The organism is Pseudomonas sp. GW821-FHT01C01, from assembly GCF_059422645.1.
The window spans coordinates 1-57327 of the sequence record NZ_JBWKXF010000008.1 but is presented as its reverse complement, the minus strand read 5'-3'; the positions used below and the strand labels follow the sequence as shown (position 1 = coordinate 57327).

Annotated in this window: 53 protein-coding genes and 1 pseudogene; 21 read left to right on the top strand and 33 right to left on the bottom strand. The window is 59.4% G+C overall.

The features are described from left to right. Positions 1-348: 348 nt before the first annotated feature. Both argF and AC07XF_RS07930 read left to right on the top strand, forming a co-directional pair. Entirely contained in the window at positions 349-1269 is a 921-nt protein-coding gene (gene argF / locus AC07XF_RS07935) for an ornithine carbamoyltransferase (RefSeq protein ID WP_033052334.1), read from the top strand. Beyond that, positions 1266-2375, top strand: coding sequence for an ABC transporter ATP-binding protein (locus AC07XF_RS07930; protein WP_495026062.1), 1110 nt, complete (start codon positions 1266-1268; stop codon positions 2373-2375). Before argF ends, AC07XF_RS07930 begins: the two co-directional genes overlap by 4 nt. Before the next feature lie 117 nt (positions 2376-2492). Here AC07XF_RS07930 and AC07XF_RS07925 read toward each other — a convergent pair whose 3' ends face one another. Then, positions 2493-3275 (bottom strand): PhzF family phenazine biosynthesis protein, encoded by a 783-nt coding sequence (locus tag AC07XF_RS07925; RefSeq protein WP_495026061.1) that lies wholly within the window; start codon positions 3273-3275, stop codon positions 2493-2495. Between the two features lie 106 nt (positions 3276-3381). Further along, positions 3382-3852 carry a Cys-tRNA(Pro) deacylase gene (ybaK, locus tag AC07XF_RS07920; RefSeq protein ID WP_007971306.1) on the bottom strand — a complete coding sequence of 157 codons (471 nt, stop codon included), beginning with the start codon at positions 3850-3852 and terminating at the stop codon, positions 3382-3384. Positions 3853-4200: 348 nt separating this feature from the next. On the opposite strand from ybaK, the gene AC07XF_RS07915 reads away from it, so the two are divergent. The 4 genes from AC07XF_RS07915 to glpD all read left to right on the top strand — a co-directional run bounded on the left by AC07XF_RS07915 (position 4201) and on the right by glpD (position 9355). Continuing rightward, entirely contained in the window at positions 4201-5052 is an 852-nt protein-coding gene (locus tag AC07XF_RS07915) for an MIP/aquaporin family protein (protein WP_495026148.1), read from the top strand. Between the two features lie 74 nt (positions 5053-5126). Next, positions 5127-6632, top strand: coding sequence for a glycerol kinase GlpK (gene glpK / locus AC07XF_RS07910; protein ID WP_495026060.1), 1506 nt, complete (start codon positions 5127-5129; stop codon positions 6630-6632). A gap of 95 nt (positions 6633-6727) precedes the next feature. Further along, positions 6728-7483 (top strand): DeoR/GlpR family transcriptional regulator, encoded by a 756-nt coding sequence (locus AC07XF_RS07905; protein ID WP_007971301.1) that lies wholly within the window; start codon positions 6728-6730, stop codon positions 7481-7483. A 333-nt stretch (positions 7484-7816) separates the two neighbouring features. Then, positions 7817-9355 carry a glycerol-3-phosphate dehydrogenase gene (gene glpD, locus AC07XF_RS07900; protein ID WP_495026059.1) on the top strand — a complete coding sequence of 513 codons (1539 nt, stop codon included), beginning with the start codon at positions 7817-7819 and terminating at the stop codon, positions 9353-9355. Between the two features lie 67 nt (positions 9356-9422). Here the strand turns inward: glpD and AC07XF_RS07895 are convergent, their stop codons facing one another. From AC07XF_RS07895 to AC07XF_RS07885, 3 genes are all read right to left on the bottom strand, one after another. Beyond that, positions 9423-10529 (bottom strand): NADH:flavin oxidoreductase/NADH oxidase, encoded by a 1107-nt coding sequence (locus tag AC07XF_RS07895; RefSeq protein ID WP_495026058.1) that lies wholly within the window; start codon positions 10527-10529, stop codon positions 9423-9425. Positions 10530-10797: 268 nt separating this feature from the next. Further along, entirely contained in the window at positions 10798-12507 is a 1710-nt protein-coding gene (recJ, locus tag AC07XF_RS07890) for a single-stranded-DNA-specific exonuclease RecJ (protein ID WP_495026057.1), read from the bottom strand. A gap of 66 nt (positions 12508-12573) precedes the next feature. Beyond that, positions 12574-13116: a YaeQ family protein gene (locus AC07XF_RS07885; RefSeq protein ID WP_007971297.1), complete on the bottom strand. Its 543-nt coding sequence runs from the start codon at positions 13114-13116 to the stop codon at positions 12574-12576. Positions 13117-13263: 147 nt separating this feature from the next. Here AC07XF_RS07885 and AC07XF_RS07880 point away from each other — a divergent pair, with 147 nt between their 5' ends. Together AC07XF_RS07880 and AC07XF_RS07875 are read left to right on the top strand one after the other, a co-directional pair. Continuing rightward, positions 13264-14463, top strand: a complete 1200-nt coding sequence (locus AC07XF_RS07880) for a CaiB/BaiF CoA transferase family protein (RefSeq protein WP_495026056.1) — start codon at positions 13264-13266, stop codon at positions 14461-14463. Continuing rightward, positions 14417-15373 (top strand): TIGR02285 family protein, encoded by a 957-nt coding sequence (locus AC07XF_RS07875; protein WP_495026055.1) that lies wholly within the window; start codon positions 14417-14419, stop codon positions 15371-15373. The genes AC07XF_RS07880 and AC07XF_RS07875 overlap by 47 nt, the downstream gene beginning before the upstream one ends. 170 nt (positions 15374-15543) lie before the next feature. On the opposite strand, the gene AC07XF_RS07870 is transcribed toward AC07XF_RS07875, so the two are convergent. The 11 genes from AC07XF_RS07870 to ffh form a co-directional block, all read right to left on the bottom strand. Continuing rightward, entirely contained in the window at positions 15544-15831 is a 288-nt protein-coding gene (locus AC07XF_RS07870; protein WP_495026054.1) for a DUF3509 domain-containing protein, read from the bottom strand. 160 nt (positions 15832-15991) lie between these two features. Then, a complete protein-coding gene (locus AC07XF_RS07865) occupies positions 15992-17347 on the bottom strand; it encodes a transporter substrate-binding domain-containing protein (RefSeq protein WP_495026053.1) in 1356 nt (451 codons plus the stop codon). A 119-nt stretch (positions 17348-17466) separates the two neighbouring features. Beyond that, complete coding sequence (gene thrC / locus AC07XF_RS07860) at positions 17467-18876, bottom strand: threonine synthase (protein ID WP_007990037.1); 1410 nt, start codon at positions 18874-18876, stop codon at positions 17467-17469. 109 nt (positions 18877-18985) lie between these two features. After that, positions 18986-20290 (bottom strand): homoserine dehydrogenase, encoded by a 1305-nt coding sequence (locus AC07XF_RS07855; RefSeq protein ID WP_008018563.1) that lies wholly within the window; start codon positions 20288-20290, stop codon positions 18986-18988. Between the two features lie 133 nt (positions 20291-20423). Next, entirely contained in the window at positions 20424-21155 is a 732-nt protein-coding gene (gene dsbC, locus AC07XF_RS07850) for a bifunctional protein-disulfide isomerase/oxidoreductase DsbC (protein ID WP_007990033.1), read from the bottom strand. 305 nt (positions 21156-21460) lie between these two features. Further along, positions 21461-22357, bottom strand: a complete 897-nt coding sequence (xerD, locus tag AC07XF_RS07845) for a site-specific tyrosine recombinase XerD (RefSeq protein ID WP_495026052.1) — start codon at positions 22355-22357, stop codon at positions 21461-21463. A 143-nt stretch (positions 22358-22500) separates the two neighbouring features. Continuing rightward, on the bottom strand, positions 22501-22851 hold the full coding sequence (rplS, locus tag AC07XF_RS07840; protein WP_003175895.1) for a 50S ribosomal protein L19: 351 nt from the start codon (positions 22849-22851) through the stop codon (positions 22501-22503). A gap of 45 nt (positions 22852-22896) precedes the next feature. After that, complete coding sequence (gene trmD, locus AC07XF_RS07835; protein ID WP_077046481.1) at positions 22897-23649, bottom strand: tRNA (guanosine(37)-N1)-methyltransferase TrmD; 753 nt, start codon at positions 23647-23649, stop codon at positions 22897-22899. A 2-nt stretch (positions 23650-23651) separates the two neighbouring features. Next, a complete protein-coding gene (gene rimM, locus AC07XF_RS07830) occupies positions 23652-24188 on the bottom strand; it encodes a ribosome maturation factor RimM (protein WP_007990026.1) in 537 nt (178 codons plus the stop codon). Positions 24189-24193: 5 nt separating this feature from the next. Next, positions 24194-24445, bottom strand: a complete 252-nt coding sequence (rpsP, locus tag AC07XF_RS07825) for a 30S ribosomal protein S16 (protein ID WP_007972721.1) — start codon at positions 24443-24445, stop codon at positions 24194-24196. Positions 24446-24694: 249 nt separating this feature from the next. Then, positions 24695-26071 (bottom strand): signal recognition particle protein, encoded by a 1377-nt coding sequence (gene ffh, locus AC07XF_RS07820; protein WP_495026051.1) that lies wholly within the window; start codon positions 26069-26071, stop codon positions 24695-24697. A 210-nt stretch (positions 26072-26281) separates the two neighbouring features. Here ffh and AC07XF_RS07815 point away from each other — a divergent pair, with 210 nt between their 5' ends. From AC07XF_RS07815 to rlmF, 5 genes are all read left to right on the top strand, one after another. Next, complete coding sequence (locus AC07XF_RS07815) at positions 26282-27094, top strand: cytochrome C assembly family protein (RefSeq protein ID WP_495026050.1); 813 nt, start codon at positions 26282-26284, stop codon at positions 27092-27094. 12 nt (positions 27095-27106) lie between these two features. Further along, a complete protein-coding gene (locus AC07XF_RS07810; protein ID WP_495026049.1) occupies positions 27107-28339 on the top strand; it encodes a transporter associated domain-containing protein in 1233 nt (410 codons plus the stop codon). Between the two features lie 356 nt (positions 28340-28695). Further along, positions 28696-30012: an MFS transporter gene (locus tag AC07XF_RS07805; RefSeq protein WP_495026048.1), complete on the top strand. Its 1317-nt coding sequence runs from the start codon at positions 28696-28698 to the stop codon at positions 30010-30012. A 230-nt stretch (positions 30013-30242) separates the two neighbouring features. After that, positions 30243-33089, top strand: a complete 2847-nt coding sequence (locus tag AC07XF_RS07800) for a valine--tRNA ligase (protein WP_495026047.1) — start codon at positions 30243-30245, stop codon at positions 33087-33089. 244 nt (positions 33090-33333) lie between these two features. Continuing rightward, a complete protein-coding gene (rlmF, locus tag AC07XF_RS07795; RefSeq protein ID WP_495026046.1) occupies positions 33334-34365 on the top strand; it encodes a 23S rRNA (adenine(1618)-N(6))-methyltransferase RlmF in 1032 nt (343 codons plus the stop codon). A 98-nt stretch (positions 34366-34463) separates the two neighbouring features. On the opposite strand, the gene AC07XF_RS07790 is transcribed toward rlmF, so the two are convergent. Further along, a complete protein-coding gene (locus tag AC07XF_RS07790) occupies positions 34464-34745 on the bottom strand; it encodes an HU family DNA-binding protein (protein ID WP_007905514.1) in 282 nt (93 codons plus the stop codon). A gap of 395 nt (positions 34746-35140) precedes the next feature. On the opposite strand from AC07XF_RS07790, the gene yejK reads away from it, so the two are divergent. After that, a complete protein-coding gene (gene yejK / locus AC07XF_RS07785; RefSeq protein WP_495026045.1) occupies positions 35141-36145 on the top strand; it encodes a nucleoid-associated protein YejK in 1005 nt (334 codons plus the stop codon). After that, on the top strand, positions 36145-36495 hold the full coding sequence (locus tag AC07XF_RS07780; RefSeq protein WP_495026044.1) for a glutaredoxin family protein: 351 nt from the start codon (positions 36145-36147) through the stop codon (positions 36493-36495). The genes yejK and AC07XF_RS07780 overlap by 1 nt, the downstream gene beginning before the upstream one ends. Positions 36496-36602: 107 nt before the next feature. Here the strand turns inward: AC07XF_RS07780 and AC07XF_RS07775 are convergent, their stop codons facing one another. The 4 genes from AC07XF_RS07775 to AC07XF_RS07760 form a co-directional block, all read right to left on the bottom strand. Continuing rightward, the gene (locus AC07XF_RS07775) at positions 36603-37538 is read right to left on the bottom strand and encodes a glutathione S-transferase family protein (RefSeq protein WP_495026043.1); all 936 of its coding nucleotides are present in this window, start codon (positions 37536-37538) and stop codon (positions 36603-36605) included. A gap of 84 nt (positions 37539-37622) precedes the next feature. Continuing rightward, complete coding sequence (locus AC07XF_RS07770) at positions 37623-37907, bottom strand: GIY-YIG nuclease family protein (RefSeq protein WP_495026042.1); 285 nt, start codon at positions 37905-37907, stop codon at positions 37623-37625. Between the two features lie 40 nt (positions 37908-37947). Beyond that, a complete protein-coding gene (locus tag AC07XF_RS07765; protein WP_495026041.1) occupies positions 37948-38418 on the bottom strand; it encodes a nuclear transport factor 2 family protein in 471 nt (156 codons plus the stop codon). Between the two features lie 120 nt (positions 38419-38538). After that, positions 38539-39162, bottom strand: a complete 624-nt coding sequence (locus AC07XF_RS07760) for a response regulator (RefSeq protein ID WP_495026040.1) — start codon at positions 39160-39162, stop codon at positions 38539-38541. A 263-nt stretch (positions 39163-39425) separates the two neighbouring features. On the opposite strand from AC07XF_RS07760, the pseudogene AC07XF_RS07755 reads away from it, so the two are divergent. Further along, a pseudogene (locus AC07XF_RS07755) lies at positions 39426-39521 on the top strand (DUF1120 domain-containing protein); the annotation flags it as partial. Between the two features lie 61 nt (positions 39522-39582). Here AC07XF_RS07755 and AC07XF_RS07750 read toward each other — a convergent pair. From AC07XF_RS07750 to AC07XF_RS07725, 6 genes are all read right to left on the bottom strand, one after another. Then, positions 39583-40887: a CynX/NimT family MFS transporter gene (locus tag AC07XF_RS07750; RefSeq protein WP_495026039.1), complete on the bottom strand. Its 1305-nt coding sequence runs from the start codon at positions 40885-40887 to the stop codon at positions 39583-39585. Beyond that, positions 40877-41536 carry a FadR/GntR family transcriptional regulator gene (locus tag AC07XF_RS07745; protein ID WP_204932148.1) on the bottom strand — a complete coding sequence of 220 codons (660 nt, stop codon included), beginning with the start codon at positions 41534-41536 and terminating at the stop codon, positions 40877-40879. The genes AC07XF_RS07750 and AC07XF_RS07745 overlap by 11 nt, the downstream gene beginning before the upstream one ends. A 230-nt stretch (positions 41537-41766) precedes the next feature. Continuing rightward, positions 41767-42531, bottom strand: a complete 765-nt coding sequence (locus AC07XF_RS07740; protein ID WP_007989979.1) for an amino acid ABC transporter ATP-binding protein — start codon at positions 42529-42531, stop codon at positions 41767-41769. 28 nt (positions 42532-42559) lie between these two features. Continuing rightward, positions 42560-43657 (bottom strand): amino acid ABC transporter permease, encoded by a 1098-nt coding sequence (locus AC07XF_RS07735; protein WP_007989977.1) that lies wholly within the window; start codon positions 43655-43657, stop codon positions 42560-42562. Positions 43658-43667: 10 nt separating this feature from the next. Then, positions 43668-44849, bottom strand: a complete 1182-nt coding sequence (locus AC07XF_RS07730) for an amino acid ABC transporter permease (protein WP_007989975.1) — start codon at positions 44847-44849, stop codon at positions 43668-43670. A gap of 65 nt (positions 44850-44914) precedes the next feature. Further along, positions 44915-45946, bottom strand: coding sequence for an amino acid ABC transporter substrate-binding protein (locus AC07XF_RS07725; RefSeq protein ID WP_310054074.1), 1032 nt, complete (start codon positions 45944-45946; stop codon positions 44915-44917). A gap of 467 nt (positions 45947-46413) precedes the next feature. Between AC07XF_RS07725 and AC07XF_RS07720 the strand changes: the two genes are divergently transcribed. The 5 genes from AC07XF_RS07720 (at position 46414) to AC07XF_RS07700 (ending at position 51744) form a co-directional block, all read left to right on the top strand. Then, the gene (locus AC07XF_RS07720; RefSeq protein ID WP_495026038.1) at positions 46414-47070 is read left to right on the top strand and encodes an alpha/beta hydrolase; all 657 of its coding nucleotides are present in this window, start codon (positions 46414-46416) and stop codon (positions 47068-47070) included. Positions 47071-47180: 110 nt separating this feature from the next. Then, positions 47181-48671 (top strand): ATP-dependent RNA helicase RhlB, encoded by a 1491-nt coding sequence (rhlB, locus tag AC07XF_RS07715; RefSeq protein ID WP_495026037.1) that lies wholly within the window; start codon positions 47181-47183, stop codon positions 48669-48671. A gap of 123 nt (positions 48672-48794) precedes the next feature. After that, entirely contained in the window at positions 48795-49739 is a 945-nt protein-coding gene (locus AC07XF_RS07710; RefSeq protein WP_495026036.1) for an ornithine cyclodeaminase family protein, read from the top strand. Positions 49740-49884: 145 nt separating this feature from the next. After that, a complete protein-coding gene (locus tag AC07XF_RS07705) occupies positions 49885-51012 on the top strand; it encodes an NAD(P)/FAD-dependent oxidoreductase (RefSeq protein WP_495026035.1) in 1128 nt (375 codons plus the stop codon). Between the two features lie 90 nt (positions 51013-51102). Next, the gene (locus AC07XF_RS07700) at positions 51103-51744 is read left to right on the top strand and encodes a helix-turn-helix transcriptional regulator (protein WP_495026034.1); all 642 of its coding nucleotides are present in this window, start codon (positions 51103-51105) and stop codon (positions 51742-51744) included. A gap of 116 nt (positions 51745-51860) precedes the next feature. On the opposite strand, the gene AC07XF_RS07695 is transcribed toward AC07XF_RS07700, so the two are convergent. The 6 genes from AC07XF_RS07695 to AC07XF_RS07670 all read right to left on the bottom strand — a co-directional run bounded on the left by AC07XF_RS07695 (position 51861) and on the right by AC07XF_RS07670 (position 57178). Beyond that, the gene (locus tag AC07XF_RS07695) at positions 51861-52637 is read right to left on the bottom strand and encodes an ABC transporter substrate-binding protein (protein WP_495026033.1); all 777 of its coding nucleotides are present in this window, start codon (positions 52635-52637) and stop codon (positions 51861-51863) included. A 289-nt stretch (positions 52638-52926) separates the two neighbouring features. Beyond that, positions 52927-53379 (bottom strand): molybdopterin synthase catalytic subunit MoaE, encoded by a 453-nt coding sequence (moaE, locus tag AC07XF_RS07690; RefSeq protein WP_495026032.1) that lies wholly within the window; start codon positions 53377-53379, stop codon positions 52927-52929. Positions 53380-53382: 3 nt separating this feature from the next. Further along, entirely contained in the window at positions 53383-53625 is a 243-nt protein-coding gene (gene moaD / locus AC07XF_RS07685) for a molybdopterin converting factor subunit 1 (RefSeq protein ID WP_495026031.1), read from the bottom strand. Next, positions 53622-54095 (bottom strand): cyclic pyranopterin monophosphate synthase MoaC, encoded by a 474-nt coding sequence (gene moaC / locus AC07XF_RS07680; RefSeq protein WP_007972660.1) that lies wholly within the window; start codon positions 54093-54095, stop codon positions 53622-53624. The genes moaD and moaC overlap by 4 nt, the downstream gene beginning before the upstream one ends. Positions 54096-54321: 226 nt before the next feature. Beyond that, positions 54322-55716: a PhoH family protein gene (locus tag AC07XF_RS07675; protein WP_007972659.1), complete on the bottom strand. Its 1395-nt coding sequence runs from the start codon at positions 55714-55716 to the stop codon at positions 54322-54324. Between the two features lie 337 nt (positions 55717-56053). Continuing rightward, positions 56054-57178 (bottom strand): polysaccharide deacetylase family protein, encoded by a 1125-nt coding sequence (locus tag AC07XF_RS07670; protein WP_495026030.1) that lies wholly within the window; start codon positions 57176-57178, stop codon positions 56054-56056. Between the last annotated feature and the right edge of the window lie 149 nt (positions 57179-57327).

Here is a 57327-nt window from a genome sequence, read left to right as displayed (position 1 = left end):
ATTATTTCAAGCTGGCGACACGCTGCTCAAGACCTGGAACGACAAGTCAGAAACCGACTGTCAGTGCACCATTGCCGCCCCGCCTGATTGCCAAGCCCCGAGAGGCCGGTGTACAAATGAGCCGCTGCTATCAGGAAACAGGCTTCAAAAGCGCTACCACGGTGAACCCGTAGCACCTCTGAAACTCCCTAAAAACTGTAGCCCTATTGGTAAGACGCGACATTTAATTATAAGATCGCGCCTTCCCCTATTTCGTCGCCCCGTGCGGCTTACGCCGCAGGTCTCGCCCGTTGTTCCGTTAAACAAGGCTTTGAGCATCTGCGGTTTGTAGCAAAAAGGTAGTCAATGATGAGCGCAAGGCACTTTCTCTCCCTGATGGATTGCACGCCCGAAGAGCTGGTCAGCGTGATCCGTCGAGGCGTTGAGCTCAAGGACCTGCGTAACCGCGGCGTACTGTTCGAGCCTCTGAAAAACCGCGTCCTGGGGATGATTTTCGAGAAATCCTCGACCCGCACCCGGATCTCTTTCGAGGCCGGCATGATCCAGCTCGGCGGCCAGGCGATCTTCCTGTCGCCACGTGACACCCAACTGGGCCGTGGCGAGCCGATCGGCGACTGCGCCATCGTCATGTCGAGCATGCTCGACGCGGTGATGATTCGTACCTTTGCCCACAGCAACCTGACCGAATTCGCCGCCAACTCCCGCGTGCCGGTGATCAACGGCCTGTCCGATGACCTGCACCCGTGCCAGTTGCTGGCCGACATGCAGACCTTCCTCGAACACCGCGGCTCCATCCAGGGCAAGACCGTGGCCTGGATCGGCGATGGCAACAACATGTGCAACAGCTATATAGAAGCGGCGATCCAGTTCGACTTCCAGTTGCGCGTTGCCTGCCCGGAAGGCTACGAGCCCAACCCGGTGTTCCTGGCCAAGGCCGGCGATCGGGTCACCATCGTTCGCGACCCGAAAGATGCCGTGCGCGGTGCACACCTGGTGAGCACCGACGTCTGGACCTCCATGGGTCAGGAAGAGGAAACCGCCAAGCGCCTGCAACTGTTCGCACCGTATCAGGTCAACTGCGCCCTGCTCGACCTGGCTGCTGAAGACGTGCTGTTCATGCACTGCCTGCCAGCGCACCGCGGCGAAGAAATCAGCGTCGACCTGCTCGATGACAAACGTTCGGTTGCCTGGGATCAAGCCGAAAACCGTCTGCACGCGCAAAAGGCCTTGCTCGAATTCCTCGTTCCGCCTTCGTACCACCACGCATGAGCCAGCCATTACTGCTTAACCTGCGCAACCTCGCTTGTGGATATCAGGACCAGCGAGTGGTTCAAAACCTCAACCTGCACCTGAACGCGGGCGACATCGGTTGCCTGCTGGGCTCCTCGGGTTGCGGTAAAACCACAACGCTGCGGGCGATTGCCGGTTTCGAGCCGGTGCATGAAGGTGAAATCCAGTTGGCTGGCGAGACAATCTCCAGCGCCGGTTTCACCCTCGCACCGGAGAAACGCCGCATCGGCATGGTGTTCCAGGACTACGCGCTATTTCCGCATTTGAGCGTGGCCGACAACATCGCCTTCGGTATTCGCAAGCATCCGCAAAAAGATCGCGTTACCGAAGAGCTGCTGGAACTGGTCAACCTGAAGAACCTCGGCAAGCGCTTCCCTCACGAGCTTTCAGGCGGGCAGCAGCAACGTGTCGCCCTGGCCCGCGCACTGGCGCCGGAACCACAACTGCTGCTGCTCGACGAGCCGTTCTCCAACCTCGATGGCGAATTGCGCCGCAAGCTCAGCCATGAAGTGCGCGACATCCTCAAGGCCCGTGGCACCAGTGCGATTCTGGTGACTCACGACCAGGAAGAAGCCTTCGCGGTCAGCGACCACGTTGGCGTGTTCAAGGAAGGTCGTCTGGAACAATGGGATACGCCTTACAACCTGTATCACGAACCGCTGACGCCGTTTGTGGCCAGCTTCATCGGCCAAGGCTATTTCATTCGCGGTCAGTTGAGCAGCCCGGAGTCGGTACAAACCGAGCTGGGTGAGTTGCGCGGCAATCGGGCCTACACCTGGCCGGTAGGCGGTGCCGTAGACGTGCTGCTGCGTCCGGACGATATCGTCTATGCACCGGATAGCGCACTGAAGGCGCGAATCGCCGGCAAGACGTTCCTGGGTGCATCGACCCTGTATCGCTTGCAGCTGCCGACAGGCGCGCAACTGGAGTCGATCTTCCCCAGCCATGTCGATCGTCAGGTTGGGGCGGATGTGGGTATTCGTGTCGCGGCTGAACACCTGGTGTTGTTCCAGGCGTCCGGCAGCACGGCTGCGCAGATTCCGGCTGTTGAATCCGGTGTCCGGCGCTACAGCACGACCAACTGATACACACGAAACAATTGTGGGAGCGGGCTTGCTCGCGAAGGCGGTGTGCCAGTCAAAATTCATGTCGACTGATTCACCGCCTTCGCGAGCAAGCCCGCTCCCACAATTGGATTGGAGCTAACCCAGCATCAGCGTTCCGCTCGCCACGAGCGTCGCATTCCCGCCAATCTTCACCCGCTCCCCTTCCAGCCGGCAGAACAATTCCCCACCCCGCGTCGAACGCTGAAAAGCCGTCAGGCTCGACTTGCCCAAACGCTGCGACCAGTACGGAATCAGAAGGCAATGGGTCGATCCGGTTACCGGGTCTTCATTGATGCCGATTGCCGGGGCGAAGTAACGGGAAACGAAATCGTGCTGCTCGCCCCGCGCCGTCACGATAGCGCCCAACCATGGCAACTTCGCCAGGGCGACCATGTCCGGCTTGCAGTCGAGTACGGCTTGTTCCGACTCCAGCACCACGAACAGCTCATTCGAACCCAATACGTCGACAGCTTTCACGCCCAGTGCACGCTCGATGTCCGCTGTCACGTTCACCGGCGACGCAGTGATCGCCGGAAAATCCAGCCACAGGCGCCCACCTTCACGGGTCACGCTCAACGGTCCGGATTTGCAGGTGAAGTCCAGTCGCTCGACCGGCTCTTTATAGATTTCAAACAACACATAGGCGCTAGCCAGCGTCGCGTGACCACACAATGGCACCTCGGTGGTCGGCGTAAACCAGCGGATGTGCCAGCCCTGCCCTTCGCGTACGACAAACGCCGTCTCGGCAAGGTTGTGCTCGGCGGCAATCTTTTGCATCAATTCATCGGCGAGCCAGGTATCGAGCCGATAGACCATCGCCGGGTTGCCGCTGAATGGCTGATTGCTGAACGCGTCGACCTGATGAAACTCAAGCTGCATAACCTTCTCCCTTTGTCAGACAGCCGAGCATGCCGCGCTGGTCGCACCGGCACCAGTGACAGAGCAGACCGATTTTCACCATACAGCGCCGAGCTCACTTCGACGCTCACGCACGACCGATATCGGCAAACTTCGCCTGGGTGTGTTCGGCCAGCACAGCCGGCGCCAGTTCGACTTCCAGTCCGCGCCGGCCCGCGCTGACAAAAATGCTGGCGAAGGGCTGGGCTGAATTATCAATGAAGGTACGCAAACGCTTTTTCTGCCCTAGCGGACTGATCCCACCCAACAGATAGCCAGTGGAGCGCTGCGCCGCCGCCGGGTCGGCCATTTCGACCTTTTTCACGCCAGCGGCGTGGGCCAGTCCTTTCAAGTCCAGGCTGCCGACCACCGGCACCACGGCCACCAACAACTCGCCCTTTTCGCTGGCCGCCAGCAAGGTCTTGAACACCTGAGCCGGGTCGAGCCCCAGTTTCTCCGCTGCTTCCAGGCCGTAGGAGGCGGCCTTCGGGTCATGTTCGTAACTGTGTACGCGATGTTCGGCTCGAACCTTTTTCAACAAATCCAATGCGGGGGTCATGGCAGCTCCAGACTGGGCGGCAGAAGAAAAATACTGCGGCGGATTTTAGGACATTGATCGTTAAAAGGCTCCAGGGCAGCGCATCCATGACGCCGTTGCCCAGCCTTCCCACCAACCCAAAGACTCGTTCATTCATGCGACGAATAGTTTATTTATGACCGACGGTTCACTTTCGACCTTTGACAGTAGCGTTTCTTGTCTATATTTTTTCGTTTCTGAAACTGTACGAAACGTCCTACCGCAGCACCGAGCAGTAAACCGCGACCAGGATGGGGATCCTGCCTCGCTGAAAACCGCGCTCCGACCATGATGGAAAAAGCGCCAGACAACAAAAAAAATGAGGTTTCAATGACAACTGCTTTACAACAACCGTCGCTCTCGAGCCAATGCATGGCCGAATTCCTGGGTACGGCGCTGCTGATCTTTTTTGGTACCGGTTGCGTTGCCGCGCTCAAAGTCGCGGGTGCCAGTTTTGGCTTGTGGGAAATCAGCATTATCTGGGGCGTCGGCGTCAGCATGGCGATCTACCTGACCGCCGGAGTTTCCGGAGCCCATCTGAACCCTGCCGTCAGCATTGCCCTGAGTATTTTCGCGGACTTCGAAAAGCGTAAATTGCCTTTCTACATACTCGCTCAGGTGGCAGGTGCCTTCTGTGGAGCGCTGTTGGTTTACACGCTTTACAGCAATCTATTCTTCGAATTCGAACAAACTCACCATATGGTTCGCGGCACTCAAGCCAGCCTTGAATTGGCCTCCGTGTTCTCCACCTTCCCGAATCCTGTGCTGACCACCGCCCAGGCGTTTCTGGTCGAGGTGATCATTACGGCCATCCTGATGGGCGTGATCATGTCCCTGACCGACGACAACAATGGCCTGCCAAAAGGCCCGTTGGCACCGCTGCTGATCGGCCTGCTGATTGCGGTGATCGGCAGCTCGATGGGACCGCTGACCGGTTTTGCAATGAACCCGGCGCGGGACTTCGGTCCTAAACTGATGACTTTCTTCGCTGGCTGGGGTGAAATTTCCTTCACTGGCGGACGCGATATTCCGTATTTCCTGATTCCTGTTTTTGCACCGATTGTCGGTGCCTGCCTCGGTGCTGCCGCCTATCGCGGGCTGATTGCCCGCCATCTGCCCAGCGCCGTACCTGCTACAAAGGACGCACTACCTGCCATTGACGGCAAACCCAGAACTTCTTGATACCGTTGGCGCGTGCCCCTGCCCTTTGATCGCGCGCCAGACCTCACTCCCTTATTTAGTCCAAGGCAATCGACATGACCGACACACAGAATAAGAACTACATCATTGCCCTCGATCAGGGTACGACCAGCTCCCGCGCGATCATTTTCGACCGCGACGCGAACGTGGTCTGCACCGCCCAACGGGAGTTCGCCCAGCATTACCCGCAAGCCGGCTGGGTCGAGCATGACCCGATGGAAATCTTCGCCACCCAAAGCGCCGTGATGGTCGAGGCCCTGGCACAAGCCGGCCTGCACCACGACCAGGTAGCCGCCATCGGTATCACCAACCAACGCGAAACCACCGTGGTGTGGGACAAGAACACCGGCCGCCCGATCTACAACGCCATCGTCTGGCAATGCCGACGCAGCACCGAGATCTGCCAGCAGCTCAAACGCGATGGTCACGAGCAATACATCAGCGAAACCACCGGCCTGGTCACTGACCCCTACTTCTCCGGTACCAAGCTCAAGTGGATCCTCGACAATGTCGAAGGCAGCCGCGAACGCGCGCGCAACGGCGAGCTGCTGTTCGGCACCGTCGACAGCTGGCTGATCTGGAAATTTACCGGCGGCAAGGTGCATGTCACCGATTACACCAACGCTTCGCGCACCATGCTTTTCAACATCCACACCCTGGAGTGGGACGCGAAGATGCTGGAAGTCCTCGACATCCCGCGCGAGATGCTCCCGGTAGTCAAGTCGTCGTCGGAAATCTACGGCCACACCAAAAGCGGCATCGCCATCGGCGGCATTGCCGGTGACCAGCAAGCCGCCCTGTTCGGCCAGATGTGCGTCGAACCAGGCCAGGCAAAAAACACCTACGGCACTGGCTGCTTCCTGCTGATGAATACCGGCGACAAGGCGGTTAAATCCCGGCACGGCATGCTCACCACCATCGCTTGCGGCCCGCGCGGTGAAGTGGCCTATGCGCTTGAAGGCGCGGTATTCAACGGCGGCTCCACCGTGCAATGGCTGCGTGATGAGCTGAAGATCATCAATGACGCCCACGACACCGAGTACTTCGCCAACAAGGTCAAGGACAGCAACGGCGTGTACCTGGTGCCGGCCTTCACCGGTCTCGGCGCACCGTACTGGGACCCGTATGCCCGTGGCGCGCTGTTTGGCCTGACCCGCGGCGTACGTGTGGATCACATCATTCGTGCCGCGCTGGAATCGATTGCCTACCAGACCCGCGACGTGCTGGACGCCATGCAGCAGGACTCCGGCGAACGCCTCAAGGCCCTGCGAGTGGATGGCGGCGCGGTGGCCAACAACTTCCTCATGCAGTTCCAGGCCGACATCCTCGGCACTCAGGTCGAACGCCCGCAAATGCGCGAAACCACTGCACTCGGCGCCGCTTACCTGGCAGGCCTGGCCTGTGGCTTCTGGGGCAGCCTGGAAGAACTGCGTGGCAAAGCGGTAATCGAACGCAAGTTCGAGCCGACGCTGGATGAAACCGCGAAGGAAAAGCTCTACGCCGGCTGGAAAAAAGCCGTCAGCCGCACCCGCAATTGGGCGGCTGAAGACGCGGCTGAATAGGCCAGGTCCCAGACTCGTATCTGGTTGTAACTGGTAGGGAGCGGATTCCTGCGGCATCATGGGCAAATTTTGCACGGCAGCCCAAAGGACGCCCCATGAATCTGCCTCCCCGTCAGCAGCAAATCCTCGAGCTGGTCCGCGAACGCGGCTATGTCAGTATCGAGGAAATGGCCACGCTGTTCGTTGTTACCCCGCAGACCATCCGCCGCGACATCAATCAGCTCGCGGAAGCCAATTTATTGCGTCGCTACCACGGTGGCGCCGCCTATGATTCCAGTGTCGAAAACACCGCCTACGCCATGCGCGCCGATCAGATGCGCGATGAAAAACAGCGTATCGGCGAAGCCATTGCTGCGCAGATTCCCGACCATGCCTCGTTGTTCATCAACATCGGCACCACGACCGAATCCATTGCCCGGGCCCTGCTCAATCACAGTCACCTGAAGATCATCACCAACAACCTGCATGTGGCTTCGATGCTCAGCGCCAAGGACGACTTCGACGTGCTGCTGACCGGCGGCAACGTGCGGCGCGACGGTGGCGTGGTCGGCCAGGCCAGTGTCGACTTCATCAATCAGTTCAAGGTCGATTTCGCTTTGGTCGGCATCAGCGGTATCGATGAGGACGGCAGCCTGCTGGATTTCGACTATCAGGAAGTGCGGGTATCCCAGGCGATCATCGCCAATGCCCGACAAGTGATCCTCGCAGCCGACTCCAGCAAGTTCGGGCGCAACGCCATGATTCGCCTGGGGCCGATCAGCCTGGTCGATTGCCTGGTCACCGATCAGCAGCCTTCGCCGGCGCTGGCGCAGCTGTTGAACCAGCACAAGGTTCGGCTGGAGGTTGTTTAACCCTTTCGAATGCAATGCTCCCCTGTGGCGAGGGAGCTTGCTCCCGCTCGGCGGCGAAGCCGTCGCCAACCCGACTGGCTCGATACACCTGACTGAACCTGGTTGACGGGTTTCAGGGCTGCTTCGCAGCCCAGCGGGAGCAAGCTCCCTCGCCACAAAAGCACTCCTGACATACATTCAAATGTTCGTAAATTTTCCTTTAACGGCCCTTCGATGAGTATTTTCAATCGAAGTTGACTGGCTGCGCACGTCTTTATGGGCTAGTATTTTCGCAAATGAACATTAATGTTCGAAATCAAATACAGAACATCAAAGAATTCCGAGGCCGAGCCGATGCCCACTTCCACCTTGCCTACGCCCCCTCTCGCCGAGGTTTACGATATCGCCGTCATCGGTGGCGGGATCAATGGCGTGGGGATCGCAGCGGATGCTGCCGGTCGCGGCCTATCGGTGTTCCTTTGTGAAAAGGATGACCTGGCCAGCCATACCTCGTCGGCCAGCAGCAAGCTGATTCACGGCGGCCTGCGCTACCTCGAACATTACGAATTCCGCCTGGTTCGTGAAGCCCTGGCCGAACGGGAAGTGCTGTTGGCCAAGGCGCCGCACATCGTCAAGCAAATGCGCTTCGTGCTGCCACACCGCCCGCACCTTCGCCCGGCGTGGATGATCCGCGCCGGATTGTTCCTCTATGACAACCTGGGCAAGCGCGAGCAACTGGAAGGTTCGAAGAGCCTGAAATTCGGTCCCGACAGCGCGCTCAAAAGCGAGATCACCAAGGGTTTCGAATACTCCGATTGCTGGGTCGACGACGCGCGCCTGGTGGTGTTGAACGCCATGGCCGCCCGAGAAAAGGGCGCCCACGTTCACACCCAGACCCGCTGCGTCAGCGCGCGTCGTAACAAAGGCCTGTGGCACCTGCATCTGGAACGTGCCGATGGCAGCCTGTTTTCGATCCGTGCCAAGGCATTGGTCAACGCGGCCGGGCCATGGGTCGCCAAGTTCATTCGTGATGACCTGAAGATGGAATCGCCTTACGGCATCCGCCTGATCCAGGGCAGCCACCTGATCGTGCCGAAGCTGTACGAAGGCGAACACGCGCACATCCTGCAAAACGAAGATCAGCGCATCGTGTTCACCATTCCCTACCTGAACCGCTTCACCCTGATCGGCACCACCGACCGCGAGTACACCGGCGATCCGGCGAAAGTGGCTATTACCGACGGCGAAACCGATTACCTGTTGAACGTGGTCAACGCCCACTTCAAAAAGCAAATCAGCCGCGACGACATCATCCATAGCTATTCCGGCGTGCGCCCGCTGTGCAACGACGAATCCGACAATCCGTCGGCCGTGACCCGCGATTACACCCTGGCGCTGTCGGGCTCTGGCGAAGAAGCTCCGTTGCTGTCCGTATTCGGCGGCAAGCTCACCACCTATCGCAAACTGGCCGAATCGGCGCTGGCGCAACTGGCACCGTACTTCAAGCACATCAAACCAAGCTGGACCGCCAACGCCACGCTGCCGGGCGGTGAAGACATGACCACCCCGCAAGCCTTGACCTCGCGTATCCGCGACAGATTCGACTGGGTACCGAGCGAGATCGCTCGCCGCTGGGCCACCACCTACGGCAGCCGTACCTGGCGCATGCTCGAAGGCGTACAGGACCTCAGCGATCTGGGCGAACACATCGGCGGCGGTCTCTACACCCGTGAAGTCGACTATCTGTGCAGCGAAGAATGGGCAACCAGCGCCCACGACATCCTCTGGCGTCGTAGCAAGCTCGGTTTGTTCACGACGGTGGCCGAACAGGAAAAGCTCAAGGACTACCTGAACAAGGTCGAACAGAACCGCAGCAAGATCGAAGCGGCCTGATCGATCACCTGAAAAAACAAAAGCCCCTGAATCTCACGATTCAGGGGCTTTTTCATATCGATGGACTTCAGTCGCGCAAATCCGATTCGTGAATCGGCTGCTCACGGTGGGTCGCCCGCTGATACTGCGCCGGCCACACGGCCTTGTGCCCGCCCAAGTCGTCATCTGCATGCAGCGCCCAGTACGGATCACGCAACAACTCACGGGCCAGGAAGATGACGTCGGCCTGACAGGTGCGCAGGATGTGCTCGGCCTGGGCCGGCTCGGTGATCATGCCAACCGTGCCGGTGGCCATGCCCGACTCCTTGCGCACACGTTCGGCGAAGCGGGTCTGATAACCAGGCCCAGTGGGAATCTCGGCATTCGCCGCCGTCCCGCCCGACGAGACATCGATCAGGTCCACACCCAGGTCTTTCAGGCGGCGCGCCAGCTCCACGGTTTCATCAGGGTTCCAACCATCTTCCACCCAGTCGGTGGCCGAGACCCGGACAAACACCGGCAACTCTTCAGGCCACACCGCACGCACCGCTTCGGTGACCTGCAGCACCAGCCGAATGCGATTTTCGAACGAACCGCCATATTGATCGCGACGCTGATTGCTCAACGGCGACAGGAACTGGTGCAGCAGGTAACCATGGGCCGCGTGCACTTCGACCACCTTGAAACCGGCAATCAGAGAGCGCTTTGCCGCATCGACAAACGCCTGGATCACCTTGGCGATCTCGCCGTCATCCAGCTGTCTGGGTTGCGTGTGCTGTGGGTCGAACGCAATCGGCGAAGGTCCGACCGGCACCCAGCCACCCTCATCGGGTTTGACGCTGCCATGTTTGCCGAGCCATGGCCGGTAGGTACTGGCCTTGCGCCCGGCATGGGCCAACTGAATGCCGGCAACGGCGCCCTGGGCGCTGATAAAGCGGGTGATGCGTTGCAGGGGTTCGATCTGTTCGTCATTCCACAGACCGAGGTCTTGAGCGGTGATACGCCCGTCGGCGGTGACCGCCGTGGCTTCGGTAAACACCAGCCCTGCCCCGCCGACAGCACGGCTGCCGAGGTGGACCAGGTGCCAGTCATTGGCCAGGCCATCGGCGCAAGAATACTGGCACATCGGCGATACCGCGATGCGGTTGGGCAGGGTCAATTGGCGAATGGTAAAGGGTTCAAGCAGCAGACTCATGGGGCACCTCTCGTATCAGTGGGCAGGCTCCAGGTTCTGTTTGAATAGTCGACGAGTGACAGGAAAAAGGTACAACACCCGCCCCCGCGGGCAAAAAAATTCGACAAGACGTCACAAGGCCAATCAAGCAGTGCTTAGAGCCTAGTCGACAACCGGGGATGAGGGAGGGTTCAGAGAGATTCGGTGTCAGGGAAATCGCCTTCGCTGGCAAGCCAGCTCCTACAGAGCGCGTGCAAAACCTGTAGGAGCTGGCTTGCCAGCGAAGAACTCAACGCGGTTCGATGTGGGCAATCATCAGCTGAACCGTCTCGTTGCCACGAAACTCGTTGAGGTCGAGTTTGTAGGCCAACTCCACCCATTTGATGGTCGGATTCGGCCAGATGTCGCGGTCGATCCCGAAGGCGATACCGTCGAGTTTCACCGAACCACACTCACTTTTCAGCACGACTTTAAGGTGCCGTTCGCCAACGACGCGCTGCTCGACCAACTGGAACACCCCATGAAACAACGGCTCCGGGAAGTGCTGCCCCCATGGGCCGGCATGCCGCAGGGCACGGGCCAGTTCCAGGTGAAACTCTTCCACCGCCAGGGTGCCGTCCGACAGCAGGCGGCCCGTCAGGTCTTCTTCGCGCAGTTGCCGGCGCACTTCAGCGTCAAAGGCTTCGGCGAACAAGGGGAAATTCGCTTCCGGAAGCGTCAGGCCGGCCGCCATTGCGTGGCCACCGTACTTGGTGATCAGATTCGGATGCTGCGCCGCCACCACACTCAAGGCGTCGCGGATGTGAAAGCCCTGGACCGAACGCCCCGAGCCTTTGAGCAGGCCATCTCCGGCATCGGCAAAGGCGATGGTCGGGCGGAAATAGCGCTCTTTCATCCGCGACGCGAGGATACCGATGACGCCCTGATGCCACTCGGGATCGAACAGGCACAAGCCGAACGGCATCGACTCCACCGGCAAATCCTTGAGCTGCGCCAGCGCTTCGCGCTGCATGCCTTGCTCGATGGATTTGCGGTCCTGGTTCATGCCATCCAGTTGCGCCGCCATTTCACGGGCCAGCCCCGCATCCTCGGTCAGCAGGCACTCGATGCCCAGGCTCATGTCATCCAGGCGCCCTGCCGCGTTCAGGCGCGGGCCGACAATGAAGCCCAGATCGGTGGAGGTGATGCGCGCATGATCGCGCTTGGCCACTTCGAGGATCGCCTTGATCCCCGGCCGGGCACGTCCGGCGCGAATCCGCTCAAGGCCCTGATGCACCAGAATCCGGTTGTTGGCATCCAGCGGCACCACGTCGGCCACGCTGCCCAGGGCCACCAGATCGAGCAGTTCGCCGATATTCGGCTGCGGCTTGCTCACATACCAGCCGAGTTCACGCAATCGCGCGCGCAGGGCCATCAGCACATAGAAAATCACCCCGACACCGGCCAGTGCCTTGCTCGGGAACTCGCAACCCGGCTGGTTTGGATTGACGATGGCGTCAGCCAATGGCAGTTCGTCGCCGGGCAAGTGGTGATCGGTAACCAGCACCTTGAGCCCGGCCTTTTTCGCCGCGACCACGCCGTCGACACTGGAGATGCCGTTATCCACGGTGATCAGCAAATGAGGCTGACGCTCCAGCGCGACCGCAACGATTTCCGGTGTCAGCCCGTACCCGTAGTCGAATCGGTTGGGCACCAGATAATCGACATGTGCCGCACCCAACAGGCGCAAACCCAAGGTGCCCACGGTGCTGGCCGTCGCACCGTCGGCGTCGAAGTCGCCGACGATCAGAATGCGCTGACGCTGTTCGAGTGCCGTGACCAGCAGGTCCACGGCGGCATCGATACCCTTGAGTTGCTGGAACGGAATCAACCGCGCCAGGCTCTTGTCCAGTTCCGCCTCGGATTGCACGCCCCGCGCCGCGTACAGGCGGGTCAGCAGCGGCGGAATATCACCGAGGAATGGCAGGGTGTCGGGCAGCAGGCGAGGTTCGATGCGCATGGGGTGACAGGGGCTTCTCTTGAATACGTAGGATAAAACCGGGTGACGCGCCAGAGCGGCGAAAAATCAGCCGCGCTCACCGGCCAGCCACTGCAACTGGACTTCGTGCTGACCACGGTCGTCGGTGACGAAGATCGTCCCTTCGCTGATCATCACGTCCCACTTGATGACGCGCGGCATGTCCTTGGCCAGGGTTTCCAGGACTTCCTGAGGCACGGCAGCGATGTTGACGTTCTTCAGGTTTTTCACTGCCGGCACCACTTTGCCTTCCCACACGCGCAGGCTGCCATAGGCCAGCAGGCTGGTGCGCTCAGTGCGGCGCGAACACCAGGTCAGGCGCTCGGCGTCGGGCTGGCCGACTTCGATCCAGTGCAGGACACGGTCATCCAGGCTTTTTTCCCACAAGGCCGGCTCATCCACTTCCGACAGACCACGGCCGAACGACAGCTGCTCGTTGTACCAAAGGGCGTAGGCCAGCAGGCGTACGGTCATGCGCTCTTCGGTTTCCGAAGGGTGACGGGCGATGGTCTGCTTCACGCTCTCATAGACGCTGCGGTCGAGGTCAGTGAGGTTCAGTTCAAACTTGTAGGTCGTGGACGGCTGGGCCATGAACGGGCTTCTTGATACGAGGAAAGGCGGCAAGTCTAACCGATGCGACGGGCAATCCACGAATTGAAGGTGATCAACCTGAAGCGCCTGACAGTCGGCTATGTTAAAACGCTCTATTCGCCCATCCCTTGTCCAGCAGGATCCCGCATGCCGATCACCGCCAAACCGCTTTCCGGTCTGAAAGTCATTGAATTGGGCACCTTGATTGCCGGCCCGTTTGCCTCGCGCATTTGCGCGGAATTCGGTGCCGACGTGATCAAGATCGAATCCCCGGACGGCGGTGATCCATTGCGCAAATGGCGCAAGTTGTATGAAGGCACTTCGTTGTGGTGGTTCGTCCAGGCGCGTAATAAAAAGTCCCTGACCCTCAATCTCAAGCACCCCGACGGTCAGGCGATCCTGAAACAGCTGCTGGGTGAAGCAGACATTCTGATTGAAAACTTCCGTCCCGGCGTCCTGGAAAAACTCGGCCTGGGCTGGGATGTCTTGCACGCCTTGAACCCGAAACTGGTCATGGTGCGGCTGTCGGGTTTCGGCCAGACCGGCCCGATGAAAGATCAGCCCGGCTTTGGTGCGGTCGGTGAATCCATGGGGGGCCTGCGCTACATCACCGGCTTCGAAGACCGGCCACCGGTGCGTACCGGCATTTCCATCGGCGACTCGATTGCCGCGCTCTGGGGCGTGATCGGCGCGTTGATGGCCCTGCGTCATCGCGAGGTCAACGGCGGCCAGGGGCAAGTGGTGGACGTGGCGCTGTACGAAGCCATCTTCGCAATGATGGAAAGCATGGTCCCGGAGTTCGACGTGTTCGGCTTCATCCGCGAACGCACGGGCAATATCATGCCCGGCATCACCCCGTCCTCGATCCACACCAGTGCTGATGGCAAGCACGTGCAGATCGGCGCCAATGGCGACGCGATTTTCAAACGCTTCATGCTGATCATTGGACGGGAAGACCTGGCCAACGACCCTCTGCTTGCCAGCAACGATGGCCGCGATGCCCGACGCGACGAGATTTATGGCGTCATCGATCGCTGGGTCAACTCGTTGCCGCTGGACACGGTGCTGGCGCAACTGAATCAGGCCGAGGTGCCGGCCAGCCGGATCTTCAGCGCCGAAGACATGTTCAATGACCCTCAGTACCTGGCGCGAGAAATGTTCCTGCAAGCCAAGCTGCCGGATGGCAAAGACTTCAAGATGCCGGGCATTGTGCCGAAACTCTCAGAGACCCCCGGTGAATGTGAATGGGTCGGGCCACAACTGGGAGAGCACAACGCACAGGTACTCCAGGAACTTGGCTATGACGCGTCGCAGATCGCACAGTTGCGCAAAGACGGAGCCATCTGAACCGAGGCGCCTGCCTCGACGCTGCCCGTCGCGCGGCGGGTGGCTGCTGTGCGCGCTGGCGACTTTGTTTCTGCTCCTTGAACCTGTCTCGTCAGCCCTGGCGCAAACCAGGGAAAACCTGATCTGGCTCAAGCGCGACCTGCCGCCGCTGACGATTTTCGACGGGCCGAAAAAGGGCCAGGGCGTCATCGATCAACTGCTTCCACTGTTGATTGCCGGTATGCCGCAATACCAACACAGCGTGATGAGGGTCAATCGCGCACGTGGACTGCAAATGCTCCACGAACCGTCCCTCGTCTGCGACGCGGCGCTGAACTGGAGCAAGGAACGGGAACAGTGGATCGCCTTTTCCATTCCGGTCTTCCGCGCCATGAGCAATGGCCTGGCCGTGCGGCGCGTTGACCAGAACGTGCTGGCACCGTTTATCAAGGACGGCGAAGTGGACCTGGCAGCGCTGCTCGCCAGCGGCAGCGAAAAACTGGGGATTGTTGCCGAGCGCAATTACGGCGAATACCTCGACGGGCTGCTCAAGCAAGCACCAGCCGACACCCTGACCGCTCATTACGGCAACGATGCCTTGGGCAGCCTGCTGCAAATGCAGCGCCTGGGACGCTTGCGCCTGCTGCTGGGCTATCGCCCGGAAATTCGCTACCAGGCCTCGCTGCAAGGCATCGCCGAGGATGAATTGCAGTTCTATCCGATTCGCGGCACGGGCAAATACCTGTCCGGTTACATCGGTTGCACCAACACGCCAAAGGGCCGGCAGGCCATCGTCGAGATCAACCAGGTGCTGCGCGCCCTTCCCCGCGAGCACCTCGACGAGGCCTACGCCGCCTGGCTGGATCCGCAAAGCCGCAGTGATTACCTGAAAGACACCAAGACGTTTTTCGACAATCTGGCGCAGCCATGACAAATCCCGGGCAAAAAGAAACCCCGGGAAGTGGGGAGACGACCCGGGGTTAAACGTGGCCTGCTTGAAGACCAGTAGCAGCAAGCTACAAGCACCGGAGCACAATGCTTGATCCTGCTGTTAAAAAGTCTGACTGACCTCGGCGTGGGAAGGTTCCCACAAAAATCCGTTCAATTGCGGCTGGCCAGAAGCTTGTCCTGGGCAGCATTACGCAATGCCGCGATGACACAAGGCTCCAGGCGTCCTTCAGCGATCAGCACGTCGCGATGCAAACCGTCGACCACATCCGTCAACAGACGTTTGTCATTCAACTGGGCCTGATTGAACTCGCGCTCGACCACGGTCGCGCCGATAGCATTCGTCAGGGTCACCCGCCATTCGCCACGAATACCTGACGGGGTCAATGTGACCTGATACGGGCTCAGCGCCTCACCGAGCAACAGACTGATACTTTCCATCCCGATCACCACTCAATAGTCCGAAACAACGTGCCTGGGGCATGCCTACAACAGATGACCGCTGGCCCGAGAAGAAAGTTCTGGATACTGACAGCAGGCGAACCTGCCGCTCAGTCAAGAGAGCATGCACGGCGAACATGACAGAGAAAAAACGCAACCCTCACGCTTGTCGGGTACGCCGGGCGATATCGGCCCAGCCCCCCAACAATCCTCGTAGCTGACCATCCGCCGTGTAAAACGGCACTGTCCACTGGTAGATATCCCTGACACCATCCTTGAACACCAATTGACGCTCGAAGAAGCGCGTCCTGCGCGTACTCAACTGCGCCATGAACTCGGCATGCAGCAGTTCCGCGGTTTGTCTGGGCATGACATCGACCTCGATCAACTGCCGCCCCTGCATCCGGTCAAAACGCGTCGACAAGGCGTCCTCATAACTTTTGTTGCACATGATCAAACGCCCTTGCAGATCACGGACAAACATCGGGTCAGGCATGGCATCCATCAGGGCATGCTGGAATGCGAGCTGATCGCGCAGACTTCTTTGGGCCTCGACCCGTTGCCTGACCACCACCGCCAACCGCCGGTTCCAGAGCAGGGACAACAGGCCGAACAGGCTGAGCACAAACATGCCCCAGCAGAACCACTGGTCAATCCGCTGCCAGAAGCCATGCGCCTGTGGCGTGCTGGTGCCTCCGAGCCACTTCAGGCGAATCGCGCGCAGCTCCTGCTCAGAAAACGCCTCAAGGGCCTTGTTGAGGATGCTCAGCAACTGCGGCTGGCCTTTGCGCACTGCCAGATAATCCGCATCCCATTTACCCGGCACCACAGCCCCGAGCTGTAGCCGGCCCGACGGAAACAGCTGGGCGCCGATTTCGTTTTCGATGGTGGCGTAGGCTTCGCCGCTTTCAACCCAGGCACGGGCTTCGGCGTAGGTTTTAACCGAGCGCAATTCGATAGACGGATAATCGCGACGTATCACCGCTTCCAGTGCATGCCGGGTCGGCAGCACCAGCACCCGTTTCGCCAGGTCCTCCAGCGACTGCACCGGCGGCGCCCCCGCCTGCCCGACAAAGACCCAGCCTGCACCGCCGAACGCATGGCTGAAATCGAGAAGCGCCCTGCGTTCTTCATTCATCGAAAGCGTGGTACTTAAATCCGCCGTGCCGCTTTCCAGATGTGCGAGCATCTGATCGGTGGAAAAAGACTCCTCGTAAACGAACTGCAAGCCCGTCATGTCACTGATGCGCTTGAGCAGATCGCTGTTCAGGCCCGTCCAATGGCCATGTTCATCCTTGAACAGGTACAACGGATATTCCAGCGCCGTGACAACGACCCGTGGATGGTAGGCCATCCACCGCAACTCCTGATCATCCAGCACAACCGTTGAACGGGCGACAGACATCCCGCGCTCCTGAATCGTCGGAGGGCTCGCTCCTCCCCATTGGGCGATGCCCATGATGCCGAGCAAAAACAGCCAGCGCATCGCCGGCTTGAACACACTTGAAAACAGCATTCCCACGTCCTTGGTGATTCACTCGCCCGTCCTTTCGCGGCGATAACACGACAAGTGTGCATGCAGAAATGAAAAAGCCCGTCAGGAGACGGGCTTCAAAATGTGACAGCTCTGAGCGGTTACAGCGGCTTGCCGCGGTTGCCATGCTGACTGACAAAGGCTTGCACGGCCTTCAAGTCATTTGGCAATACGGTGCAACGCTCGTCTCGTTCAAACAAATCAGAAAGATGTGCAGGCAGTTCGAGAGCTTTTCCTACACCGGCTTTTTCCACGGCGTCCGGGAATTTGACCGGGTGGGCGGTACCCAGAATCACCATTGGAATGTCCAGGCTGCGGCGGCATTCCCGCGCAGCTTTCACGCCGATGGCAGTGTGCGGATCCAGCACTTCACCGGTCTGCTCGTAGACCTCAGCGATGGTTTCGCAGGTTTGTGCGTCATCCACAGCCAGCGAGTCGAACAGCTTGCGGGCTTCGGTCCAGCGCTCTTGCTCTACGCTGAAACCGCCGCCCTGCTTGAACGAATCCATCAGCCCGGCGATTGCCGCGCCGTTGCGACCATGCAGGTCGAACAGCAGACGTTCGAAGTTCGACGACACCATGATGTCCATGGACGGCGACAGCGTCGCGTGCAGGGTTTCCTTGACGTACTGGTTGCCGCTCATGAAGCGGTGCAGGATGTCGTTGCGGTTGGTGGCGACGATCAACTGATTGATCGGCAGGCCCATGTTGCGCGCCAGGTAACCGGCGAAAATGTCGCCGAAGTTGCCGGTCGGCACCGAGAACGACACCGAACGCGCCGGGCCGCCCAGTTGCAGGGCCGCGTGGAAGTAGTAAACGATCTGGGCCATGATCCGCGCCCAGTTGATCGAGTTCACGGCGACCAGGCGCGTGCCCTTGAGGAAGCCCTGGTCGGCAAAGCTGGCCTTGACCATTTCCTGGCAGTCATCGAAGTTACCTTCGATGGCAATGTTGTGGATGTTCTCACCGAAGATGGTGGTCATCTGCCGACGCTGCACTTCGGACACACGGTTGTGCGGGTGCAGGATGAAGATATCGACGTTTTCGCAGTGCTTGCAGCCTTCGATGGCGGCCGAACCGGTGTCACCGGAGGTGGCACCGACGATCACCACGCGCTCGCCGCGCTTTTCCAGCACGTAGTCGAGCAGGCGACCGAGCAATTGCAGGGCGAAGTCCTTGAACGCCAGGGTCGGGCCGTGGAACAGCTCCAGCACCCATTCGTTGCCGTTCAGCTGACGCAACGGCGCAACGGCGCTGTGGGCAAACACGCCGTAGGTTTCTTCGAGGATTTTCTTGAAATCAGCGTCTGGAATGCTGCCGGTGACAAACGGGCGCATAACGCGGAAAGCCAGCTCGTGATACGGCAGGCCGGCCCAGGAAGCGATTTCCTCCTGGGTGAAACGTGGCAGGTTTTCCGGGACGTACAGACCGCCGTCGGTGGCAAGGCCTGCCAGCAGGACGTCTTCGAAATTCAGGGCCGGTGCCTGGCCGCGGGTACTGATGTAGCGCATAAGGGCAAACCTTCGGTTTTGGCTTCAAGCTTCAAGCTACAAGCTGCAAGTAAAAGCCTATCTGCCTTTGACTTGCCGCTTGAAGCTTGCAGCTTGCCGCTGCTTTTAATTAATTCAGATGCTCGACGCGAATCCGGACTACCGGTCCAACCACGCCCTGGAGCGCCTCCAGTGCCTGAATGGCATCGTTGATGTGCTGCTCCAGCACACGATGGGTCAGCAGGATCATCGGCACCAGGCCGTCATGTTCCTCGGCCTCCTTCTGCATGATCGACTCAATGTTGATGCCGCGCTCCGACAGGATGCTCGCGACCTGAGCCAATACGCCCGGATGGTCCTTGGCCTGAATACGCAGGTAGTAGGCACTTTCGCAGGCTTCGATCGGCAGGATCGGGTGAGCCGACAGCGAATCCGGCTGGAACGCCAGGTGCGGTACGCGGTTTTCCGGGTCGGAAGTCATGGCGCGGACCACATCCACCAGGTCGGCGATCACCGACGAGGCGGTCGGCTCCATACCGGCACCGGCACCGTAGAATAGAGTCGAACCGGCAGCATCGCCGTTAACCATCACTGCGTTCATCACGCCGTTGACGTTGGCGATCAGGCGGTCGGCCGGGATCAGCGTCGGGTGCACGCGCAGTTCAATACCGGCCGCGGTGCTGCGCGCCACGCCCAGGTGCTTGATGCGGTAGCCCAGCGCTTCGGCGTAGTTCACGTCGGCCGTCGTCAGCTTGGTGATGCCTTCGGTATAAGCCTTGTCGAACTGCAGCGGGATGCCGAATGCGATGGACGCCAGGATCGTCAGCTTGTGAGCGGCGTCGATCCCCTCAACGTCGAAGGTCGGGTCGGCTTCGGCGTAACCCAGAGCCTGGGCTTCGGCCAACACGTCTTCGAAGGTGCGACCCTTCTCACGCATTTCCGTCAGGATGAAGTTGCCGGTGCCGTTGATGATCCCGGCCACCCAGTTGATGCGGTTGGCGGACAGACCCTCGCGGATCGCCTTGATCACCGGAATGCCACCGGCCACCGCCGCTTCAAATGCAACGATCACGCCTTTCTCGCGTGCCTTGGCGAAAATTTCATTACCGTGAACAGCAATAAGCGCCTTGTTCGCGGTGACCACATGCTTGCCATTCTCGATGGCCTTGAGTACCAGCTCGCGGGCAACGGTGTAGCCGCCCATCAGCTCTATAACGATGTCGATCTCAGGGTTCGTGGCCACTTCGAAGACATCGTTGGTAATCGCAATACCGGTCGTTTGGAACTGAGGCTTTGGCGTGCGCATGGCAATTTGTGCCACTTCGATCCCACGCCCGGCACGACGAGCAATTTCCTCGGCGTTGCGCTGAAGTACGTTGAAGGTACCGCCACCGACGGTTCCTAACCCACAGATGCCTACTTTGACCGGTTTCACTGTGAACTCCCCATAAAACGGCCGACTCAAGGCCGGCCGTGAAAACAACCGCATGTTCGCGGTTCTCTATTGATGGCCCGGCGAGTGTCGCTACCGGACCATGATCGTCAAGGCTTGCCGTGACGATGCGAATTTACTTCGCGCCCAGCGCCAGTTTGGCGACTTGTGGCGCAGGCTGGTAGCCCGGAATGACCTGACCGTCGGCCAAAACGATGGCCGGTGTGCCGTTCACGCCAATCGACTGGCCGAGAGCGAATTGCTTGGAAACCGGGTTATCGCACTTGGCGGCCTTGATTTCCTTGCCGTCGACCATTTTGTCCATGGCCGCTTTCTTGTCTTTCGAGCACCACACCGCTTGCAGCTGCTCGTCACCCGGCGAACCCAGGCCCTGACGCGGGAACGCCACGTAACGCACTTCGATGCCGCGCTTGTTCAGCTCGGGCACTTCAGCGTGCAGCTTGTGGCAATACGGGCAGGTGGTGTCGGTGAATACAGTGATATGCGACTTGGTTTCGCCAATGGCCGGGTACACCACGGTTTCAGCGACCGGGATGTCGTTGATCAATTTGGAGATGCCCAGGCGCTCGGTCTTCTCGGTCAGGTTGACCGGCTTGCCGTCCTTGAGATCGAACAGGTAGCCCTGAACCACGTACTGGCCGTCGGCACTGGCGTACAGCACACGGCTGCCTTTGAGCTTGACTTCGTACAGGCCTGGCAACGGGCTGGCAGTGATGCTTTCCACCGGGACTTCGAGCTGGAGGTTTTCCAGGCTTTTACGAATGGCTTTGTCGGCCGCGTCATCGGCGACGGCAAAGGTGCTGACCAACGCAATGGCTGCGGCGGCGAAAATCTGGGTCAGACGCATGAGAACTCCTGAAGGCGAACATATGGGACGATCAGAACGCCCGTGCCAAAACACCGGGTCATAACCGCCCATCGTGCAAACCGACCAAGCCTATCACATAAGGTCCGTGTGGCCGAATGCGCCTGATGCACGACATTTCGCTCACGTTGCACGACGCATTTATGTAGCAGCTGGCGAAGCCTGCGTCCGGCTGCGCAGCAGTCGTAAGATCAGGCACTGAGGTACATCAGTTAAACCGAGAACTCAGGGTTTACGACTGCTTCGCAGCCGGACGCAGGTTTCGCCAGCTGCTACACAGTCCCGTGCTAACCGCGCGGGTGGTGTTTGGCGTGCAGGTCCTGCAAGCGTGCGCGGGCGACGTGTGTGTAGATCTGGGTCGTCGACAGATCGCTGTGCCCCAGCAGCATCTGCACCACCCGCAGGTCTGCGCCGTGGTTGAGCAGGTGCGTGGCGAAGGCATGGCGCAACGTGTGCGGTGAGAGCGACTTGCCGATCCCGGCCACCTTGGCCTGATGCTTGATCCGATGCCAGAAGGTCTGCCGGGTCATCTGCTCGCCGCGCTGGCTGGGAAACAGCACATCGCTGGGACGCCCGCCAAGCAGCTCACCACGCCCATCGCGCATATAGCGCTCGACCCAGACAATCGCCTCCTCGCCCATTGGCACCAGCCGCTCCTTGCTGCCCTTGCCCATCACGCGCAACACGCCTTGACGCAAATTGACTTGTTCAAGGGTGAGGCTGATCAGCTCGGTCACCCGCAAGCCACAGGCATACAACACTTCAAGCATGGCCCGGTCGCGCTGACCGATGGCTTCACTCAAATCCGGCGCCGCCAGCAGCGCTTCAACATCGGCCTCCGACAAGGATTTCGGTAACGGCCTGCCGAGCTGCGGCATATCGATCCGTAACGTTGGATCAACGGCGATCAACTTTTCCCGCAGCAAATAACGATAGAAGCCACGTACACCGGAAAGAAATCGTGCGGTTGAGCGGGGTTTGTAGTTTTGCTCCAGACGCCAGGCCAGGTGGTCGAGAATCAACTCGCGCCCTGCATTGACCAGCTCCAGGCCTTTCTCCTGCAACCAGCCGTTGAACAGCGCCAGGTCGCTGCGATAGGCATCGCGGGTGTTATCGGAGAGGCCCTTCTCCAGCCAGAGAGCGTCGAGAAATTGGTCTATCAGGGGATGATCGATGGCGGGCATAAAGACTCAGGCAAGACGATTACGACTGGAAAGTGGCCAACAGTCTTTCATAGCCCGCGCGCCCGCGGAACCATTGCACGCATAAATCGCAGGCAACAAAAAAGCAGCCCGTAGGCTGCTTTTTTCTGCATCGGAAGCTGGACTTAAGCCAGTTTTTCCTTGATGCGAGCTGCTTTACCCGACAGGTCACGCAGGTAGTACAGCTTGGCTTTACGTACGTCACCGCGACGCTTGACAGCCATGCTGTCGATTTGCGGGGAGTAGGTCTGGAAAGTACGCTCTACGCCAACACCGTTGGAGATTTTACGAACGGTGAATGCACTGTTTACGCCGCGGTTACGCTTGGCGATAACAACACCTTCGAACGCTTGCAGACGCGAACGGTCGCCTTCCTTTACTTTCACCTGAACGACAATGGTGTCGCCCGGGGCAAAGGTAGGGATCTCTTTGGTCATCTGCTCTGCTTCGAGTGCAAGGATGATTTTGTTAGTCATGCTGTGCTCCTAAGGTAAATCGTCTGATCTACCATCGATACGTTGTTAACTATCGTCCCGCTCGCGGATGTATTCCTCGAGCAGCTTCTTCTCTTCTCCAGAAAGCGAGCGGCTTTCCAGAAGATCGGCGCGTCGTTCATAGGTCCGACCAAGGGACTGCTGTAAACGCCAACGCCGGATGTGCGCGTGATTGCCACTTAGCAATACGTCGGGAACACGCTGATCCGCATACACCTCCGGTCGGGTGTAGTGCGGGCAATCCAGCAAACCATCCGTAAAGGAATCTTCCTCGGCGGAGTCCGCATGCCCTAAAGCTCCAGGCAGCAGTCGTGTAACCGCATCGATCAGGACCATCGCCGGCAGCTCGCCGCCAGACAGTACATAGTCGCCAATCGACCACTCTTCATCGACATGAGCATCTATAAAACGCTCGTCAATGCCTTCATAGCGGCCGGCAATCAGGATCAATGCATCCAGATTCGCCAACTCGCGTACCGCCGACTGAGTCAGTTGACGGCCTTGGGGGGACAGGTAAATTACCTTCGCTCCCTCCCCGGCGGCTGCCTTGGCCTGAACCAGAGCGTCTTCCAGGGGCTTGATCTTCATCACCATGCCCGGACCACCGCCAAACGGGCGATCGTCCACAGTGTGATGTCGATCCGTCGTGTAGTCTCGCGGATTCCAACAGGTGAGCTGCAAGAGCCCCTGTTTCACCGCACGACTGGTGATGCCGTACTCGCTGATGGCAGAGAACATCTCGGGAAACAGACTGATCACTTCTACGCGCAAGTTAGCCACGCTTAGAAATCCGCGTCCCAATCCACCTTCATCTCGCCTGCGGCCAGGTCGACAGCCAACACGCATTGCTCCGTATAGGGCAACAGGCGTTCGCGATCATCCAGGCTGCCAGCGCAAGGCTTGACCACCATGACATCGTTCGAGCCGGTCTCCAGCAGGTGATCGATTTTCCCGAACAGTTGTCCGAGCGTGTCGATAACCTTGAGACCTTCCAGCTGGTACCAGTAGTACTCGCCGTCGGTCAGTTCAGGGAACAGGTTGCGCGGCACGCAGATCTCATAACCAGCCAGAAGACGAGCTTCTTCGCGATCATCGAGACCCTTGAGCTTTGCGACCAGGAACTTGTCGTTCCCGCGTCCGCTGACCAGCTCTACCTGCTTTACATTACCCTCACGCTTGAGCGTCCAGGTTTTGTAGTCCAGCAGGTTTTTAATCGGATCAGTAAAGGAGTACACCTTCACTTCGCCGCGAACGCCGTGAACAGAATAAATCTTGCCGATAACGATCAAATCATCAGCAATGGCTGGCGTCGCGTTCATATTGCTCAGGCCGCAGCCTTAGCAGATTCCTTCAACAACTGAGCAACGCGCTCAGAAGGTTGTGCACCAACGCTCAGCCAGTAGGCTACGCGCTCTTGGTTCACGGACAGACGAACTTCCTGACCACGAGCAACAGGGTTGAAGTAGCCAACCTGTTCCTTGTGCGAACCGTCGCGCGGGTTGCGGCTGTCGGTTACGGTCAAGTGGTAAAACGGGCGCTTTTTGGAGCCGCCAAGGGCAAGACGGATTGTTAGCATGTGAACATCGTTCCTGTAGTCGGTGCTGCAAATCTAAATGCACAGCGGGCATGGGTGCCCGAAAGGCCGCATATTCTAAGGAATATCCGGACTTTTGCAAATGACTTTTTCCGGCGCCTATCGGCCGCCATGCAGATTTGCTATAGAGCCGTCGTTGAAAACGGCCGGTCAGCTCCCGCCTGATGCGGGTTTGCTGTTGATCCCACTTCCCTGTGGGGCGGCGCAAGAGCCAGCTCTTGCGCAGATTCTTTACATCTTTGGCATACCGCCGCCGGGCAACATACCGCCCATGCCGCGCATCATCTTGGCCATTCCGCCTTTTGCGGAAAATTTCTTCATCATCTTCTGCATCTGCTTGTGTTGCTTGATCAAGCGGCCGATATCCTGCACCTGGGTGCCGGAACCCATGGCGATCCGGCGTTTGCGCGAACCGCTGATCATCTCAGGGTCACGGCGCTCGGCCGGGGTCATGGAGTTGATGATGGCTTCCATCTGCTTGAATTGCTTTTCTGCCGCGCCCTGGGCGTTGCCCATCTGCGCCAGATTCACGCCACCGATATTCGGCAGCTTGTCCATGAGCCCGCCGAGGCCGCCCATGTTCTTCATTTGTTGCAACTGATCGCGGAAGTCTTCGAGGTCGAAGCCCTTGCCCTTCTTCAGCTTCTTGGCCAGTTTGTCGGCCTTGTCCTTGTCGAGAGTCGCTTCCGCCTGCTCGATCAGGCTGAGCACGTCGCCCATGCCGAGGATGCGCGAGGCGATACGCTCAGGATGGAACGGATCGAGCGCTTCGCTCTTCTCGCCCATACCGATGAACTTGATCGGCTTGCCGGTGATGGCGCGCACCGACAGTGCCGCACCGCCACGGGCGTCACCGTCGACCTTGGTCAGGATCACACCGGTCAGCGGCAATGCATCGCCGAAGGCCTTGGCCGTGTTGGCGGCGTCCTGGCCGGTCATGGCGTCGACCACGAACAGGGTTTCAACCGGGTTGATCGCGGCATGCAGTGCCTTGATCTCGCCCATCATCTCTTCATCGATGTGCAGGCGACCGGCGGTATCGACGATGACCACGTCGATGAATTTGAGTTTTGCTTCTTTAATAGCCGCGTTGGCGATGTCGACCGGCTTCTGGCTCAGGTCGGACGGGAAGAAGGTCACGCCGATGTCGTTGGCCAGGGTTTCCAGCTGCTTGATCGCCGCCGGACGGTAAACGTCGGCGGACACAACCATGACCGACTTCTTCTTGCGCTCTTTAAGGAAGCGCGCGAGCTTGCCGGCGGTGGTGGTTTTACCCGCACCCTGCAAACCGGCCATCAGGATGACGGCCGGTGGAACGGCACTCAGGTTCAGGTCTTCGTTGGCCGCACCCATCAGGCTTTCGAGTTCGGCCTGGACGATCTTCACGAAGGCCTGGCCCGGCGTCAGGCTGCGCGACACCTCGGTGCCGACGGCGCGTTCCTTGACCGAATTGACGAAGTCCTTGACCACCGGCAGGGCGACGTCGGCTTCGAGCAACGCCATGCGCACTTCACGCAGGGTGTCTTTGATGTTGTCTTCAGTCAGCTTGGCCTTGCCGGTGACATGGCGCAGCGTCTGCGAGAGACGGTCGGTTAAGTTTTCAAACATTGCGCGATCCTTTCAGGCCCTGTGTAGACCGGGATAATGGCGGCCCGGACCGGACTAAACGTGTGCTCGGCGAGCCTGCGGCGTGGGCAGGTCGCGGATTATAGCGAAGACTGCGCCTGGCGGACACCTCGCCGTCAGGTTGCGCGGTCTTTCGTGTGGAGGGGGTTCTATGCCAAACTCAGCGACTTTCGGGCTTGCCTAACAGGATTTATGCTCCCCTTGTCACCCAGCTTGCTTACTACCCTCGCCGCCGCCTGCTTGTATGCCGCTGCGACCATTTATCAGGGCACTCGCCTGGCTTCCGGCGCCAAGGCCAACAAACGCCTGTTGGTCATGCTCGGCGTGCTCGCCGTATTGGCCCACAGCGCCAGCCTGCTCACCCACCTGCTGACCCCGATCGGCCTGGGCCTGGATTTCTTCAGCGCCGCCAGCCTGATTGCCGTGGCGGTCATCGCATTGACCCTGTTGGCCTGCTCGCGGATTCCGGTAGAGAACCTGTTGGTCCTGCTGTTCCCGCTTGGGGCCTTGACCGTGTTGCTGGCGCAGTTCGCCCCGGCCGGTACGGTGCAGATCATCGATGAAGAACCGGGCATCCTCGCGCACATCCTGCTCTCGATTCTTGCCTATGGCATGTTCACCATCGCGGTGTTCCAGGCCTTGCTGCTGCTGATTCAAGACCACCAGCTCAAGCACAAGCACCCCTCCGGGCTGATCAAGAACTTCCCGCCGCTGCAAACCATGGAAAGCCTGCTGTTCAGTTTCCTCTGGGCCGGCTGGACGCTGCTGTCGCTGTCGCTGATTTCCGGCTGGCTGTTCGTCGAAAATCTGTTCGCCCAGCACTTGGTGCACAAAACCCTGCTGGCCTGCCTGGCCTGGGTCGTTTTCAGCGTGCTGCTTTGGGGCCGCAATCGTGGCGGCTGGCGCGGGCACAAAGCCATTCGCTGGACCCTGGCCGGTTTTTGCCTGCTGATGCTGGCGTATTTCGGCAGCAAACTGGTTCGTGAATACATCCTGCATATCTGACGGGCGGCATTAATGGACGATTTGCCCATAGGGCCGATGCTCGCGGTAATGACCCTGCTGATTTTATGGTCGGGCCTGTTTACCGCCATTGAAGCGGCGCACCAGCATTTGCTGGCCCAGCGCATCGCTACGCGTTCCAGTGACAAACCACCGGCCAAATTGAGCTTCCCCCTGGCCAGCCTGATCTTTTGCAACACCCTCTGCCGTGCACTCGTGGTGGTCATCAGCACCTTGCTGGCAATTTTCACCTGGGCCGAGAACGGTCCGTGGGTCGCTTGCCTCGGAGCGGGCGCCATATTGCTGGTGTTTTCCGACTACTTGCCACGCGCGCTCGCCACTCGCTATCCGGATGCGATCCTGGCCCAAGGCAACAACCTGCTGCGCGTACCGCTGAAAATCATCTATCCCGCGGCATGGCTGCTCAACAGCATCAGTCAGTTGCTGATGCGACCGTTCGCCCGTAAAGCCAAAGTAGTGCAACGAAGTGAGGACGAAACGCTGGCGGAGCGGCAGGAAACGCCGGAAACCGTAAGCCGCCCTCACCCGCTGTCAGGCATCCACGCGCTGGACAACATCACGGTCAATGACATCCTGGTTCCGCGCAGCGATGTGGACGGCATCAATCTCGATGACTCCATCGAAGAAATCATCGAACAATTGCGCCACAACAAACGCACTCGCCTGCCGGTGTTCCACAGTGATATCAACCAGGTCGAAGCCGTCGTCAACACCCGACACATCCTTCACTTGTTGCCCGACGCGAGCCTGACCAGGGAAGCCTTGCTGGCGGCCAGCCACGAGCCGTACTTCGTGCCGGAAAGTACCCCGCTGCAGCTGCAACTGCTCAACTTCCATAAACAGCAGCGGCGCCTGGGCATGGTGGTCGACGAATACGGCGAAGTGCTGGGCATCGTCACACTGGAAGACATCCTCGAAGAAATCGTCGGCGAGTTCGAAAGCCAGCACAGCCTGGACAATCCGCACATTCATCCGCAAGCCGACGGACGCCTGGTGATCGAGGGCGCCGCGTCTATTCGCGAGCTGAACAAGAGTCTCGGCTGGCACCTGCCCAGTGATGGCCCGAAAACCCTGAACGGTTTGGTCACCGAGGCGCTGGAAACTATTCCCGAAAGCGCGGTATGCCTGAAGATCGGCCGGTATCGCCTGGAGATTCTCGAGACAGAGGACAACCGCGTCACGCGAGTGTTGATCTGGCAGACCAGCTCGATGCCTGTGGTTATCTAGGGTCAAGGTAATTTTCTGTGGCGAGGAAGCTTGCTCCCGCTCGGGCGCGCAGCGGCCGCCTCAGGCCTGCTTCGCAGTCCAGCGGGAGCAAGCTCCCTCGCCACATAAAGCCAGAGCCCAATCCAGCTACTTGTTTGATCGTTAGCCTCCTTCCTATAATCGAATCGCTTACCCAAGCCTCGCCGGCCCCGTGCTTACCCCGCACTTCGCAGATTCCGGCCCGATCATCAACAAGATCCGCAACAAACCGACGACTGTTCCTACCTGAAACAGCGACCGCGCCCCCACCCACATCCCTGGGTTCTCGACCATAATAATTCGCTCCACTGGAGCACATGACTGTCAGGGATAACCGCATGACGACCAGCACGACTTACAGCGACTCCACACCTGCGCAACCGACGAACTCCGCCACCCGCGTGGCCACCGCAAGCTTCATCGGTACCGCCATCGAGTTCTACGACTTCTATGTCTATGCCACCGCCGCTGCGCTGGTGATCGGCCCGGTGTTTTTTCCACAGACATCCGGCACCGCCCAGATGCTTTCGGCGTTTCTCACGTTCGGCATCGCCTTCCTGGCGCGCCCCTTGGGTTCGGCCATTTTCGGCCACTTTGGCGACCGTATCGGTCGCAAATCGACCCTGGTCGCCTCGCTACTGCTGATGGGCGTGTGCACCACGCTGATCGGCGTGCTGCCCGGTTACGACAGCATTGGCGCCTGGGCACCGATCCTGCTTTGCGTCCTGCGCTTCGGCCAGGGCCTGGGGTTAGGCGGTGAATGGGGCGGTGCGGCATTGCTGGCCACGGAGAACGCGCCGAAAGGCAAACGCGCCTGGTTCGGCATGTTCCCGCAGCTGGGCCCATCCATTGGCTTTCTGGCGGCCAACGGCCTGTTCCTGACATTGGCCGTGGTGCTGGACGATGAACAGTTCCGCTCATGGGGCTGGCGTATTCCGTTCCTGCTCAGCGCCGCACTGGTGATGGTCGGCCTGTACGTGCGCCTCAAGCTGCACGAAACCCCGGTGTTCGCCAACGCCGTGGCTCGCCAGGAGCCCGTGAAGATCCCGCTGGTCGAACTGTTCAGCCAATACTGGGCGCCCGTATTGCTGGGTGCCGGCGCGATGGTCGTGTGCTACGCACTGTTTTATATCTCCACCGTGTTTTCCCTGAGTTACGGCGTGACAACGCTCGGCTACAGCCGCGAAACCTTCCTCGGCCTGCTGTGCTTCGCCGTGCTGTTCATGGCGGCCGCCACTCCGCTGTCGGCCTGGGCCAGTGACCGTTACGGGCGCAAACCGGTGCTGATCGTCGGCGGCGTGCTGGCGATTCTGTCCGGTTTCCTGATGGAACCGTTGCTGACCCAAGGCTCGACCTGGGGCGTAGCGCTGTTCCTGTGCATCGAGCTGTTCCTGATGGGCGTGACATTTGCACCAATGGGCGCACTGTTGCCGGAACTGTTTCCGACCCGCGTGCGCTACACCGGCGCGTCGGCAGCCTACAACCTGGGCGGTATTGTCGGCGCTTCCGCGGCGCCGTTCTTCGCCCAGAAACTGGTGGCGATGGGTGGTTTGAGTTACGTCGGCGGGTATGTGTCCGCGGCTGCGGTGCTGAGCTTGATTGCAGTTCTGTGCCTGAAGGAAACTCGGCATAACGATTTGAATCAGGTCGCCTGACAGATCGCTTTCGCGGGCAAGCCCGCTCCCACAGGGTTGGTGTCGATCACAAGATTGCTGTACGACATATAACCTGTGGGAGCAGGCTTGCCCGCGAAGGGGCCCTCTCTGACAAAACACCAACCACAATTTTTCCCCCACCCATTGTCACCTCGCTCTACGCGCATCGGCACATCCCCGCTATACTTCCCGGCTTTTCCTGAATAAATGCCAATAGGGTCCCGCCGCGCATGGATAAGACCTACCAGCCGCACGCCATTGAAACTTCCTGGTACAACACCTGGGAGTCAGAGAATTACTTCGCCCCGCAAGGCGCGGGCGAGTCCTACACCATCATGATCCCGCCGCCGAACGTCACCGGCAGCCTGCACATGGGTCACGGTTTCAACAACGCGATCATGGACGCCCTGATCCGTTTCCGCCGCATGCAAGGTCGCAACACCCTGTGGCAGCCGGGCACCGACCACGCCGGTATCGCCACGCAGATGCTGGTAGAGCGTCAGCTCGAAGCCAAGGGCCAGAGCCGCCACGACCTGGGCCGCGAAAAATTCCTCGAAAAAGTCTGGGAATGGAAGGATGAGTCCGGTGGCAACATCAGCCGCCAGATCCGCCGCCTCGGCTCGTCTGTCGACTGGAGCCGCGAGCGCTTCACCATGGACGACGGCCTCTCGGAAGCCGTTAAAGAAGCCTTCGTACGCCTGCACGAAGACGGCCTGATCTACCGTGGCAAGCGCCTGGTGAACTGGGACACCAAGTTGCACACGGCGATTTCCGACCTTGAAGTGGAGAACCACGACGAGAAAGGTTTCTTGTGGAACCTGAAGTACCCGCTGGCCGATGGCGCCAAGACCGCTGAAGGCAACGATTTCCTGATCGTCGCGACCACTCGCCCGGAAACCATGCTCGGCGACTCTGCCGTTGCGGTGAACCCGAACGATGAACGCTACAAAGCCCTGATCGGCAAATTTGTCGAGCTGCCGCTGGTTGGCCGCCGCATCCCGATCATCGCCGACGATTACTGCGACCCTGAATTCGGCACCGGCTGCGTGAAAATCACCCCGGCCCACGATTTCAACGACTACGAAGTCGGCAAGCGCCACAACCTGCCGCTGCTGAACATCTTCGACAAGAACGCAACCGTGCTTCCAGCGTGCCAGGTGTTCAACCTCGACGGCACGCTGAACGAGACCATCGACGGCAAGATCCCGGCCGAATATGCCGGCCTGGACCGCTTCGAAGCGCGCAAGCAGATCGTGGCCGCGTTCGACGCTGCCGGCCTGTTGGTCAGCGTTGACGATCACGCTCTGAAAGTACCGAAAGGCGACCGCTCCGGCACCGTCATCGAGCCATGGCTGACCGACCAGTGGTATGTGTCCACCAAGCCTTTGGCCGAGCCTGCGATTGCTGCCGTTGAAGACGGCCGTATCCAGTTCGTGCCGAAACAGTACGAAAACATGTACTTCTCGTGGATGCGCGACATCCAGGATTGGTGCATCAGCCGTCAGCTGTGGTGGGGTCACCGCATTCCGGCCTGGTACGACGAGTCGGGCAAGGTCTACGTCGGTCGCGACGAAGCCGAAGTACGGGCCAAGCACAACCTCGGCCCGGACGTCGCGCTGCAACAGGACAACGACGTTCTCGACACCTGGTTCAGCTCGGGCCTGTGGACGTTCTCCACCCTCGGCTGGCCGGAGAAAACCGAATTCCTGAAGAAATTCCACTCCACCGACGTGCTGGTGACGGGCTTCGACATCATTTTCTTCTGGGTTGCCCGGATGATCATGCTCACCATGCATTTGGTGAAAAACGAAGACGGCACGCCACAGGTTCCGTTCAAGACTGTGTACGTTCACGGCCTGGTGCGTGATGGCCAGGGCCAGAAGATGTCCAAGTCCAAGGGCAACGTCCTGGACCCGCTGGACATCATCGACGGCATCGAACTCGAAGCGCTGGTGCAGAAACGCACCTCCGGCATGATGCAGCCGAAACTGGCGAAGAAGATCGAGAAGCAGACCCGCGACGAATTCGCCGAAGGCATCGCCAGCTACGGCACCGACGCCCTGCGCTTCACCTTCTGCTCGCTGGCGTCCACCGGTCGCGACATCAAGTTCGACATGGGCCGCGTCGAGGGCTACCGCAACTTCTGCAACAAGATCTGGAACGCCGCACGCTACGTGCTGGACAAGGGCGAAGACTGCGGCCAGAACGGCGAAGCCTATGAACTGTCCCTGGCTGATCGCTGGATCATTTCGCAGCTGCAACGCACCGAAGCCGAAGTGACCCGCCAACTCGACCAGTTCCGTTTCGACCTGGCGGCACAAGCGCTGTACGAGTTCATCTGGAACCAGTACTGCGACTGGTACCTGGAACTGTCCAAGCCAGTGCTGTGGGACGAAAACGCTCCGGTTGAACGCCAGCGCGGCACTCGTCGCACCCTGGTGCGCGTACTGGAAGTCGCCCTGCGCCTGGCGCACCCGTTCATGCCGTTCATCACCGAAGAAATCTGGCAGCGCATCGCGCCGCTGGCCGGCATCGACGGTAAGACGATCATGCTGCAACCTTGGCCGGTGGCCAACGAAACACGCATCGATCAGGCGGCCGAAGATGATATCGAATGGCTCAAGGGCCTGATGCTCGGCACACGTAACATCCGTGGCGAAATGAACATCGGCCCGGGCAAACCGCTGCCGCTGTTCCTGAAGAACGTCAGCGCCGAGGATCAGCGCCGCCTGACCGAAAACGAGGCCCTGCTGAAGAAGCTGGCGCGCCTCGAATCGATCACCGTGCTGGCTACCGGCGAAGAAGCACCATTGTCCGCCACCGCACTGGTCGGCGAGATGGAAGTATTGGTGCCGATGGCCGGTTTGATCGACAAAGGTGCGGAACTGGCACGTCTGGACAAGGAAATCCAGCGCCTGCAAGGTGAAGTGCAACGCGTCGGCGGCAAGCTGTCCAACGCCGGCTTCGTCGACAAGGCGCCAGCCGAAGTCATCGAGAAAGAACGCGCCAAACTGGCCGAGGCCGAACAGGCCCTGGGCAAGCTGGCCGAGCAGCATGCGCGGATTGCCAGCCTGTAACGGCAGATCGCAATGAAAAAGGGGGGCCCAAGTGGCCTCCCTTTTTTATGCCTGCCACTTTCTTACATCCAATGAAAATCCCCTGTGGGAGCCGGCTTGCTCGCGAAGAGGCCATAAGTTTCAATATAAATATTGACTGAAAGTCCGCTTTCGCAAGCAAGCCCGCTCCCACAGTTGATTAGTGTGACGCTCAGATGTGGGACAATGCCCGCCACTTTTAGCCATACCCGAATCGACCACCGCCATGACCGCCCCCCGCACACCGAAACCTGCGCGCAAAAAGCCTGAATCCGCGCCTGCGGCCAAAGCCGCGGCGCCGCGTGAGAAGGCCAGCCTGCACCCGCGCAATCGCCATCAGGGTCGCTACGACTTTCCGGCGCTGATCAAAAGCGCCCCGGAACTGAAGAAATTCGTGATCATCAATCCGTACGGCAAGGAAAGCATCGACTTCGCCAGCCCGGAAGCCGTGCGGGTGTTCAACAGGGCGCTGCTCAAGTCGTTCTATGGCATCGCTCACTGGGACATTCCGGCCGACTACCTGTGCCCGCCGGTGCCAGGCCGCGCCGATTACGTGCACTTCCTCGCCGACCTGCTGGCCAGTGGCAATGACGGCGTGATCCCTCGTGGCGCTGCCGTGAAGGTGCTGGACATCGGCATGGGCGCCAACTGCGTGTATCCGCTGATCGGTTACAGCGATTACCGCTGGCAGTTTCTCGGTTCCGAGATCGATACAACCGCCATCGCCGCCGCCAAGGCAATCATTGCGTCAAACGGTCTGAACAAAGCCATACAGGTCCGTCAACAGAGCAACCCCAAGCAGATCCTCACAGGCCTGCTGGAGAGTGCCGAACGCTTTGACCTGACGATGTGCAACCCGCCGTTCCACGCGTCGCTGGACGAGGCCACACGGGGCAGTACACGCAAATGGCGCGCCCTGGGCAAAGCGGATCCGAAACGCAAGCTGCCGGTGCTGAACTTCGGCGGACAAGCGGCGGAATTGTGGTGTGAGGGCGGGGAGGTGCGTTTCGTCACGCAACTGGTCAGCGAGAGCGTGCAGGTGGCGCAACAAGTGCTGTGGTTCAGCACGCTGGTGTCAAAGGCGTCGAACCTGCCGGCAATCCAGGCAGCCCTGAACAAGGCCGGCGCACTGGACAGTCAGGTGGTGGAAATGGGTCAGGGCCAGAAGCAGAGCCGCTTCGTCGCCTGGACGTTCCAGACCAAAGCGCAGCAACAAGCCTGGCGTCAGGCGCGCTGGGTCAAGGCTTCACCGCAATAACAGAATGTTGCAGCGATTTTCCTTGCGTAAATCGTTGTAGCAGGCACAAAAAAACCGTGCCCGGATCGCTCCGGTGCACGGTTTTTTTTCAACAAGTCTTACTTGTTGACAGCGTCGGTCAGGCCCTTGGCCACAACCAGCTTGATCACTTTCTTTGCAGCGATTTCGATGGCAGCGCCAGTCGAAGGGTTACGGCCAGTACGGGCAGGGCGCTCAGTCACTTTCAGTTTGCCGATACCTGGCAGAGTGATTTCGCCGCCGTTTTCCAGCTGATCGGCAACGATTTGGCCCAGTTGGTCCAGAGCGTTACGCGCGGTGGTTTTCGGCGCGTCGATAGCTTCAGCGATGTCGGCGATCAGTTGGTCTTTAGTAAGAGCCATTTAGTGTTCCTTCCCTATCAAATTCATATGGATTGCAGAGTGCAATGTCAGCCATCGAGCCCGATCTTCTGGATCTGGCACCCTCGGCCAAATAACCTCGGGATCGGGGTTATAGATACCGAAATCAGGGTTTGGTTCGACCTGACAAATGCTGACTGCACGCTTAACGCAGTGACTTCGCGCAAGACCGGGCAAAGCTAGCACACAGGCGTGGAAATATCCGCCTCTAGCTACCCATTTGGTCAGCTTTATTGCGCTAAAACCGGAAAAAAACGCATAAGCGCCGCCGGTCGCCCGTCAATTGCCCTTCACACCGCGCCAAAACCAGTGGTTGCGGTACACTGGGCGCTTTTTCGGGGAGCACGCCCTCCTCTCCTCATTCAGCCGAGAAGCCCATGCCGATCCGTCATTGCATCGTCCACCTGATCGACAAAAAACCCGACGGCACACCCGCAGTTCTGCATGCCCGCAACGAAGAACTGCCTGAGTCCGCGGCCATCGAGAACATGCTTGCCGACCTCAATGAAAGCTATAACGCCAAACAGGGTAAAGCCTGGGGCCTGTTCCATCCGGAATCCGGCGCATTCCCGTTCAGCGGCTGGCTGAAGGAGTATCTCGAGGGCGGCCAGGATTTCACCGCGTTCAGCCGTGTGGCGGTCGAGCATCTGCAAAAACTGATGGAAGAATCGAACCTGTCGGTCGGCGGCCACGTACTGTTCGCCCACTATCAGCAAGGCATGACCGACTACCTGGCCATCGCCCTGCTGCACCACAGCGAAGGCGTGGCGGTGACCGACGAACTGGACGTGACGCCGTCCCGTCACCTCGACCTTGGCCAACTGCACCTGGCCGCGCGGATCAACGTTTCCGAGTGGCAGAACAACAAGCAGTCCAAGCAGTACATATCATTCATCAAAGGCAAGAACGGCAAAAAGGTCTCAGAGTATTTCCGCGACTTCATCGGCTGCCAGGAAGGCGTCGACGGCCCGGGTGAAACCCGCACCCTGCTCAAGGCCTTCAGTGACTTCGTCGAAAGCGAGGACCTGCCGGAAGACGACGCCCGCGAAAAAACCAAGACCCTGGTGGATTACGCCAGCAGCCAGGCCAAACTCGGTGAGCCAATGGGCCTGGAAGAATTGTCGGGGCTGATCGACGAAGAGCGCCCGAAAGCCTTCTACGATCATATCCGTAATAAGGACTACGGCCTCTCGCCGGAGATCCCGGCTGATAAACGCACCCTGAACCAGTTCCGCCGATTCACTGGCCGCGCCGAAGGCCTGTCGATCAGTTTCGAAGCGCACCTGTTGGGTTCGAAGATCGAGTACGACGAAGAAGCCGGCACATTGATCATCAAGGGCCTGCCCACTTCGCTCACCGATCAGCTGAAGCGTCGCAACTGATGCTCGGCGGTGTACTGAAAAAATTCCTGCTGATCCTGCTGGTGGTCGTGGTTTATCAGAACTGGGGCAAGATCGAGCGGGTGTTCAATCCATCGCAAGTGCTGCCTGCGCAGACGCAGGCCACGGCCAATGTCGTGCTCTACGCCACCGAATGGTGTGGCTACTGCAAGCTGACCCGGCGCTTTCTCGATCAGAAAGGCATTCCGTACAGGGAGTTCGATATCGAGAAAGATGCCGTCGCGCGCAAGGACTATGTGGCCTTGGGTGGCGGCGGGATTCCGATCATCGACGTGAACGGAATCCTGATTCGCGGGTATGACCCGGATGCGATTCTGGCCGCGTTGAAGTAACCCTGTAGGAGCGAGCTTGCTCGCGAAAAAACCATGGGCGCCGCTGGGCGTCCGGTTTCACGCGTTATCGTTCACGATCTTCGCGAGCAAGCTCGCTCCTACAGCGCTCAGATGGCTTCGATACGGAAACCAAACCGCGGAAAGTGCACATGCACCACACCGCCACGCTCGTCCTTGCGCCGTACGATCAATTCTTCACTGCCGGCGAACAGCAGCTCTCCCGCGACCGGATCAACGCCGTAGTCCGTGGCGGCGATCACCACCTGCTGACCCGCCGTGAACCCGTTGGGATCGACGAACTGCTCATCCGGCAATGCCGCTGGCGTGGACCTGCGTGCCACCTCCAGCGCCTCTTCGGACGTCATTTCACTGGACGCACCATGGCCGAACCCCAACACCCTTGAATGCCACGCACTGACCGCCGGATAAGCATCGACCAACGGGGCCGTGACCGGCGTCGCCTTGAGAAACCACAGCGAATGAGCCAAGGCGAAGTCGGCAATCGACGGCTCGCCAAACAGGTAATCGCCTTCTTCGCGCTGCAACTGTTGCTCCAGGCGCGACATGAGGGTTGGCCACTGATGTCTGGCCTGTTCGGTGGACAGTTTTGTCGCGCTACCGCCACTGAAAAAACCGGCACGATCGGCCATAAACCCCTTGATCACTTCCGGCGACAAATTGCCAAAGCGCACCGCTATCGATTCCGGCTGGAATACCAGGCTGACCGCATGCTGGAACACCACCGAATCGGCCCAGGCTGCAAACGACGCGGTGATCATTTCCTGACCTTCCGGGAAAAACGCCGGCAGAGCTTTTTCCTGCTCCAGGCGACGGGCAATCAGTGCCGTATCGCAATAGATATCCGCGCCGATCTGCAACACCGGGGTCTTGCGATAGCCGCCAGTCAGCGCGGTCAGATCGGGTTTGGGCATCACCGGCGAGATCTTCACCGAGCGCCAGGATAGTCCTTTGAAACCCAGCAACAGCCGGGCCTTTTCGGCGAAGGGGGACGTCGGGTAATGATGCAGAATCAACTCGGACATGCTCGGCTCCGCCGCACAAAATAGGAGTCAGCAGCTTAGCGCGCAATCGGTTGGCAGCCTACAGATGTGCCTGATGGGAACCAATCAGCCAGATTGATAAGACGCGACCAGACATTCCTTGGCACTTTTGCGCAGTTTCTTGATCAGCCGTTCCTGGCGCAGCGCATCGCTTTTGTCGCGACAAAGTTCGGTGTAGACCAGCGCCATGGCCGGGCTGGAAAGAAAGAACCGTGCCCCCTTGCCACTTTGATGCTTGGCGAAGCGGCGCACGGGATCATCGCTGACCCCGCAATACAGCGAACCATTGGCCGCGCGAACGAGGTAGACGAACCAGGACTTGCTGACGGGAGACTCGCTTGGGGTGGTCACGGAACGATCAAGGCTTGAAAGGAAACAAGCCGCGATCTTATCAGCGACCGGCCTGAAATGCCTTCAGCCCCTTCAATGCCTGGGCGCGAACGGCGTTGTGTACCAGCGGTGTCCAGCCCAGCAGCAGACCTTTGAAACCCAGGGCCTGACGCGACCAGGTCCACAGGTTGAAACTGTCGTGATGCTCGCAAATTTTGCCGTCGCGAAAGACGAAGCGCGCCTGGATATCGTTGACCACGGTGTTGCCGGTCTGGCTGAACAGGTAGGTCGCTACCCAATGGGCACCACCGCTACGCTCGTCGGTGCGAACGTTATCGAAGGTCAGCGAGAAATCCTTGGCGCGGGTGGTGAGCATGCGCCACATATCACCGGCATCACGCCCGCGAAGCTCGCCGAACGCTGGATCACTGAACACCACATCGTCGGTATAACAGGCGCTCATGGCCTCGGCATCCAGCCGCTGGAAGGCCTGGTAGAAGCGGGTGATCAATGCGCTGTTGGCATCACTCATGGGCAGACTCCCTGTTGTGCAAAATGACTTTGAAAGATTGCCTGCACAATAGTCGGCAAATGCATCGAACACTATCGGCATTCGCCACGAAAATATCGCAACTGTTTACTCAACAGGTAGCTAGAACGACATCATTCCATTGTCACGGGCGTAGGAGTAGAGGTCGATATCCGTGGCAATACCCAACCGGCGCATGGCCATGGTTTTCTGTTTACTGATGGTCGACACACTGCGCTTGAAATGACTGGCGATTTCACTGACGGTCATGCCGTTGGCCAGCATTCGTACCACCTCATGCTCTTTGGCTGACAAAGACGATTCGGGCATCTGAGTGCTGGCCAGCAGTGTACCCAGGGACTCACTGATGTAGCGTCGTCCCTGCCCCACCGCGTTAATTGCCAGGGGCAGTTCGGTCGCCGACGCAGTCTTGGCGACGATTGCCATCACCCCTTGCGCCAGCGTTGCCCTTACCGTCACGACGTTGGTAAACATCGTCACCAGAATGATCGGCATTGCAGGGTGGTGACGCTGAATCGCACTCAGCATCTTCAAGCCATCGGCCTGCTGTCCGCCAGGCATGGAGAAGTCGGTGATCAGCAGATCACAAGGCGTACTTGAAAGAACCTCCATCAGACTGTCCGCTCCATCGGCTTCCCCGACGATTACGCATTGCCTGCTGGTATTGATGAGTATCCGTAACCCGACCCGAACGACGGAATGGTCGTCAGCAATTACGACGCGCATTGTGGGCTACCTCCTGCTTGTGGCTGGAAAGGCGCGAAAAATAACGCTGTTCAACGCCCCCGACAACACCACGCAAAAGCCTCGTTTCCCGTTTTTTTCAATGGATTCAAGGGGCTGGCATTTTTACTCGACAAACAAAAAGAAAACTCCTACATCGCACAGCGCATAGAACTACAGAGGCGAACGACTCCCTTACCGCACCCCAAAAGAAAACCTTACATATCCCCGCAATAACCACTCACACACCGCACAGCCGGTTTTCGTATTCGTTGCATTTCGATCCAGCCAGCACCGTGGTGGATGCGCTGCCGCAGGTCTATCGCACCGACTCCACCACCGAGGGCCGGGCCTGGAGCACCGACGTGTTGCTCGACGGTTCGGCAACCCTGGAGGTGTTGCATTTGTAGCGCCTCGTCACGCTCAGATTTTCTCGCTGACCACCTGCACGTACAGCGCACGTCCAGCACCGAGACCGGCGATGATCGCGCCAAGGCCGATGACGCCGAAGATCCAGCCCACGGCGGTCCAGCCGCCGGTCCAGTCATGCACGATACCGACCGCGAACGGCCCCATCGACGCCAGGGTGTAACCGAAACCCTGGGCCATGCTCGACAGGTTCGCCGCCACGTGGGAATCCCGCGAGCGCAGCACGATCAGGGTCAACGCCAGGCTGAACGTGGCGCCCTGCCCCAGACCCAGCACAATTGCCCAGCCCCACAAGCCTTCGATCGGCGCATACAGGCAACCGAACAAGCCACCGAGGGTCAGCGCCATCACAATCACAATCGCCAGCCGCTGGTCCTTGCCGCGAGTTGCCAACCATGGCGCCGCGAGCGAGCTGACCAGTTGCACGATCACCGAGCCAGACAGCACCAGCCCGGCCTGGGTCGGGGTCAGGCCGCGACCGATCAGAATCGACGGCAACCAGCCAAACACGATGTAGGCCAGAGACGATTGCAGGCCCATGTACAAGGTCACCTGCCAGGCCAGCGGGTCACGCAATAATCCCCGGACGCGGTAGGCGACATGATGCGCACCGTGTTTCTGGCCGACTTGCGGCAGCCAGAACACTGCTGCCGCTAGCGCCGGGATAACCCAAAAGCCAAGGCCCATTGCCCAGCTGTTGTCAAAATGTTCACTAAGCGGCACGGTCGCCCCTGCCGCCATCGCCGCGCCGAGGCACAGGGCCATGGTGTAGACGCCGGTCATGGTCCCGGCCTGCTTGGCGAAGTCGCGTTTGACGATGCCCGGTAGCAACACGCCGATCACACCAATACTGGCGCCGGCCAACACACTGCCGGCAAACAAGCCGATCTCGCCGAAGGAACTGCGCAGGATGATCCCGCCCGCCAGGGTCAGGAGAATCCCCAGTACCACCCGCTCGGCGCCGAAACGCCGCGCCAGCAACGGCGCCAATGGTGCGAACAGGCCAAGGCACAGCACCGGTAAAGTCGTCAGCAAACCGGCTTGGGACGCCGACAAACCGAGGGACTTCGACACGTCGCTGAGCATCGGCGCCATGCTCGACAATGCCGGGCGCAGGTTCAAGGCCACCAGAATCAGGCCCATCAGCAACAGCCAGGGCCGGCGTAAAACCGGGTGAGCTTGCTGGACCTGCTCATCATCGACCTCGGCGTCGATCAGCAATTCTTCCAGCTCTGCCACGCGTTTTGAGGCTGTGGATAAATCACTGCGGTGTATGGATTTCTCAGTTTCAAGGTTCATTGATCAACTGCCTCGACAGGGCTTTGGCCCGCTCCGGATCACGTTGTTCCACGGCATCGAGCAACTCGATATGCAGGTCGAACACTTCCTGACGGCGCGGGACGATGCTCAGCGTCTGGCGCAATTGCGCGCCGACGATGCTTGAAAAATAGCGATACAACTCGCTGAGGGTTGGGTTGTGCGCGGCGTCCACCAGCCGACGATGGAACACCAGGTCGCAGGCGATATAGGTGTCGAGATCGCCGTGGTAATGGCTGCCGCTGACTCCCAGCGCCTCGCGTAACGCCACCAGATCCTCATCGGTACGGCGCAATGCAGCCAGACCGATGGCCTCGACTTCAAGGATGTGCCGGGTTTCCCGCGCCTGCTCAAGAGAACAACGGGACAACGCCTTGAGCGTGTCCAGCGGATCGATCACTGCCCGCAGGTAACTGCCGTCGCCCTGACGGATCTCGATCAACCCGGAAAACGCCAACACACGCATGGCTTCGCGCACGGTGTTACGGCTGATGCCCAGCTCGGCGGACAGCTCGGGCTCGGTGGGCAAGCGCTGCCCGACCACCCAGACACCCTGGTTGATGCGCAGGCGCAATTGGTCCAGGGCCTGATCGACCAGAGATCGTTTAACTAGTGGAGAAATTTCTGACATTGAATTCGCCCTCTCATCCAATCATCGGATGAATTTTCTGACATGTTAGTCAACATATGCCAGAACGGCAACAGCCCTTGTAGGAGCGAGCTTGCTCGCGATGGAATCGAGAACGCCGCGGGGTATCAGGCACCCAGCGTTATCGTTGACGTCCATCGCGAGCGAGCTCGCTCCTACAGGCAAAAATAAACCCGGAACAAGTCCGGGTTTATTTCACTGGCTGAATCCGATCAATGCAAAATCTGGCTCAGGAACAGCTTGGTGCGCTCGTTCTGCGGTTTGTCGAAGAAGTCGTTTGGCGCGGCCTGTTCGACGATTTCGCCCTTGTCCATGAAGATCACGCGGTTGGCCACGGTGCGGGCGAAGCCCATTTCGTGGGTCACACAGAGCATGGTCATGCCGTCTTCGGCCAAGCCGATCATGGTGTCCAGCACCTCTTTCACCATCTCTGGGTCGAGTGCCGAAGTCGGCTCGTCGAACAGCATGATTTTCGGCTTCATGCACAGTGCACGGGCAATCGCCACACGCTGTTGCTGGCCACCGGACAGTTGCCCCGGGTACTTGTGTGCCTGCTCCGGAATGCGTACGCGCTCCAGGTAGTGCATGGCGATTTCCTCGGCCTTGCGCTTGGGCATCTTGCGTACCCACATCGGCGCCAGGGTGCAGTTCTGCAAAATGGTCAGGTGCGGGAACAGGTTGAAGTGCTGGAACACCATGCCGACTTCACGACGGATCGCTTCGATCTGCTTGAGGTCGTTGGTCAGTTCCACGCCATCGACCACGATGCGACCCTGCTGGTGTTCTTCCAGACGGTTGAGGCAGCGGATGGTGGTGGACTTGCCGGAACCCGACGGGCCGCACAGGACGATTCGCTCGCCCTGCTTGACGTTGAGGTTGATGTCCTTGAGTACGTGAAACTGGCCGTACCACTTGTTCACGCCCTGCATCTGAATAATGCCTTCAGGGCTCACAGGCTGTTTGATTGCTTCGCTCATCACAAAACTTCCTAAATTAGGTAGCGACTTAGCGCTTGTGGCCAGTGTCGAGCTTGCGTTCCAGATGCATGGAATAGCGCGACATACCAAAACAGAAAATCCAGAACACCAGGGCGGCGAACACATAGCCTTCAGTCGCCATGCCCAGCCATTTCGGGTCGGCGGCGGCTTGCTTGACACTGTTGAGCAGGTCGAACAGGCCGATGATGATCACAAGGCTAGTGTCCTTGAACAGCGCAATGAAGGTGTTAACGATGCCGGGGATCACCAGCTTCAGGGCTTGCGGCAGAATCACCAGGCCCATGCTGCGCCAGTAGCCCAGCCCCATCGCTGACGCCGCTTCGTACTGACCTTTGGGAATCGCTTGCAGGCCACCGCGCACCACTTCGGCAACGTAGGCCGACTGGAACAGGATCACGCCGATCAGCGCCCGCAGCAGCTTGTCGAAGTTCATGCCTTCGGGCAGGAACAGCGGCAGCATCACCGAGGACATGAACAGCACCGTGATCAACGGCACACCGCGCCAGAACTCGATGAAGGTCACGCAGACCACCCGAATCGCCGGCAGGTTCGAACGACGGCCCAGGGCCAGGACAATCCCCAGCGGCAGCGCACCGGCAATACCGACGGTGGCGATGACCAGGGTCAGCATCAGGCCGCCCCACTGGCTGGTCGCCACGTTGGTCAGGCCGAAAATGCCGCCATGCAACAGGAAGTAGGCAATGATCGGGTACAACACCAGGAAGCCCAGCCCGTGCACCGCTTTATGGTGGAAGCGCGAGATGAACAACGGCGCCACGCCGATGACCGCCAGCCACACCGTCAGGTCCACGCGCCAGCGCAGTTCCGGCGGGTAGTAGCCATACATGAACTGGCCGAAACGCTGCTGGATGAACACCCAGCAAGCTCCGTCCTTGGTGCAGTCGGCGCGGGTCGTGCCCACCCAGTTGGCGTCGAGGATGGCCCACTGCAGGATCGGCGGCACCACCAGGTAGATGAGGTAGAACGCAAACAGGGTCAGCAGGGTGTTGAGCCAGCTGGAGAACATGTTCGCGCGCATCCACGCCACCACACCGATGCTGCGGCCCGGTGGAGGCATGTCAGGTTTGAAAGTATGAGTACTCATGCGCTATTCCTTACCGCTCGATCAGCGCAATGCGCTTGTTGTACCAGTTCATCAGCATGGAAATGCTGATACTGATCGCCAGGTACACGCTCATGGTGATGGCAATCACCTCGATCGCCTGACCGGTCTGGTTCAGCACCGTACCGGCAAACAGCGAGACCATTTCCGGATAACCGATACCGGCCGCCAGCGAGGAGTTCTTCGCCAGGTTCAGGTATTGGCTGGTCAGCGGTGGAATGATCACGCGCAGCGCTTGCGGGATGATCACCTTGCGCAGGGTCGGGCCGTTGCGCAGGCCAAGCGAATGCGCCGCTTCGGTCTGACCATGGCTGACTGACTTGATGCCCGAACGTACGATCTCGGCGATGAACGCCGCGGTGTAAACGGTCAGGGCCAGCGTCAGCGCCAGCAGTTCCGGGATCAGTACCCAGCCGCCGATGAAGTTGAAGCCTTGCAGCTTCGGCATTTCCCAATGCAGCGGTGCACCGAAGATCAGTGCGCACAAGGCCGGGATCACCAGGAACAACGCCAGGCCGGTCCAGAACTTGTGGAACGGCACACCGGTTTCTTCGAAGCGCTTGGTGGCCCAGCGGCTCATCAGCACGATGGCAACGATGGCCACGACGATGCTGATTACAAACGGCCAGAAGCCGTCCGCCATCAACGCCGCCGGCATGTTCAGGCCACGGCTGCTGACGAAGAAGGTATCGCCGAAATTATGGCTGTTGCGCGGCCCCGGCATGGTCAGGAACACCGCGAAGTACCAGAACAGGATCTGCAGCAGCGGCGGGATGTTGCGGAAGACTTCCACGTACACCGTCGCCAACTTGGCGATGATCCAGTTCTTCGACAGCCGTGCCACACCGACGATGAACCCCAGGATCGTCGCCAGGATCACGCCGATGAAGGTCACCAGCAAGGTATTGAGCAGGCCGATGACAAACACCCGGGCGTAAGTGTCCGCTTCGGTGTAGTCGATCAGGTGCTGGGCGATACCGAAACCGGCACTGCGCTCAAGAAAGTCGAAACCGGAGGTAATGCCCCGGTGCTGAAGGTTGGTTTGCGTGTTGTCGAACAGAAACCAGCCCAGCGAGACCACCCCGATAATCGTGATGATCTGGAATACCCACGCACGCACTCGTGGATCGCTGAGGCTGAGCCTCTGCTTTGGTGCGCCGATTGAATTTTGCATGAAGTGCCCCGGAAATAATGGAACAGAACATCACCCGGTGGTTGGCCCACCGGGTGATAGAACCATCAGCGCACTGGTGGTGCGTATTGAATGCCGCCAGCGTTCCACAGAGCGTTCAGCCCGCGGTCGATTTCCAGCGGAGTGCTCTTGCCGAGGTTTTTGTCGAACACTTCGCCGTAGTTGCCGACTTGTTTGACGATCTGCACGACCCAGTCTTTCTTCACTTTCAGGTCTTTGCCGTATTCACCGTCGGTACCCAGCAGACGGGCAACGTCAGGGTTCTTGGTGCCCTTGGCTTCGGCTTCTACGTTCTTCGAAGTGATGCCGGCTTCTTCAGCGTTGAGCATGGCGTAGCCAGTCCAGCGCACGATAGCCAGCCACTCGTCGTCACCATTACGCACGACCGGGCCCAGGGGCTCCTTGGAAATGGTTTCCGGCAGAACCACGTAGTCCTTCGGCGAAGCCAGCTTGCTGCGCTGGGCGAACAGCTGGGATTTGTCGGAGGTCAGTACGTCGCAACGACCGGATTCCAGCGACTTGGCGCTCTCGTCGGAGGTGTCGAACGTGATCGGGGTGTACTTCAGGCCGTTGCCGCGGAAGTAGTCGGAAACGTTCAGTTCGGTGGTGGTACCGGCCTGGATGCAGATGGTCGCGCCGTCCAGCTCTTTAGCGCTTTTCACGCCCAGCTTGTTGTTTACCAGGAAGCCGATGCCGTCGTAGTAAGTGATGAAACCAGGAAATTTCAGGCCCATGCCCGCGTCACGGGAGCTGGTCATGGTGGTGTTGCGCGACAGAATGTCGATTTCGCCGGATTGCAGCGCGGTGAAGCGCTCCTTGGCGTTCAACTGGCTGAACTTGACCTTGGTCGCGTCGCCGAAGACGGCAGCCGCTACTGCACGGCAGTAGTCAGCATCGATACCTACGATTTTGCCGGTGGAATCCGGAACCGAGAAGCCTGGCAAGCCATCGCTGACGCCACACTGCACGAAACCTTTCTTCATCACTGCATCCAGGGTTGCGCCCGCCTGGGCAAACCCGCTGACACCGAGTACCGCGGCTGCAGTCACGATAGCCAGGGTGGATTTCAACATCTTCATTCAAACCTCCAGTTTTGCTCTTGTTGTGTCGGAGCGTGAGTCCTGTCGCACCCTTTTGAGGCGTAGTTGACCCGTGTTGGCTTGTTTTGGGGTCAACCGACGTAAGACGTTAGCTTTGAGTCTAGTAGGAGAAAATCCACATCATGGAAAACTCACTCTCACCAGTCGGCCGAACGGGCTGTAGCCCTTTCACGTTCGCGAAGCCCCGTAGCGGCCATTGGCGAACATCCATCACCGGATTCATTGCTATCCCACAGTCGGCAGTACACTGATAGTGTTACCGCCGGGCGCGAGATGGGTTGCACCGTTTCCCCATAGCAAAGCTCGTACCACACCGCCTACTAAAGCGGTTCAGCAGCAGGTCAATAGCAAAACTTGTACGCTTGCGACATCTTCTTAACGGATCAACCAGACGCGCACTTGGATCACGCACTTAATGAGCGCGCGCGCACAACATTGGAGCAGCCATGACCAACCCCTTGATTCTTGAACCCGTCAAGACCGCAGACGCCTGCGTCATCTGGCTGCATGGCCTGGGCGCCGACCGCTATGACTTCCTGCCGGTGGCCGAAGCGCTACAGGAAAGCCTGCTGAGCACCCGCTTCGTTTTGCCCCAGGCACCGAGCCGCGCCGTGACCATCAATGGCGGTTACGAGATGCCAAGTTGGTACGACATATTGGCCATGAGCCCGGCGCGCGCGATCAATCGCGAACAACTTGAAGAGTCCGCGAACTGGATCATCGAATTGATTGAGGCGCAGCGAGCCAGCGGAATAGACGCCTCGCGGATTTTCCTGGCTGGTTTTTCACAGGGTGGTGCGGTGGTTTTCCACACCGCTTTTCTGAAATGGCAGGGACCACTGGGTGGCATCGTTGCCCTTTCTACTTATGCACCAACCTTCAGCAATGAACTGGAACTGTCGGCCAGCCAGCAGCGCATTCCGGTACTGTCGATGCACGGCCAATATGACGATGTGGTGCAAAACTCGATGGGACGCAGCGCCTACGAGCATTTGAAACAGCGTGGTGTCACCGTGACATGGCAGGAATACCCAATGGGCCACGAAGTGTTACCCGAAGAAATTCGCGACATCGGCACCTGGCTCACCGAGCGTTTGCGTTAAGCATCCAGGTTCCTTTCTTTGTTTAAAAGGCCCCTTTGATCCATCCCACTACGCCGCGCCCGATTCTTGCATTACACTGGCCGGCGTACATTCCTTAACCAATTGATGAGATGACCGTGCTCAAAGCACTCAAGAAAATGTTCGGTAAAAGCGAGACTGAGCAACTCGCGCCAGTTCCCAGCGCTGCGTCTCACGCTCCCAGCCACCGCACCGACGGTAATCAGCCTGAACGGGCCGCCCCCGCTGCTGCACCCAAGCATGAGCCGAAGACCGCAAAAGCTGCCCAGCCTGCGGAAGTAACAGCCCCGGAACAGCCACACAGCGAAACGCCGAAACCCGCCAAACCGCGCCGCGAACCCAAGCCCAAGGCGCCGGTCATCCCATGGAAACTCGAAGACTTCGTTGTCGAGCCCCAGGAAGGCAAAACCCGCTTCCACGATTTCAAGCTCGCCCCTGAACTGATGCATGCCATCCACGACCTGGGCTTCCCGTATTGCACGCCGATCCAGGCCCAGGTGCTGGGCTTCACCCTCGCCGGCAAAGACGCCATCGGCCGCGCCCAGACCGGTACCGGCAAAACCGCTGCGTTCCTGATCTCGATCATCACCCAGTTGCTGCAAACCCCGCCGCCGAAAGAGCGCTACATGGGTGAGCCACGGGCGCTGATCATCGCGCCGACCCGGGAACTGGTGGTGCAGATCGCCAAGGACGCCGCCGACCTGACCAAGTACACCGGCCTCAACGTCATGACCTTCGTCGGCGGCATGGACTTCGACAAGCAGCTCAAGCACCTCGAAGCCCGCCACTGCGACATCCTCGTGGCCACACCGGGCCGCCTGCTGGACTTCAACCAGCGCGGCGACGTGCATCTGGACATGGTCGAAGTGATGGTGCTGGACGAAGCCGACCGCATGCTCGACATGGGCTTCATCCCGCAAGTGCGCCAGATCATTCGCCAGACGCCGCCGAAGTCCGAGCGTCAGACACTGCTGTTCTCCGCGACCTTCACCGAAGACGTGATGAACCTGGCCAAGCAATGGACCACCGACCCGTCGATCGTCGAGATCGAGTCGCAGAACGTGGCCAACGAAAACGTCGAACAGCACATCTACGCGGTGGCCGGTGCCGACAAATACAAACTGCTCTACAACCTGGTCAACGACAATGGTTGGGAGCGGGTGATCGTCTTCGCCAACCGCAAGGATGAAGTGCGGCGCATCGAAGAACGCCTGGTCCGCGACGGCATCAATGCCGCGCAACTGTCCGGCGACGTGCCGCAGCACAAGCGCATCAAGACCCTGGAAGGTTTCCGCGAAGGCAAGATCCGCGTCCTGGTCGCCACCGACGTAGCCGGTCGCGGTATTCACATCGACGGCATCAGCCACGTGATCAACTTCACCCTGCCGGAAGTGCCGGACGACTACGTGCACCGCATCGGACGGACCGGGCGTGCCGGTGCCGACGGTGTGTCCATCAGCTTTGCCGGTGAAGATGACTCCTATCAGCTACCGTCCATCGAAGAAAAGCTGGGTCGCAAGATCAGCTGTGAAACACCACCGACCCACTTGTTGCGGGCTGTGGAGCGCAAGCGTCCGCACTAAACGACGCTGAAAAGACAAGCGCAGCCGGAAACGGACTGCGCTTTTTTTTCGCCCGGATATTGTTAGATAAAACTAAAAGTCCATAATGGACAAATTAGTTTACCTTCAGTCCCGGAGCCGACCATGTCCAGTACGCCCCAAGTGATCAACCAACACCAAGCTCGCGAGTTGCTGGCGCAGGTCGACGTGCCGCAGATCCTGCGCCAAATGTTCCGTGACCTGGCGGCCGGGCAAGCCGTGCAACCGGCACAACAACTGGTGGAGTTTCCCCAGGGCGCCGGCGACTTCATCAACTACCTGGGTGTGCTGGCCGAAGACGGCGTATACGGGATCAAAACGTCGCCGTACATCGTCCGTGAACAGGGACCGTTGGTGACGGCGTGGACACTGTTGATGTCGATGCAGAGCGGCCAGCCGCTGTTGCTGTGCGATGCAGGCGAATTGACCACGGCACGCACCGCAGCGACTACGGCGGTGGCGGTCGATGCTCTCGCGCCGCTCAGGGCCAATCGCCTGGCCATCATCGGCAGCGGTAAAGTGGCGCAGGCGCACCTGAATTACGTGAAAGGCCTGCGCAACTGGCAGAGCATCAACCTGTACTCGCCGAGCCTGAGCGATGATGCCGAGACCGTGAGCCTGCTGAAAAACATCGAGCCACGCCTGAACATCGTCGACAGTCGCGAAACCGCCATTCAGGACGCCGACGTCATCATGCTCTGCACCTCATCCGCCGGTCCGGTGATCGATCCATCGAGCTTGCACAAACCGGCGCTGATCACCTCCATCAGCACCAACGCCCCGCGTGCCCACGAAGTGCCGCCGCAAAGCCTCAATGACATGCAGGTGTTCTGCGACTATCGCCTGACCACCCCGGGCGCGGCCGGTGAAATGCTGATCGCCACCGAGCAGCACGGTTGGGACAAGAGCGCGATTGTCGGCGACCTGCCCGACCTGCTCAGCGAAAAAGTCCAGCGCCCGGATTACGATCGCCACGTGTTTTTCCGCTCCATCGGCCTCGGCCTGGAAGACATTGCGCTGGCCAATGCCATCTACCGCCTGCCGCACTGACACCACAACCCTGTAGGAGCTGGCTTGCCAGCGAAAGCGGTTTGTCAGTCGCCATCGTAGGTGAATGTCAGACCCTATTCGCGAGCAAGCCCGCTCCCACAGGGGATCACTACAATTTCGGCATCGCGCTTCACAGGAGACGTTCATGAGCCAGGCAGATTTCATCATCATCGGCGGCGGTATTGCCGGTGCCTCCACCGGTTTCTGGTTGTCGCAGCATGGCCGCGTGATTGTGCTCGAACGCGAATCCCATCCGGCCTATCACTCCACCGGTCGTTCGGCGGCGCTGTACACCGCGGCCTACGGCACCCCGCAAGTGCGGGCATTGACCCTGGCCAGCCGGGACTTTTTCGACAATCCGCCCAGCGGTTTCTGCGAGCACCCGCTGCTGACTCCACGTGGCGAAATGACCGTGGACTTGACCGGTGACCCGGACGAACTGAACAGGCAATACCAGAGCGCCAAAACCACGGTGCCGGAGATGCAATTGCTCGGCGTCGACGAGGCCTGCGCATTGGTGCCGATCCTGCGCCGGGAAAAAGTCCACGGCGCCATCTACGATCCGACCGCCAGCGACATTGACACCGATGCCCTGCACCAGGGCTATTTGCGCGGTATCCGTCGCAACCAGGGCGAAGTGCATACCGACAGCGAAGTGGTCAGCCTGAGCCGCGATAACCAAGGCACATGGCACGTTCAGACCAACAGCCAGACGTTCAGCGCGCCGATCATCATCAACGCCGCCGGTGCCTGGGCCGACAAGATCGGCGAACTGGCTGGCGCGAAGCCGCTGGGGCTGCAACCAAAACGCCGTGCCGCGTTCATCTTCGCCGGCCCCGAAGGCGTGGACATCCACCATTGGCCGATGCTGGTCAGCCTCGACGAATCCTTCTACATGAAACCCGACGCCGGAATGTTCCTCGGCTCGCCGGCCAACGCCGACCCGGTGGAACCCCACGACGTGCAGCCCGAAGAGCTGGACATTGCCATGGGCATCTACCAGATCGAAGAAGCCACCACCCTGAGCATTCGCCGCCCGACCCGGACCTGGGCCGGTCTGCGCAGCTTCGTCAGCGACGGCGACTTGCTGTCCGGTTTCGATCCACAGGTGCCGGGGTTGTTCTGGGTCGCGGCACAAGGCGGTTATGGCATCCAGACCTCGCCCGCCATGGGCCAGGCCAGCGCGGCACTGGTACGCGGCGCAGCGTTGCCCGAGTCGCTCGGCCGCTTCGGCCTGAATGCCGAAATGCTCTCCCCCGCCCGCCTCGGCTGATCCTGATCCTCAGGTGACGTGTCCCCACGATTACGGCACACTTTCAGCGCCCCTTTGATGGGGCGCTGACGCTGCCTGGAGTTCCACTGTATGAACGCCCCCGAAAAAGACTCGGCCCCGGACACCACGTCGCTGGATAACTACCGGGCGATCGCCGATGCCATCGCCACGCTGTTCTTTCCCCACGCCGAAGTGGTGCTGCACGACCTGCGCACGCAAAAGGTCGACTACATCGCCAACAACCTGTCCAAGCGCGAAATCGGCGACGACTCGGCGCTGGAAGACATGCTCAGCGACGATGTCAGCGAACGAAACATCGGACCGTACGAAAAGCTCAACTGGGATGGTCAGAAGATTCGCAGCCTCAGCACGGTGCTACGCGACAGCGAGGGTCATCCGCTGGCAGTGCTGTGCATCAACCTGAATATTTCACTGTTCGAGAATGCCAAGGCCGCTTTGGATCTGTTCCTGTCGCCAACCAAGCTGATCCCGCAACCGGACTCACTGTTTCGCGATGACTGGCAGGAACGGATCAACACCTTCCTCCACGCCTGGCTGCGCGAACGTCAGTTGAGCCTGAATCTGCTGACCCGCGACCACAAGCGTGAGCTGGTGCTGGCGTTGCATGCCGAAGGTGCGTTCAAGGGCAAAAGCGCATCGAACTACGTGGCCAATGTACTGAACATGGGCCGGGCGACGGTGTACAAGCATTTGAAGGAATTGAAGGCCTAAACCCCTGGGATTTGTGCTGCCTGATCAGGCCTCTTCGCGAGCAAGCCCGCTCCCACACTGGGTTGTGTACGACACAGAACCAATGTGGGGGCGGGCTTGCTCGCGAAAGCGGACTATCAGTCGCCGTAGATGTCGGACTTGAAGTACTTCTCGGAAATCTTCTGGTACTCGCCATTACTGCGAATACCGTCGATGGCCGTGTTCAGCTCGCTGACCAACTCGGTGTTGCCCTTGCGCACTGCAATCCCGGCACCCTCGCCCACATACTTCGGATCTTTCAGCTCCGGCCCGACAAAGGCGTAACCCTTGCCACGCGGCATCGACAGGAAGTCATTGAGGGGAATCGTGTCGGCAAAAATCGCATCGAGGCGACCGGCTGCCAGGTCCATGTAGATTTCTTCGTTGTTGCTGTAGCGCTTGACGTTGATACCCTTGGGCTCAAACACCTCGGTGGCGTAACGGTCAGTGGTGGTGGCGCGCTGCACGCCAACGGTCTTGCCCTTGAGGCTGGCGTACTGGTCATCCACCACCGCGCCATCCTTCATCACCAGGCGCGACGAAGTGAAATAGTACTTGTGGGTGAAGTCCACCGACTTCTTGCGGTCTTCATTGATGGTCATGGACGACAGCGCCATGTCGATTTTCTTCACTTTCAGGGAAGGAATCAGACCGTCGAACTCGCCTTCGACCCACACACACTTGACCTTCATCTGCGCGCACAGCGCGTTGCCGATGTCGTAGTCGAAACCGACGATCTCGCCCTTGTCGGTTTTCGAAGCGAACGGTGGATACGCGGCTTCGATGCCGATGCGCAGGGTTTTCTCGGCGGCGAACACAGAACTGCACGCCAACAGGCTCAGGGCCAGACCGGTGATGAGGGGGAACTTCTTCATGTTCGTTTTCTCGCGGTTGTTGTTGGTTTGGCAAGACAGAAGAAAGAGCTGAAACGGGCGGAAACCTTTTTTGTACTTATAATTCCATCTTGGACTTTTATGTATTGGTCGTCAATCAGGCAAATGCTGCCCGTGCCGGCCGATGGTCGGGTGGTGGTTCTGCAAGGTATTGGGTGAGTCAGATGGTCCCTTCGCGAGCAAGCCCGCTCCCACATTGGATCTGTGTCGTACACAACCCATTGTGGGAGCGGGCTTGCTCGCGAAGGCTGACTTGAGAACGCCGCAGGAGTTACTGCTTCCAGCGATCCGCCGCCGCATGATCACTGTCACGCCCTTCCACCCACCGCGGCCCATCGCTGGTGTTTTCTTTCTTCCAGAACGGTGCGCGGGTTTTCAGGTAATCCATGACAAAGGCACAGGCATCGAAGGCCGCCTGACGATGGGCGCTGGCCGCGCCGACGAAAACAATCGGCTCGCCCGGCTCCAGGGTGCCGATGCGGTGCAGCACTTCCAGCTTGAGCAAGGGCCAGCGCTGTTCAGCCTCGATGGCAATCTTGCCCAAGGCTCTTTCGGTCATGCCGGGATAGTGTTCGAGGAACATCCCGGCGACGTCCAGGCCGTCATTGAAATCGCGCACGTAACCGACAAAACTCACCACTGCACCCACGCCGACATTGGCATCGTGCATGGCGTTGACTTCGGCACCCGGGTCGAACGCGGTGGACTGCACGCGGATGGCCATGCTTCAGCCTCCGGTCACAGTCGGAAAGAACGCCACTTCATCGCCCTCGCTGACCGGCTCGTCGAGCTGACATAGGTCTTCGTTGCGGGCGCACATCAGATTTTGCTCGCTCAATACCTCGGCACCGTCTCGTTGGGCCAACAGTGCGCGGACGTCGTCGACGGTGGCGAAATCGCCTTCAACCTTCACCGAGTCCAGACCCAGGGTTTCACGATAACGGGCGAAAAACTTCACGGTAACGTTCATGGCTGCTCCGCCTGGAAATGACCGCTCTTGCCGCCAACCTTCTCCAGCAGACGCACACTTTCGATGGTCATGCCGCGGTCCACGGCCTTGCACATGTCGTAGATTGTCAGCGCGGCGACACTGGCGGCGGTCAGGGCCTCCATCTCGACGCCGGTCTGCCCGGACAGCTTGCAGCGCGCCACGATGCGCACTGAATCGTCGCCTTCGGCACTGAGTTCGACCTTGACGCCGGTCAGCATCAGCGGATGGCACAAGGGAATCAGATCGCTGGTTTTCTTTGCAGCCTGGATGCCGGCAATGCGCGCCACGGCAAACACATCACCCTTGGGGTGGCCGCCGCTGACGATCATCTGCAGGGTTTCGGGCAGCATGCGCACCAGCGCTTGGGCCGTCGCCTCACGGAACGTCACGGCTTTTTCGGTGACGTCGACCATGTTGGCGCGGCCTTGGGAATCGAGATGAGTCAGCACGGGATTACTCCTGATCAGGAGCGTCGATTGTAAACCTGCGGGTCAGATTTCCGCACGCTTGATTATCGAACGGACGCTTTCCTGTAGGAGCTGGCTTGCCAGCGATGATGGCCTTGAATTCAACGTAAGCCTCAGGGTCCCCTTCGCTGGCAAGCCAGCTCCTACAAGGTTTTGTGTCGGGCATAAAAAACCGGGCGGCTGTGGGGCCGCCCGGTTTTGGTGAGGATTACAAATGCGATTCGGCGTATTCGGCCAGGATCGAACGTGGTACCCCTTGCAGGGTGATGTGCACCCCGTTCGGGAAGTCCTTGAAGCGTTCAGTGAGGTAGGTCAGCCCGGAGCTGGTCGCGGACAGGTAAGGGGTATCGATCTGCGCCAGGTTGCCCAGGCACACCACTTTGGAACCGGCGCCGGCACGGGTGATGATGGTTTTCATCTGGTGCGGCGTGAGGTTCTGGCATTCGTCGATCAAAATCAGGCTCTGCTGGAAGCTGCGGCCCCGGATGTAGTTGAGGGATTTGAACTGCAACGGCACTTTGCTGAGGATGTAGTCGACGCTGCCATGGGTGCTTTCGTCATCCATGTGCAAGGCTTCGAGGTTGTCGGTGATGGCGCCCAGCCACGGCTCCATTTTTTCCGCCTCGGTGCCGGGCAGGAAGCCGATTTCCTGGTCCAGGCCCTGCACGCTGCGGGTGGCGATGATGCGGCGATAACGTTTGCTGACCATGGTCTGCTCGATCGCAGCGGCCAGCGCCAGGATGGTTTTACCCGAGCCCGCGGCACCTGACAGGTTGACCAGGTGGATATCCGGATCGAGCAAGGCGTACAACGCCAGGCTCTGATAGATATCACGCGGCTTCAGGCCCCAGGCTTCCTGGTGCAGCAGCGGTTCCTGGTGCAGGTCGAGGATCAGCAACCGGTCCTCTTCGATCTCCTTGATCCAGCCGACAAAGCCCTGTTCATCAATGATGAACTCGTTGATATGCACCGCCGGCAGGTTGTCGATCAGTTGCACCTGATGCCAGGTGCGGCCGTGGTCCTGACGGGTTTCGACCTTGCTGACACGGTCCCAGAAGGAGCCGGTCATGTTGTGGTAGCCATTGGGCAGCAAGGAAACGTCATCGACCAGTTGGTCGGTGCTGTAGTCCTCGGCCGCGATCCCGCAGGCGCGCGCCTTGAGGCGCATGTTGATGTCTTTGGTGACCAGCACCACGGGCTTCTTCGGGTCGCGCGTGTGCAGATCGATCAGTTGATTGATGATTTTGTTGTCATTCAGGTGCTCGGGCAGAATCAGGTTCGGCTCGGCATGTTTACTCATCAGAATTGACAGCAAACCCTTGGGTCCGCTTTTGCCACGCTGGATCGGCACACCCTGCTCGACATCCTCGGGTGAGGCATCGCCCAGGGTCTTGTCGATCAGGCGGATGGCCTGGCGGCATTCGGCAGCAACACTGTGATGCCCGCTCTTGAGCTTGTCGAGCTCCTCAAGCACGGTCATCGGGATCGCGACGTGGTGTTCTTCGAAGTTAAGCAGCGCGTTTGGATCGTGAATCAATACGTTGGTATCGAGTACATAAAGGATTGGCTGGTTGGAAGAAGAGCTACGTCCGTGATCATCCATACTCGGTCACCTTTGTGGGAGCCAGTCGACGCAATACCCTGACGGTGCTGCGCCTCGAAGTGACTACCGAATACACCTGCGGGGACTCAAGTGTTCTGCCTACATAGCTGGGTCTTGGGAGACGCCACCTGTGTTGCAGGTTTCGGCGGTCTGCCTTCGTAATACTCCAAAACGTGTGACAGAAAAAAGTACTTTGACGCTTTTTTGAAGTTTATTTTTCAGAGTGACCAATAACACTTGGCGGACTGCCATCACCCGTTTACAGTCGGAAGTCAACCTGCATCGAATTCCCGCCCAAAATTGCCCAAAGCCCAATGTTTACGGGCTTTTGTCGTTTTTAGCGAAACGCATCCTGGCAATCCTCCCAGCCGATCCCGACAGGCGCCGTTTGCGTGACCAGCCACGGCAACGCTGTTTTCACGCCATCCTGTTTCACATTGAAATTGATCACCCCATGCCGCCACAGCAGCATCAGGGTCAACACCCGTTGCGCACTCGGGCTGCCCTTGAGTTTGCCGGCGCCGTCCTGGGCGTCGATGTCCCACAGCGCTACCTGCAAACCCTGAGCCTTGAAGAAACCTTCGGCATCGGAACGGCGCTGGCCATCAGGCGGACGGAACAGCGGCACGTAGTTCTCCGGCAGTTTGCTTTTGACCAGTTCGGCGCTGCGGCGCACCGAGTCTTGCCAGTCCTGCCAGTGGCTGTGGGAGCGGAACTCCCAGCCTTGTACGCCGATGCACTGGGTTGAGTAAGTCGCTTGCAGGTCACTCACCGAATGTTCGGCCAATCGGGCCTGGATGTCCTTGCCGAGGACAAAAAACGTCCCGCTCATGTTCGACTTGCGCAGGTACTCGGTGACCCAGGCGGTGTTATCCGGCACTGCGTTGGCGGCGCTGTCGAAGGTCAGCAGAAAAAGCCGGTCATGCATCTCGTCGCCGGTACGCTCATAGTCGCCAAAACGATCGACTTCGCTGCTGGTTTGCGGGAACAGCGCGGCCTTGCGCAACTGCTCGTCCAGGTACTGGGTGTGGAACACACGGCTCGGTTCGGCCCACTTGATGTAGTAGCTGTCTGCACTGACCTGGAACCTGGCGGCCTGCTCGCGCAGGGTGGGCATGTCTTCGACCAGAAAACAGAAGGAGGCATCCTGGTCGCAACTCTGTTGGGCGAAGTTGTAGTTGGCCAGCAGCCGTTGCCACATGCGCTGGCGAACCCGGTTGACCGATTCCAGATTGATCGTGCGCAGGCCCAGGCGCTGGGCAAGGGCGGGTTCATCCAGCGACTCGCTGGTCAGCAGCACACTGGAAAACATGAGGATCTCAGCCCTCGACGCCACATCGAACAGCGTCGGGTTGCCGAGTTTTTCTGGCCAGGTGCTTCGATCAAGCGTCGCCACATCGCCCGGTGCCGCGATGGCGCCGAAGCTCAGAAGCCAGGCCGAGATGAGCAAAACAATACGCAATGGGATGTCTCCATAACAAAACCCGCGCGGCACTATAGCTGATCCAGACACAACTCCCGCAGCAACACTGAACCACTAATGAAATGGCTACCCCCTGACACCCTGTGATCGCTCTCTAAACTTTCACAGGGTGTCTTTCGGAGGCCATT

Bases quoted from the DNA above. Each gene is read 5' to 3' on its own strand.
- xerD (WP_495026052.1), bottom strand. From the start codon at position 22,357: ATGCCCGCCATCGATCATCCCCTGATAGACCAATTTCTCGACGCTCTC.
- AC07XF_RS07865 (WP_495026053.1), bottom strand. From the start codon at position 17,347: ATGCTGTTTTCAAGTGTGTTCAAGCCGGCGATGCGCTGGCTGTTTTTG.
- glpK (WP_495026060.1), top strand. From the start codon at position 5,127: ATGACCGACACACAGAATAAGAACTACATCATTGCCCTCGATCAGGGT.
- ybaK (WP_007971306.1), bottom strand. From the start codon at position 3,852: ATGACCCCCGCATTGGATTTGTTGAAAAAGGTTCGAGCCGAACATCGC.
- AC07XF_RS07875 (WP_495026055.1), top strand. From the start codon at position 14,417: ATGACGCGTCGCAGATCGCACAGTTGCGCAAAGACGGAGCCATCTGAA.
- AC07XF_RS07750 (WP_495026039.1), bottom strand. From the start codon at position 40,887: ATGAACCTTGAAACTGAGAAATCCATACACCGCAGTGATTTATCCACA.
- AC07XF_RS07735 (WP_007989977.1), bottom strand. From the start codon at position 43,657: ATGAGTACTCATACTTTCAAACCTGACATGCCTCCACCGGGCCGCAGC.
- AC07XF_RS07765 (WP_495026041.1), bottom strand. From the start codon at position 38,418: ATGAGTGATGCCAACAGCGCATTGATCACCCGCTTCTACCAGGCCTTC.
- AC07XF_RS07745 (WP_204932148.1), bottom strand. From the start codon at position 41,536: ATGTCAGAAATTTCTCCACTAGTTAAACGATCTCTGGTCGATCAGGCC.
- rlmF (WP_495026046.1), top strand. From the start codon at position 33,334: ATGACCGCCCCCCGCACACCGAAACCTGCGCGCAAAAAGCCTGAATCC.
- AC07XF_RS07695 (WP_495026033.1), bottom strand. From the start codon at position 52,637: ATGAAGAAGTTCCCCCTCATCACCGGTCTGGCCCTGAGCCTGTTGGCG.
- AC07XF_RS07675 (WP_007972659.1), bottom strand. From the start codon at position 55,716: ATGGATGATCACGGACGTAGCTCTTCTTCCAACCAGCCAATCCTTTAT.
- dsbC (WP_007990033.1), bottom strand. From the start codon at position 21,155: ATGCGTCTGACCCAGATTTTCGCCGCCGCAGCCATTGCGTTGGTCAGC.
- AC07XF_RS07780 (WP_495026044.1), top strand. From the start codon at position 36,145: ATGCTCGGCGGTGTACTGAAAAAATTCCTGCTGATCCTGCTGGTGGTC.
- AC07XF_RS07870 (WP_495026054.1), bottom strand. From the start codon at position 15,831: ATGGAAAGTATCAGTCTGTTGCTCGGTGAGGCGCTGAGCCCGTATCAG.
- rplS (WP_003175895.1), bottom strand. From the start codon at position 22,851: ATGACTAACAAAATCATCCTTGCACTCGAAGCAGAGCAGATGACCAAA.
- moaE (WP_495026032.1), bottom strand. From the start codon at position 53,379: ATGGCCATCCGCGTGCAGTCCACCGCGTTCGACCCGGGTGCCGAAGTC.
- AC07XF_RS07710 (WP_495026036.1), top strand. From the start codon at position 48,795: ATGTCCAGTACGCCCCAAGTGATCAACCAACACCAAGCTCGCGAGTTG.
- AC07XF_RS07805 (WP_495026048.1), top strand. From the start codon at position 28,696: ATGACGACCAGCACGACTTACAGCGACTCCACACCTGCGCAACCGACG.
- argF (WP_033052334.1), top strand. From the start codon at position 349: ATGAGCGCAAGGCACTTTCTCTCCCTGATGGATTGCACGCCCGAAGAG.
- rimM (WP_007990026.1), bottom strand. From the start codon at position 24,188: ATGAACGCGACGCCAGCCATTGCTGATGATTTGATCGTTATCGGCAAG.
- AC07XF_RS07895 (WP_495026058.1), bottom strand. From the start codon at position 10,529: ATGAGTCTGCTGCTTGAACCCTTTACCATTCGCCAATTGACCCTGCCC.
- glpD (WP_495026059.1), top strand. From the start codon at position 7,817: ATGCCCACTTCCACCTTGCCTACGCCCCCTCTCGCCGAGGTTTACGAT.
- AC07XF_RS07925 (WP_495026061.1), bottom strand. From the start codon at position 3,275: ATGCAGCTTGAGTTTCATCAGGTCGACGCGTTCAGCAATCAGCCATTC.
- rpsP (WP_007972721.1), bottom strand. From the start codon at position 24,445: ATGCTAACAATCCGTCTTGCCCTTGGCGGCTCCAAAAAGCGCCCGTTT.
- moaD (WP_495026031.1), bottom strand. From the start codon at position 53,625: ATGAACGTTACCGTGAAGTTTTTCGCCCGTTATCGTGAAACCCTGGGT.
- AC07XF_RS07740 (WP_007989979.1), bottom strand. From the start codon at position 42,531: ATGAGCGAAGCAATCAAACAGCCTGTGAGCCCTGAAGGCATTATTCAG.
- AC07XF_RS07775 (WP_495026043.1), bottom strand. From the start codon at position 37,538: ATGTCCGAGTTGATTCTGCATCATTACCCGACGTCCCCCTTCGCCGAA.
- rhlB (WP_495026037.1), top strand. From the start codon at position 47,181: ATGACCGTGCTCAAAGCACTCAAGAAAATGTTCGGTAAAAGCGAGACT.
- AC07XF_RS07915 (WP_495026148.1), top strand. From the start codon at position 4,201: ATGACAACTGCTTTACAACAACCGTCGCTCTCGAGCCAATGCATGGCC.
- AC07XF_RS07800 (WP_495026047.1), top strand. From the start codon at position 30,243: ATGGATAAGACCTACCAGCCGCACGCCATTGAAACTTCCTGGTACAAC.
- thrC (WP_007990037.1), bottom strand. From the start codon at position 18,876: ATGCGCTACATCAGTACCCGCGGCCAGGCACCGGCCCTGAATTTCGAA.
- AC07XF_RS07815 (WP_495026050.1), top strand. From the start codon at position 26,282: ATGCTCCCCTTGTCACCCAGCTTGCTTACTACCCTCGCCGCCGCCTGC.
- AC07XF_RS07720 (WP_495026038.1), top strand. From the start codon at position 46,414: ATGACCAACCCCTTGATTCTTGAACCCGTCAAGACCGCAGACGCCTGC.
- AC07XF_RS07880 (WP_495026056.1), top strand. From the start codon at position 13,264: ATGCCGATCACCGCCAAACCGCTTTCCGGTCTGAAAGTCATTGAATTG.
- AC07XF_RS07885 (WP_007971297.1), bottom strand. From the start codon at position 13,116: ATGGCCCAGCCGTCCACGACCTACAAGTTTGAACTGAACCTCACTGAC.
- ffh (WP_495026051.1), bottom strand. From the start codon at position 26,071: ATGTTTGAAAACTTAACCGACCGTCTCTCGCAGACGCTGCGCCATGTC.
- AC07XF_RS07790 (WP_007905514.1), bottom strand. From the start codon at position 34,745: ATGGCTCTTACTAAAGACCAACTGATCGCCGACATCGCTGAAGCTATC.
- AC07XF_RS07705 (WP_495026035.1), top strand. From the start codon at position 49,885: ATGAGCCAGGCAGATTTCATCATCATCGGCGGCGGTATTGCCGGTGCC.
- AC07XF_RS07700 (WP_495026034.1), top strand. From the start codon at position 51,103: ATGAACGCCCCCGAAAAAGACTCGGCCCCGGACACCACGTCGCTGGAT.
- recJ (WP_495026057.1), bottom strand. From the start codon at position 12,507: ATGCGCATCGAACCTCGCCTGCTGCCCGACACCCTGCCATTCCTCGGT.
- AC07XF_RS07930 (WP_495026062.1), top strand. From the start codon at position 1,266: ATGAGCCAGCCATTACTGCTTAACCTGCGCAACCTCGCTTGTGGATAT.
- AC07XF_RS07810 (WP_495026049.1), top strand. From the start codon at position 27,107: ATGGACGATTTGCCCATAGGGCCGATGCTCGCGGTAATGACCCTGCTG.
- AC07XF_RS07905 (WP_007971301.1), top strand. From the start codon at position 6,728: ATGAATCTGCCTCCCCGTCAGCAGCAAATCCTCGAGCTGGTCCGCGAA.
- AC07XF_RS07725 (WP_310054074.1), bottom strand. From the start codon at position 45,946: ATGAAGATGTTGAAATCCACCCTGGCTATCGTGACTGCAGCCGCGGTA.
- AC07XF_RS07730 (WP_007989975.1), bottom strand. From the start codon at position 44,849: ATGCAAAATTCAATCGGCGCACCAAAGCAGAGGCTCAGCCTCAGCGAT.
- AC07XF_RS07760 (WP_495026040.1), bottom strand. From the start codon at position 39,162: ATGCGCGTCGTAATTGCTGACGACCATTCCGTCGTTCGGGTCGGGTTA.
- yejK (WP_495026045.1), top strand. From the start codon at position 35,141: ATGCCGATCCGTCATTGCATCGTCCACCTGATCGACAAAAAACCCGAC.